Raw genomic sequence first — 57,671 nt, 5'->3', positions numbered from 1 at the left:
GATATCGTAACCGGCGAGGGGGCAGTCGTTATTCAAGCCGATCGCGATGCGACGACCGGTGTGTTGATCGAAGTCATGGACCGACTTCAGAAAGCGGGCGTCGATCAGGTGGCGGTGGCGGCTAGCCGAGGCGAGCCATGATCCGTCGTGGACTGTCACTGCTGTCAGGAGTGTTTCTGGCGATAGGGCTTTTGTGGCTGTTGGCACTGTTGGTTGCGCCCCCGGAGGCCGAGCCCGAATTAGTGCAAGAAATGGCCATGACGCTGGTAAAACCTCCCGCGCCCGCCGCGCAGGCGCCAGCCACACAGCCTGAAACGCCAGTGACCGAAGCACCGCCGCCACCTCCACCGGCGCCGTCTCCTTTGCCCGTCGCTGAGAGCCAGATCGCCATGCCGACGATTGAGGTTCCCGATACACCTGAGCCTGCCGTTGAACTCGACAGCCGCTTACCGGAGCTAAATGCGGCACCCGAGCCTGAACCCGCTCCCAAGCCTGAGCCCGCTCCAGAGCCAACACCAGAAGAACCGCCCCGTGAGCAGGTGAATGAGGAGAGCGCTTCGGTATCGCAAGACACCGGCCAGGGGAAAACGGCGAGTCAAGAAATCGCGGCCGAGACCGCACCAAATGAACCGGTGAACGTAGGCCAAGTCTCACCCGCCAGTCGGGTTAACCCAGTATATCCTTCACGGGCACAGCGACGTGGCCTAGAAGGCTTTGTCGAGGTGCGCTTTGTGATCCGCCGCGATGGTAGCGTTATAGTGTCTTCTATCGAAGTCACTCGAGCGCAACCGCGACGCGTGTTTGATCGCGCCGCCCGCGAGGCCATTGCGCAGTGGCAATTTGAGCCTAGCGGGCAGCGTAGGCGAGCCACCCAGCGCATCGAGTTTCAGCTGAGGTAATACGTATGATGAACCAAACGCGCGCTTTTTTGATGGGTATTTTATTGTTATGCAGTGCCCCAGTTTGGGCGGCCCCGGCGCTGCCGCGCGATGTAATAACCGACCTCAATGCGGTGGAGGAACGCCTGGAAGCGCAGCAGTACGACGCAGTGATTGAGCGTGCGATAGCGCAAGCGGGGCGTTTTGCTGGCGGCAACGTGTCGGATCGTTTTGCCAGTGCGCTGTATCGTCAATTGGCGGCGAGTGCGCTATCAAGCGTCGAGCGTTACGCCGAAGCGGCAGATCAGTTAGGCACAGCGCGCCAGAGTGTCGATGATGCTGACACGACAAAGCGCTGGCTTTTGCAAGAGGCCAAACTACGCCGTGCGGCGGGCCAGCGACAAAGCGCGGTTGATCTGCTTTCCCGTTGGGTGAATGAGCACGATAGAGACAGTGGGCCCGGTAAAGAAGTAGAGCGGTGGCGGCTCGTGCGTTGGCTTGCCCAAGATGAACAGTGGCGGGTCGCCGCCGAGCGCCTAGAAGGGATAGGGGAGCCGATAAGCAGCGACGAGCAGCGTGAGCTGGCGCTGGCGATCTATATTAACGCTGATCAGCCGGAGCGCGCACTTAACGGGCTTTTATCCACGCTTGGCGAAACGCCGTCACCCGCTCATTGGCGGCAGGCGGCTCATCTAGCCCAGCGTGCAGGCAAGCTAAAGGTAGCCGCGGCGCTATGGGATACCGCTTGGCAGTTGGAGATTTTGACCACCGCAGACGATTTTTGGCAGCTTATCGCGCTGCACCGGATGGCTGGCACGCCCGCTCGCGCGGCCGAGTATCTAGAGGCGGCGCTGGCGTCCGGGCGCATCGTTTATAGCGAAATGGCGCTGCGCCTAGTGGCTCAGAGCTGGCTGCAGGCGCGCGATATCCAGCGGTCACTCGCCAGCCAACACACCTTAGCGCAGCTAACACGTGCCGCTGACGAGTGGCGCTTGCTAGGGCAGCATGCCTACGCCTGGGGCCACAATGATATAGCGGCGACGGCTTTTGAACGTGCCGTGGCGTTAGGCGATGAAAATGCGCAGCAGTGGCTCGCTAGCTTGCGTTTGCCGCCGTCAAGGTGAGGTCGAGCGTGCTCCATGTCGGCGCATGATCGGAGGGTTTCTCCATCGCGCGCAATTCATAGTCAATATCGGCTGCACGTGTTAGGCGCGCTAACGGCTCAGTGACCAAAATATAATCGATGCGAAGCCCACGCTTGGGGGCACGGTCAAAGCCTTTTGAGCGGTAATCAAACCAGCTGAAACGGTCATCACGTGTTGGGTGGCAAACGCGGTAGCTGTCGTGTAATCCCCAGGCTTTAATTCCCTCTAGCCACTCGCGCTCAACGAGTTGGAAGCTGGTTTTTCCTTCGCGCAGCCAGCGCTTGCGGTTCGCCTCGCCGATGCCGATATCTTGGTCTTCGGGAGAAATATTGAAATCACCCATAATGGCGACGAGCTCATCGGGGCGGTGATAGTCGTGCAGAAGTTGGGAAAGTTGGGTGTAAAAGTGCTCCTTGTGCGGGAACTTTGTAGGATGCGTGACGTTTTCCCCCTGAGGGAAGTAGCCGTTCCACACCGTGACCGCTTCACTATCTTCGCTACGCAAGCGCACGCCTATCATGCGGCGTTGGGCGTTTTCCTCATCGTCGGGGAAGCCGTAAAACACGGCTTCCGGCGCCTGGCGGCAGAGCAAGGCGACACCGTAGTGGCCTTTTTGGCCGTAATAAAATACGTGGTACCCCATCGCTTCCACAGCTTCTAGCGGAAACTCGCTGTCTTGTACCTTGGTTTCCTGCAAACCAATGACATCCGGCTGATGGTGATCGATCAGCGCTTGTAGCTGATGCAGGCGAGCGCGAATGCCATTGATATTGAATGAGACCAGCCGCATTATGAATCCTCTTTCCTATCCTGCTTATCAGGGTGGATGGAAATCGGTTGACCGCTTTCCTGGCGTGCCGCCTTGCGCGTCGCCTGAAGCTTGCGTTGCTGCTGTTTTTTGGCCACAAAGCGACGCGATGGCGCCACCTGGTCAGGGTTGTCATGGCGCCACTTTTTGTAATCTTTACGACGGCCGGTACGGATGGTGACTTTGTCCGCCAACGAGCGGCTCTTTTTTCTACGTGTCATATCGCGATCTCAATACAGTGCATTTATTGCGTTAACGCGTATTCTATCAGTCTCGTCTGTTTGGCACATGGGAATTGACACACGAGAAGAAAGCCAGGAAGGGCGCCCTAAGCGCGAAGCCCTGGTACAATGTGGCCTTTGTCATGCCAAACATTCACCGTAACGGACGAATACATAGCCTATGAGCGAGCCGGAACAAACACCCGAGTCGGCCCAGAACCGCAAACCTAAACGCCGTCGTCGCAAGCCGCGTCGTCGCCAGTCAAACTGGGATCTTCGCCAGTTTCAGGTTCCCGCTGTGGCGGGCAAGTGGCGTTTTCACGATTTCGATCTGCCGCTGCCGCTGATGCGTGCGATTCATGCCCAAGGCTTTGAATACTGCACGCCGATTCAGGCGGAAGCACTGCGTCATACGCTTCTCGGCGGCGATATCGTGGGTAAGGCGCAGACGGGTACGGGTAAAACCGCAGCGTTTTTGATCTCCATGTTGGCGTATTTTCTTGAAGAGTCCACGCCTGATGGTCAAAAGCAAGGCGCCCCGCGGGCGCTGATTATCGCCCCGACGCGAGAGCTTGCGCTGCAAATTGAGAAAGATGCCAAAGTGCTCGCGCGTTTTACCAAACTCAATGTGGCAAGCGTTGTCGGCGGTATGGATTACCAGAAGCAGCGCGATAGCCTGGGTAAGAAGATCGATATCCTGGTGGCTACCCCAGGGCGGTTGCTCGACTTCCACCAAAAGCGCGATATCGACTTGAACGAAGTGGAAGTGTTGGTGCTGGACGAAGCTGATCGCATGTTATCGATGGGCTTTATCCCTGATGTGAAGCGGATTATTCGCTACACGCCGCAAAAAGAGGAGCGCCAGACGTTTCTATTTTCGGCCACGTTTAACGACGATATTCTCAATCTCGCCAGCCAGTGGACGCTTGACCCGGCCCATGTCGAGATCGAGGTTACCGTCGAGAATCAGGCGGATATTGATCAGCGCGTCTACTTGATTTCTGACGACGAAAAGCAGCGCTTGCTGGTGAAATTGTTGGAGCAGGAGAGCTTCGAGCGAGTGATGGTGTTTGGTAACCGCCGCGATCTTGTGCGCAAGTTGGATGATCTGCTCAAGAAAGCCGGCATCAGCGCAGCGATGCTTTCAGGTGACGTGCCGCAGAGCCAGCGAATTACCACTCTGGAGCGCTTCCGCGAAGGCGAAATCCAAGTGCTGGTGGCGACCGATGTTGCCGGTCGCGGTATTCATATCGATGACGTAAGCCATGTGATCAACTACACGCTGCCAGAAGACCCGGAAGATTACGTTCACCGTATTGGGCGCACCGGTCGTGCTGGTGCGAAAGGCGTATCGATCAGCTTCGTCGGCGAAGAAGATGCCTTCTCGCTGCCGGAAATCGAGCGTTACATTGGCGATAAATTGCCGTGTGAACATCCGCCGGAAGGCTTGCTTTAAGCGTTATGCTTGATGATGCGCTAAAAGGTGATATCCAAAACGCCTACCGCCAAGTCGTCGAACGACTCGACCTGACGCCGCGCTATGGTCAGCGGCTGATGATTGCCGAGATTGCCCGAACGCTTGGTGGAATCGTTATGGATGACGAGGGTAAGCGCCAGAACGACACCCATGTCTGCGTGCTGGAAGCCGGAACGGGGACCGGAAAAACCTTGGCCTATTTGCTTGCGGCTTTGCCGATTGCCAAAGCCCAGGGCAAGCGCTTGGTGGTTTCCACCGCCACAATTGCCCTGCAAGAGCAAGTGTTAGGCCACGACCTGCCGACATTGGCGCAGCATAGCGGCATTGCGTTTCGTTATGCGTTAGCGAAAGGGCGCGGGCGCTATGTGTGTGTGGCGCGTCTGGACCAAGCGCTAGAAGGCAGCGAGCCCAATCCCACCATGTCGATGTTTGAGCAGGAGTTGATTGCCACCAGCAGCGATTTCTCTCAGCTTGCTAGTGAGATGGCCACGTCTTATGGCCAAGGTGAATGGGAAGGGGATCGCGATAGCTGGCCAACCACCATCGAGGATGCGACCTGGCAGCGTTTAACCGTGGATCACCGTCAGTGTACGGGCCGGCGCTGCGGTCATTTTGGTGCCTGCGCATTTTTCCGCTCGCGCCGAGAACTGGAAGAAGCCGATGTGATTGTGGCAAACCACGACCTGGTGCTGGCTGACTTAGCGCTTGGCGGGGGTGCGATCCTGCCCGATCCCGCCGATTGTATTTTCGTCTTTGACGAAGGCCATCACTTGCCGGATAAGGCACTTTCGCACTTTGCGCACCGTTTTGCCGTTCATGGTTGCCTGCGTTGGCTTAAAACACTGAAAAGCAGCCTGACCGAGCTGCACCAAGCGCTGGCGATACAGCCGACGGTCCGTCAGTTACTGGCTAAGCTTCCTGAGATGCTTCATGCCTTAGAGCCGACGCTTCAAGAGGTGTTTACCCTCGGGCATCAGCTTGCTGAGCGGCCCAATGGGTTAGGCGATGAGGAGGCGTTTAAGCAAACTCGGTTTGCCAAAGGTCAGACACCGGAAGCCCTGCGTGAGCAAGCGCAGCAGCTCATGAAAATGTTTGCCGAGCTATCGCGTAGCCTTGAAAGTATTGCCGATATTCTGCGCGAAAGCCTCGATCCAGATAAGCAGACAGGGTTAGACCGCGAGCAGGCGGAAAGCTGGCTACCGTTGGTGGCACTGCTACACGGGCGCGCCCTGGAAGCCTTAGCGCTTTGGGAGGCAGTCAGTGCTGTCGATCCGAACGATGCGCCGCCTTGCGCGCGCTGGATCACCTTGAGCCGCGTGGGCGGCGAGCCCGAAGTGGAATTCTCAGCAAGCCCGGTATCGGCAGCGCATACGCTGGCCAAGCATTTGTGGGGGCGCTGTCATGGAGCGGTCGTTACCTCCGCCACGTTAACCGCGCTAGGGCGTTTTGAGCGCCTGCAAGAGCGTGCCGGGCTCGCTGGGCGCTACCGTTACCAGGCATTGCCAAGCCCGTTTGACTACGCGAATGCGGTGCTTAGCGTGCCTCAAGCGGCAACAGATCCCAGTAACAGAGAGGCCCATGAGCAAGCGATTATTGATTTTGTGATTGAGCTTGCCGATGGTGAAGCGGCATTGGTGCTGTTTTCTTCCCGTGCGCAGCTTCGTGCGGTAGAGAAGGCGTTACCTGACGCGGTGAAAGCGCGTGTGCTAGCGCAAGATGCGCTGCCCAAGCGTGAGCTTTTGGAGCGACATCGAGTGGCGGTGGACCGCGGCGAGGGGAGCGTGATCTTTGGCCTGGCAAGCTTTGCCGAAGGCATTGACTTGCCGGGGGAGTACCTCACTCATGTGGTAATCACCCGGCTGCCGTTTGCGGTACCGGATGACCCGGTGGGAGCGACATTAGCGGAATGGATCGAAAGCCAAGGTGGAAACCCGTTTATGCGTATTAGCGTGCCGGATGCTTCCATCAAGCTCGTGCAGGCCTGTGGGCGCTTAATTCGTAAGGAGAGCGACAGCGGCCGCATCACGCTACTCGACCGTCGTGTGTTAACGCGCCGTTACGGCAAAGCGCTGCTGGATGCATTGCCGCCGTTTCGGCGCGAAATCGCTTAGAGTTGACGTGTTGTTAGGGTTTATTTGGCGATGCGTTTTGCCAGTATATCCGCCAGCTTCTCATTCATGCGGGTAAAGGCCTCGACAGTCGCATCCCAATCGATACAGGCGTCGGTAATGGAAACTCCGTACTTGAGTTGGCTGATATCTTCTGGGACTTTTTGATTACCCCAGCCGATATTAGACTCTACCATTAAGCCTATAATCGAGCAGTTGCCGTCCAGAATCTGGTTGGTCACGTTTTCCAGTACCAGAGGCTGCAATGCCGGGTCTTTATTGGAATTGGCGTGAGAGCAGTCGATCATAATGTTGGGAGATAGGTCCGCTTTTTTCAGCTCTTGCTCTGCCAGGGCTACGCTGACGCTGTCGTAGTTGGGTTTGCCATTGCCACCACGCAGTACCACGTGCCCATAGGCATTGCCTCGTGTGCGGATAATCGCGACTTGGCCTTCGTGGTTAATACCCAGGAAATTGTGCGGGCTGGCAACTGATTGCAGTGCGTTGATAGCGACATCCAGGCTGCCATCGGTGCCATTTTTAAACCCAACCGGGCCAGAAAGCCCTGAGGCCATTTCACGGTGGGTTTGTGATTCGGTAGTACGCGCCCCGACGGCTGACCAGCTGATGCAGTCTTGGATATATTGGGGTGAAATAGGGTCAAGTGCTTCGGTAGCAAGCGGCAATCCCAGTTCGGCGAGATCCACCAGTAGCTTACGCGCGATATGTAAGCCCTCTTCGATTTCAAATGAGCCGTTTAAGTGCGGGTCGTTGATGAGGCCTTTCCACCCAACCGTGGTGCGTGGCTTTTCAAAATAGACGCGCATTACGATATACAAACTGTCGCTGACGCTATCAGCAAGTTCACGCAGGTGGCGGGCATAATCCATAGCGGCATCCACATCATGGATGGAGCATGGGCCTACTACCACCAAAAGACGAGGATCTTTGCCATCAAGGATATTTTGAATGGTTTGGCGACCTTCAATTACCGAGCGTTCAGCTTTTTCGGTAAGAGGGACGGCTTTTTTTAGCGCGTCGGGGGTAATAAGAACATCCTGAGCGAGGACATTAAGGTTATTCACCTGCTGTTCTGACATCGTGTTACCTGTGCTTGCGCAGTGGTCGAAAAGTAGCGCCTACTATCGCTCGCTAAGGTAGTAAAAATCAATTGTTACGGAACTATTGGATAACGCAAAATGTCGTTTTCATTGTTTTTTGCTTTGATTTTGTAGGGTTGTAAGCGCTTGATGCCCTGGGCAGAACGCGTGACACTGTTTTTAGACTAATCAAACTCCCAAGGGACGCTATGCTGCTTGCTGTTAATGCTCAGACAAAATGGGAACGAAAACGATCTAGGTATGCTCTTTGCCAGACGAGCAGGAGGGGCGTTTGAATGGGCACCCGTGAAACCGATCAGCAGCTTGTTGAGCGTGCCCAAAAAGGCGATAACCGCGCGTTTGACCTCTTAGTGAAAAAGTATCAACACAAAATCATAGGATTAATTGGTCGCTATGTGCACGATCACGCCGAAGTGCAGGATGTTGCGCAAGAGGCATTTATAAAAGCCTATCGTGCCCTGGCGAATTTTCGCTCGGAGAGCGCGTTTTACACCTGGATGTACCGGATTGCGATTAATACGGCGAAAAATCACCTTGTCTCGCGCGGCAGACGTCCTCCGGGGAGCGATATGGATGTGGCGGATGCTGAGGTTATCGATCAAAGCGGTCGGCTAGCGGATAGCGAGTCGCCAGAGGCGGCAATTGCCAGAGACCAACTTGAGGCGGCCGTGTTCGAAGCCATTGAAAAGCTACCCGACGATTTACGCACGGCTATCACGCTGCGTGAATTTGATGGCCTTGCTTATGAAGATATTGCACAAGTGATGCATTGCCCTGTCGGTACCGTACGCTCGCGTATTTTTCGTGCAAGGGAGGCTGTCGACGAGCATATTCGCCCATTAGTGAGTACGGCACGCAACAGTCGTGACGAGTGAACGCATTTTTTTGGCGAGGTTTGGGGTTCGTGTTGAACTGTCTGATAAATACAACGTCATACTGTTCAGGCTGCCCTGAAGGGTAGCGACATTTCGACATCATGAGGTAAGTGATGACGATAAGGTCTTGGCCGGAGAGAAGTGGGGCGATTTAACATTACGAATCAATGCCGCTGGGCGTATGTAAGCGGTTAACGACTAATGTTTTGCGCAAGCTTCTCTGAATCAGTTTGAGGGTGTGAAGTATGAGTCAAAACACGCGGGAGTCGCTTTCAGCCATGATGGATGGAGAAAGCGATGAGCTTGAATTACGCCGAGTGTTAAAGGCGCTTCCTAACAATGCCGACGCAGCCGATACGTGGCGTCGTTACCATTTAGCGCGAAGCTTGATGCAACGCGAGCAGGGTGTTGATGTGAGTATCGACCTGTCCGCTGGGGTCATGGCTCGTTTGCAAGAAGAGCCTGTTCCGCTAGCGGATACCCCGTTAGAGGCTAAAGCAGAGTCAGTTGCTAAAGCAGAGAAGGTGCCCACGATATCTTTCGCGCGTGGTGCCGGTGTTGCCGCCGCTGTGTCGCTAATGGTGGTCACTGGCGTACAATACTTTAATAGCGGCCTTGGTGATGGCAATGACGGCCCGTCCGTTGATCGCTCTGCCAGTGTGGCAAATGCACCATCGACGTCGGCTAGCGCTACCCAGCAGGTGCAACCTGTGAGTTTGGCGACTTCAGAGCTTTCTCGTGTCGGGAGCGCAAATAGCGACATTCCAATGTTTGAGCCCACTCCTTTTCGGCTCAATGGTCAGTCGGCTAATAGTGGGTTTATGAATGTCAGCGAGGGCGGCTTTTCTGCCGCTCAGTTACCGTCTAATACGACGACGAACAATGTGCAAAATGCGGGACTTGATCTTGAGCAAACTCGCTTATTGCGCTCATATCTTGAGCAGCATGCCCATGGCGCGGCATATGGCAACAGCGATAGCTGGCTGCCGCTAATGCGTTCGGCCATGTCCACTGAATCGCTTGGGCAGTAGCGCGTGCAAAGAAAATGCACGGAATGGTGATATGTACCGTTGATGGATACTCAGTACGTAGATGATGCCGCAGCCGATGACGCGTAATGTTCGCACTACCATTTGTATTTTTGCGCTTCACGCTTTGATGTTGATGGCGTATCCCCTATTAGCATCTGAGTTGGCGCCCAACGCAAAGACGCTGAGCTGTGAGGCGTTGGAAGAACAAACGCCGAGCAATGTTCAACAGTGGTTGACCACGAGCTTGTGGGCTAGCCATTGTTACAGTTTTCAAGCACGCGCCGTTGCGATTGACGCAAATGAAATACGTACTTTAGCCCTTTCACATCGCATTCAAGACGGGGTCCGCCAGCAGGTAGTCCAATACTTGGATGGTCCTTCCATGAGTATTGAACGCCATGCCCGCGTCGGCCACTGGGGGTGGACAAACGCACCGGATGTTGAGACTTCCGTTCCGGCCCAATGGGCAACGCACATCAGCCGTATCTACGCCGTTTCGCTTGAAAACGATAAACGCGTGGCAGGGCGTGAAGCAGTAAAAATCACGTTTGAGCCGCGTGATGCAGATCGCTATTCGCATCAGTGGTGGCTGGATGTTGCCAGTGGTCTTGTGCTGAAGCATGTGGTACGCGATACCGACGGCGATATTTTAGAAACATTTCAAGTAACACAGTTACAAGACCCAGAGCGTTTTAGCGGCGATGTAAAAATCGGTCGCCCAGGTAGTGAGCCAAACGTTGATTGGCAGGTAACTTGGCTGCCTAAAGGCTTTCAGCTACAGCCAGGTGTGTCGCGAGAGCTGCCCAGTGGACGTGCCCAGAAGCTTTATAGCGATGGGTTGGCTGCCATCAGTGTGTTTGTTGAGCCTTTGTCTGCGTCGTCTCTTTCGCCTGGTGTCCATAAACTCGGTGTTTCGGCGGTGGCGGTTGAGCGCAGCCAAAGCTCAGGTGCTGATCGTCAGGTGGTGGCAATTGGTGAGGTGCCACCTCAGGTCTTGCGCCGCGTTGTCCGCGCTGTTGGACTCGTTGATAAACCTTCGGAGTCAACATCATGGCGCTAGCATCCTGTGCTTTAAGCACGGCGGATTTGTATCGTGATGCCACGGTGGTGGGGTACAGCGCAACGGGTTTGCGCGTTGAAGTGCAAGCCGGTGCTGGTTGCGAGCGTTGTCAAAAAGGTGGCGGTTGCGGGGCGGGGCTTTTACAGCGCTCCCGGCATTGGCAAGTGGATGTGCCTGTTGGCCATAACCTAGAAGCCCAAAAACAACGCGAACTAGATGTTCTTTTTCCGCTTGGAGGCCATGTGCGTCTTCGCATGCCGCGCCGCTCATTAATGCATTTAGCGCTTTGGGTTTACGCGCTTCCGCTTTTGGTGGCGATGACGTGCGTAGGGTTGCTATCGGTGGCGGAAATGGCCTCACAGTGGAATGCACCTGCGGTTTTTTTTGCCGCCTTGATCGCTACCGCCGTTGTCTTTAAATTTAAAAATCGACGTGATGCGGAACGCTTTCGACCTCGTCTGGTCAATTAATTCTGTCTCTTGATACCGATGACGCTTTGCACCGATGACTCTCGGTACTGAGTATTCGTTGTCTCATCCACGGCCGATTTTGGCCTTATTCTAATGTTAGGAGCTCTTACATGAAGCGCCTGATTTTCCCCTCGACGTTATGGCTCTGTTTGATGGCAGCCTTGGTCTTCAGTAGCCATGCCCAAGCACAGCAGCTGCCTGACTTCACGACGCTTGTTGAAGACGCCGCGCCGGGTGTGGTGAATATTTCCACTAGCCGAACGGTATCTAGCCGAGGTGACCCTTCTTTCCACGGCTTTGGTCAAGAAGATATCCCCGAGATTTTTCGTCACTTCTTTGGTGACCGCCTCCCGGTTCCGCCCGGTGGTGGCCAAGGGCAAGGCCCAGAGCAAGGTCGGAGTGAAGAACGGCAATCGTTGGGCTCCGGTTTTGTGATCAGTGAAGACGGCTATGTATTGACCAACGCGCATGTTGTCGAAGATGCCGACGAGATATTGGTGCGCTTTAATGATCGCCGTGAATTAGAGGCTGAACTTGTCGGCAGCGACCCGCAAACCGACATCGCGCTGTTAAAAGTCGATGCCAGTGGCCTTCCTACCCTTAACCTCGGTGATTCGGATGAGTTGAACGTCGGCGAGTGGGTCGCAGCGATTGGCTCACCGTTTGGTTTTGACCACTCAGTAACCGCGGGGATCGTCAGTGCGATTAACCGCACACTGCCACGAGATGCCTATGTCCCCTTTATTCAAACGGATGTGGCGATCAACCCGGGTAATTCTGGGGGGCCGCTTTTCAATTTGGATGGCGAAGTCGTCGGGATTAATTCGCAAATCTTCACCCGTAGCGGCGGCTTCATGGGGCTCTCTTTCGCGATTCCTATCAACGTAGCGATGGATGTGGCGGATCAGTTGCGCGATGACGGACGTGTTAACCGCGGCTGGCTGGGCGTGATGATTCAACCAGTGTCGCGTGACTTGGCGGAATCGTTTGGTATGGAAACCCCTGCCGGCGCGCTGATCGCTGACCTTGACCCGGAAGGCCCCGCAGCACGTGGCGGCCTAGAAGCCGGTGATGTGATTCTTAAAGTCAATGGCGAGGATGTCGAACGCTCAAGCACGTTGCCACGTCTGATTGGCCGTGTGGCCCCGGGCAATGAGGTGGATCTGCGTTTATTACGTGATGGCCGCGAGATCAGTGAGCAGGTAGAGCTGGGTCGTTGGCCCAACAATGGGCAAGCCAACACCAGCCAGCCCGACACCAGCCAAGTGCGTCTGGGCGTCGCGGTCCGTGAAGTTGATGACGCCATACGCGAAAAGCTCAACATCCAAGGAGGGGTTGAGGTGACCAACGTTGACCCACAAAGCGTCGCGGCGCAGGCGGGTATTCGCCCCGGGGATATCTTGGTCAGTATTGATCAGCAACGTGTTTCTTCTGCCCAAGAGCTTGCAGATGTCGTCACGAAGTTACCGACTGATCGCGCAGTCCCGCTGCGGATCTACCGCGACGGACGCTCGCTTTTCGTAGCGCTTCGCCTTCAGTAGGCTCAGTCTATTCCTGCAGAACGCTCGAGCCGCCCGGTAAAATGCCGGGCGGCTTGCAGAATGGGGCAACGCTTTTGATCCACCTCTAAGGTGAGACAAAAGCGTTTTTTATGAGGCAAAGTCAACCAGCGATTTAATGCGGCTTTTCAGTGCGTTAAATTGATATATTTCTGTACAATCGCCATCTTTCAGTAATATGACCCAATTAATAACATAGTTGCAGGAGAGAATGGCTCCATGACGAAACATCCAGAAAGCGCCAACAGTAACCTGTGGCAACGGATCCCTTTGTGGCAAAAGATCCTCGCTGGCCTTTTGCTGGGTATTCTGGCGGGTGCCTTGATGGGCGAAAATGCCAGTATCTTTAAACCTATTGGCGATATCTTCATAAGTGCCATCAAGATGCTGATCGTGCCTTTGGTATTTTCCACCTTGGTGGTTGGCATCACGGCAATGCGCGATCCGCAGAAAATGGGGCGCATCGGTGTTCGCACCATCGGGCTTTATCTCATCACTACGGCTTTTGCTATTTCCATTGGCTTACTCGCCTCGCTAATCTTCCAGCCTGGCGTAGGACTGGAGATGAGTTTCGAGTCCGATGTGCAAGCCAGTGAAGCGCCGAGTCTCGTTGATATCCTGGTGGGGCTTGTGCCACAGAACCCTATCGATGCTCTCGCCAAGGGAAATATTCTCCAGATCATCGTTTTCGCCATTGGCTTAGGCATCTCCTTGACGTTGATCGGGGAGAAGGGCGAACCGGTCATTCGTGTGTTCGAAAGCTTCGCCGAGGCCATGTACAAGCTGACGAGCTTCGTTATGGCACTCGCGCCATTTGGCGTGTTCGGCCTCATCGCACATGTTTCTGGCAGTTATGGGCTCGAAGTATTGCTGCCGTTGGCCAAAGTCATCGGGGTGGCTTACTTGGCCAGTGTGTTGCATGTCCTGGTGGTTTATACCGGCTTACTGTCATTGATTGGTCGGCTCAATCCGGTGCGTTACTTACAAGGAATCCTCGATGCTTTGGTCGTCGCCTATTCGTCGGCTTCATCCTCGGGCACGCTGCCGGTCTCTCTGCGCTGTGCTCAGAAGAATCTCGGTGTGTCGGAAGGCGTAGCCGGTTTCGTATTGCCGGTGGGTGCTACTATCAACATGGACGGCACCGCTATCTATCAAGGCGTGGTGGCGGTATTTATCGCCCAGTTGCTAGGCGTCGATCTCAGCTTAATGGATTACGGGATGATTATTCTCACCGGCACTTTGGCTTCCATCGGGACAGCCGGTGTTCCCGGTGCTGGCCTGATTATGCTGTCCATCGTGATGGCTCAAATCGGTTTACCGCTGGAAGCCATTGCGGTGATTGCCGGTATTGATCGTATCCTGGATATGGCGCGTACCAGTGTGAACGTGGCAGGCGATCTTATGGTCACCACGCTGGTCGGCAAGAGCGAAGGGGAGCTCGACGAAACGATTTATAACGCTCGCCACAAAAGCTGAGCCCTCGTCAACCGCACCGGTGCCAGGCCGGTGCTTTTTTATACGCGCCTCATTATTACTGAATTACGCATCGATAATAGTGTTGTTTTTTCGGCGGAGCTTGATGGCAAAATGCGTATCTAAATTATCGTTGTCCAGAGGTATTTCTTGTAGTTCCCGCTTGAGCACCGCTATGGCGTCCCCTTGCAGCTCTAACAAGGCAGTACCATCTGGCGACAGCCAAGCTGGGGCGGTGTACAATGCACCCCAATCTATTTTTTAGCGCTCAATGGGTATGTCTACCTATTTAGTACATGGGTGCGTACACATATCGGATTTTAATACATGTCAAATAGTGAAGATGTTAGTAAAATCAGCCATATACGAAATTTCTCTATCATCGCACATATCGACCATGGCAAATCCACGCTTTCGGACCGGTTGATTCAAACGTGTGATGGGCTTACCGAGCGTGAGCTTAAAGAGCAAGTGCTCGACTCGATGGATATCGAGCGTGAGCGTGGGATTACCATCAAAGCGCAATCGGTAACACTGGACTATACGGCGTCGGATGGAAAGGTTTATCAGCTTAACTTTATCGATACGCCCGGACATGTTGATTTTTCTTACGAAGTGTCGCGCTCACTTTATGCCTGTGAAGGGGCGTTGTTGGTCGTAGACGCCGCGCAAGGGGTGGAAGCCCAATCGGTGGCTAACTGCTATACCGCCGTCGAGCAAGGGCTTGAAGTGCTTCCGGTACTCAATAAGATTGACCTCCCACAAGCTGACCCGGATCGCGTGGCTCAAGAAGTCGAAGAAATTATCGGCATTGACGCGACCGATGCTTGTCAGGTGTCGGCTAAAAGTGGCATTGGTATTGATGCGCTTTTAGAGCGTTTAGTGCGTGATATCCCGCCGCCTAAAGGCGACCCTGATGCGCCGTTACAAGCGCTGATTATCGACTCCTGGTTCGATAACTACTTAGGCGTGGTATCGCTAATTCGTTTGTTCGATGGCACCTTGCGCAAAGGGGACAAAGTTCAGATCAAATCTACCGGACGTGACTGGGGCGCGACAGAAGTGGGAATTTTTACCCCACTGCGCAAACAAACCAATATTCTGCGCGCTGGCGAAGTGGGCTTTTTGGTCGCTGGTATTAAAGATATTCATGGCGCACCCGTCGGCGATACCATCACCCATGCCAAAACACCCGATGTCGAACGTTTGCCTGGCTTCAAAAAGGTAAAGCCGCAAGTGTATGCGGGCATGTTCCCGGTTAGTGCCGATGATTACGAAGACTTCCGTGATGCACTGGAGAAATTGGCCCTAAACGACGCCTCACTGGAGTACGAGCCGGAAAACTCCGATGCGCTTGGCTTTGGTTTCCGCGTGGGTTTTTTGGGCACGCTGCACATGGAGATCATTCAAGAGCGTTTAGAGCGCGAATATGATCTCGATTTGCTGACCACGGCCCCCACGGTGGTTTACGAATTGGCGATGAAAAATGGCGATGTTAACTATGTCTCCAACCCCTCGAAGCTACCGGATTTGGCCGACGTTGAGGAAATGCGCGAACCGGTTGTGCGCGCTAGCATTCTGGTGCCGCAGGAATTTGTCGGTAACGTTATCGCCGAGTGCGAGCAACGCCGCGGTACTCAGCTGGATATGCAGTTTTTGGGGAACCAAATTCAGCTCACCTATGAACTGCCGATGTCTGAAGTCGTGATGGACTTTTTTGACCGGCTAAAATCGATTTCTAAAGGGTATGCGTCTTTAGAATATAACTTTGAGCGCTTTGAAGCAGCCAAGCTTGTACGCCTCGACGTGATGATTAATGGCGATAAAGTGGACGCGCTTGCCGTCATTATTCACCGAGATCACGCCCATTCACGTGGACGTATTTTGGTAGAAAAAATGAAAGAACTGATCCCGCGCCAGATGTTCGACGTGGCGATTCAAGCGGCCATTGGTGGGCAAGTGGTGGCGCGCTCGACTGTTAAAGCACTGCGTAAAAACGTGACAGCGAAGTGTTACGGCGGTGACATCACGCGTAAAAAGAAACTGCTTGAAAAGCAAAAAGCCGGTAAAAAACGGATGAAGCAGGTGGGGCGTGTTGAAATTCCCCAAGATGCCTTTCTTGCCGTGCTCAAGGTCAACGACTAGGGACGAGGCCCCACCATGGATTTTTCACTACTTCTGGTCATCGCCGTGGCGCTATCCGGCATTGTTTATCTGCTGGATGTGCTTATCTGGCGTCGGCGCCGTCGCGAGCGTACAGCAGCGGCGGAAGCGGCCACGATAGAGGGGCTTGACCCCCAAAGCCGTGAAAAACTGCTTAAAGAGCCTTGGCCGGTCGACTACGCGCGCTCTTTTTTCCCGGTACTGCTAGTGGTGCTAGTGGTGCGCAGTTTTATTGTTGAGCCCTTTCAAATTCCCTCCGGTTCTATGCGCCCGACGCTAGAAGTGGGGGATTTTATTCTGGTCAACAAATTTGCCTATGGTTTGCGGCTGCCGGTTGTACATACTGAGTTACTGGATGTTGCCAAGCCTGAACGGGGCGATGTAATGGTATTTCGCTTTCCCGAAGAGCCTTCTGTTAACTTCATTAAGCGCGTTGTTGGCTTACCGGGTGATCGCATTCGCTACGAAGGGAAGCAGCTCTATATCAATGGTGAGGTGGTGCCAAAGGCACTGCTAGAAAAGAGCCCCGAGGCATCCCCCCAACAGCTATTGTTAGCGGAGGGTATGGGGGACGCTGAATATCGGATTTATAATAACCCGCGAGATCCTGGGCCGCAGCTTCGCACTGTTGTGGTTCCCGACGGTCACTATTTTATGATGGGAGACAACCGCGACCACTCCAACGATAGCCGCTACTGGGGCTTTGTCCCGGAAGAGAATATCGTAGGCCGTGCCTTCGCAGTGTGGATGCACTGGGATGGCGGTTTACCCAGCTTTACCAGCATGCGGCACATTGAGTAACACGTGACTGACAATAAAAGTGCAAAATGGTTGTAATCCCCATGTTAATCGTCAATGACGTAGGAGCTCCGTGAGTAATCCCTTGAACACTTTTTGCCGACGTATCGGCTATGAGTTTAACGATATATTGTTGTTAGAATTGGCCATGACTCACCGCAGTTACGGTGGTCGTAATAATGAACGCCTGGAATTTCTAGGTGACTCAATTGTCAACTTTGTGATTGCCGAAGCGCTGTTTGAACGCTTTCCTCAAGCCCGAGAAGGTCAGCTCTCGCGTTTGAGAGCCCGTTTGGTGAAGGGGCAGACGCTCGCTGAACTGGCCCGTGAGATGGCGTTTGGAGAGTGCTTGCGATTAGGGTCCGGTGAGATGAAAAGCGGCGGCCATCGACGCGAATCTATTCTGGCTGACGCCGTTGAAGCCGTCATTGGTGCCATTTACTTGGATGCAGGAATGGATGCCGTGCGTGAGCGTGTACTTGCTTGGTATACCCAGCGTTTGGCGAGCATCTCCTTGCAAGACACACAAAAAGACCCCAAAACCCGGCTGCAAGAATTTTTGCAGTCGCGCCAGGCAGCACTTCCACGCTATGAAGTCGTGACGGTAAAAGGTGAAGCTCACGCGCAGACCTTTACTATCGAATGCTATATTGACTTGCTTGATCAGCATACAACGGGCAAAGGGCCGAGTCGCCGTCATGCTGAACAGCAGGCAGCTGACGAAGCACTGAGCTATTTAGAACCCTCATCTGAAGAAAGTGGAGAAACCCAATGAGCCAAACGTGCGGATTCGTGGCGATCGTTGGGCGCCCCAACGTTGGTAAATCGACGTTGATGAACCGTATTTTGGGGCAGAAAGTCTCGATTACTTCGCGGCGTCCGCAGACCACGCGCCATCAGGTGATGGGTATCAAAACCGACGGTGATGCGCAATATATTTATGTCGATACCCCCGGCATGCACATCATGTCGAAAGACCGCAATAAAGCGATCAATCACTTTATGAATCAGGCTGCCACGCAAGCGCTGCGTGATGTGGATTGTGTTGTGTTCATCATTGATCGCACTCGCTGGAGTGACGAAGATCAAGCGGTATTAAAGCGTTTAGAGCATGTCAAAGCGCCGATTATTTTGGCGGTCAATAAAGTCGACCGTTTGCAGGATAAAGCCACGCTGTTGCCGTGGCTGTCGGAAGTGGGTGCGCGTCGTAACTTCGCGGCCATTGTGCCGATTTCCGCCAAGCACGTCACGCAAGTGGATACCCTTGAAGAAGAAGTGGCTAAACACCTGCCTGAGAGTGTGCACTTCTTCCCCGACGACCAAATCACTGACAAAAGCCTGCGCTTTATGGCGGCAGAGCTGGTGCGGGAAAAAATCATGCGCCAGCTGGGCGATGAATTGCCGTATCAGGTGACCGTCGAGATTGAAGAGTTTCGTGAAACCGAGCGAGTCACCCACATCAGTGCGCTGATTTTGGTCGAACGCCAAGGGCAGAAAGTCATCTTGATTGGCGACAATGGCGAGCGAATCAAAAACATCGGCCGTGAAGCGCGCCTGGATATTGAGCGCGTGCTGGGTGCCAAAGTGATGTTGAACCTGTGGGTTAAGGTGAAGCGTGGCTGGTCAGACGATAAGCGTGCCCTGAAAAGCTTAGGCTATGATCTCGACTAAACGACGTTTCTCACTTTAGCGACGTTTTTCACTGAGAGCTCTATGACCCCCGAGCCGGCGTTTTTGCTCCATCGGCGTCCTTACCGCGAAACAAGCGCGCTGGTGGACCTGCTGACGATCAACCATGGGCGCGTACGTGCTGTTGCCCATGGCGTGCAGCGGCCCGGTTCCAAGTCGCGCCAGCGTCTTCAGCCGTTTACCCCATTGTTTGTTACCTGGCGCGGCGAACGCGAGCTTAAGCGGTTGATGCTGATGGAGTCGCGGGGGCATACCGCACTGCTTGTGGGTGAGGGGCTGCTCTGTGGTCTTTATGCCAATGAAATTGCGACACGGCTGTTGCCCATAGAGATGCCAGCAGATGACACCTTCGCATTTTATACGGCACTAATGGACGCATTGCCGCTTCCTGCCGAGCGGGCGCTCGCGCTGCGACGCTACGAGTGGGCGTTGCTAGAGGCGCTGGGTGCGACACCGCGATTTACGGCGCCCAACGGTTCCGCACTTGACCCACACGCGCGTTATCAATTTGATGCGCTAAACCGCGCTTTCACGCCCGCTGAACGCGGATGGGAAGGGCGCACTTTGCGCTACATCGAGCAGGGGAACTGGCACCTGCCTGGCCTCGCTAACGCGCTGAAAGCAGTCATGCGGGCGGCCTTGGCGCCGATGCTCGGGGCACAAGAGCTACGCTCTCGGCGCTTAATGTTAGATTTAGCCCGGCGGCGTCACTCAGCGCCTACTTCAGCTAGCTCGTTGCCCCCTTCTTAGGCATTCCCGGCGTGTTTCTTTCATTTTTGGAGGCGTTATGCATCCCCCCCGTATTTTGTTAGGCGTTAATATTGACCACATTGCCACGCTTCGCCAAGCGCGTGGCACGCGTTATCCCGACCCGGTTCAAGCCGCTCTTCTTGCGGAAGAGGCTGGTGCTGACGGTATTACCGTGCACCTTCGTGAAGATCGCCGCCATATTCAACCTCGCGATGTGCGCCTGCTTGCCGAGATGCACAATACGCGTATGAACCTTGAGATGGCCGTCACCGAAGAAATGTTGGCCCTTGCCGAGGAAATTCGCCCGGCGCACGTGTGCTTAGTGCCGGAAAAGCGCGAAGAGCTAACGACCGAAGGCGGTTTGGATGTAGTGGGCGGCTTTGATGCGATTGCGGATGCTTGCCAGCGTCTGACGACCGTTGGCTGCGACGTCTCTTTGTTTATTGACCCCGATGAAGTGCAAATTGAAGCAGCCGTGCGTGTGGGCGCGCCCACGATTGAACTGCACACTGGCGCATTCGCTGAAGCCCGGCCAGGCAGCGATGCGGCCAATGCGGCGTATCACCGCTTGACCCAAGCCGCGACAGTGGCCAATGAAGCGGGACTGGTGGTTAATGCCGGACACGGCCTTCATTATCACAATGCTGAGGCGATTGCGGCCATCCCTGGCTTGAATGAGCTCAATATTGGTCACGCGATTATCGCGCGCGCGCTGTTCGTCGGTTTGAAGGAGGCCGTGGCCGAGATGAAACGACTCATTGTCGCCGGGCAAGAGGCAGGGCTGATGGTCGCACTCGACGCCCACGACCATGATCATGACGAAGACAGCGAACACCACAACGACTGCTGCGGGCACGCATGATTGTCGGCATTGGCTCTGATATCGCTCGAGTGGCGCGCTTTGACATGGCGATGACGCGCCACGGTGAACGCTTTGCAACGCGGATATTAGGCCCGAATGAGCAGTGCCGCTTTGTTGGGCACCCGCATCCGGCGGCATTTCTTGCCAAGCGTTTTGCCGCTAAAGAAGCGTTTGTCAAAGCACTGGGCCTAGGGCTTCGCCAGGGTATACAGTGGGGTGAGATTGAAATTCTCAACGATACGCTAGGCAAGCCTCATCTTCAGTTATGTGGCATAGCGGCGCAACGCGCGGCCGATGCGGGGGTAGGCAAAAGCCACGTTAGCCTGAGCGATGAAGCCGAGTACGCCGTCGCTTTTGTGGTGTTAGAGCAAGAAGCCAACTAGGAGCTAACGTAAAAAGCGTCAGTTAAGCGCTGACGTTCATCCCTTAGACGTTGCATCGAGGCATATAGATCTTCCAACAGTGTTTGGGCTTGCGCCATCCCACGCGTTCGCAAGCGCGTCTCTAAGGTTTCCACTAATAAGGCAAGTTCTGGCGCGCCACAGTATCGGCTGGCGCCATTAAGGTGGTGAACGGCATCAAGCAGTGCGGCTTCATCTTGCTGATTCACTGCTTGGCGGATATTAGCCTCACTGGCATCAAGGCTGTCAATCAGTAAGATTAACTGAGTATGCGCGCGCGCTGGACTTCCTCCTGCCAGCCGCTCCCCCAGCGTTAAATCCACAATCGCAAGCGTCTCTGGCGCATGGGCGGGTCTAGGAGTGACGGTTTGGGTGGTCGGTGTTGCGATTGTTACGCCTAGGAAGCGCTGCAACATCTGGTGTAACTTCGCCTCGTCGATAGGCTTTACGAGTACCTCATCAAGTCCTTCGTTAAGCCACTGTTGGCGCTCGTTGTTAAGCGCATGGGCGGTGACCGCGATCACCGGACAGGATGCCCATGGCCCGCCTAAACGGCGCAGTGCTTGGGTTGTTTGTACCCCATCCATGCCGGACATACGAATATCCATCAACACCATATCAAAGGGCTTAGAGGCACTTTTAGCAAATGTCAGTGCCTGCTGGCCGCCTTCAGCAGTGGTGACGATAATACCGTCGCGCTCTAACAGCGCCTTGAGGAGCTCACGGTTGGAGGTATTATCATCGACGACCAGTATGTGTAGGTGGTGCGTTGTTTTATGTGTCTCGGTGGTTGCTGAGAGCGCGACTTGTGGTGTTTCAAGCAGTTGGCGTTTGAGCGCGCTAGCGAGTGTGGTGCGAGTGATAGGTTTAGCGATTAGCTCTCCGCCGTGAGGGTAGGTAAGCCTAGGCGCATCGAGACTGGCAACGTTAGCCAGCACCAGCACGGGGCAGGGCGTTGCCTCAATCGTGGCTTGTAGCGTGTTAATGGTTGGCCCGTGAAGCTCTTCTTGAGTGGCGCTAATAATGAGTAACTGGCTGGTCTCAAGTGCGCTCAAGGGACGAGGCTTTCCGCCCCAGCGTTCGATTAAATGGGTCAGTACAAAGCGCGTTGGCGCGTGTGGCTCATGCAAGCAAATGGTGGAGCCGGGCAGCGTTAGCTCTACCGGCCTTTCTTTCGCATGGGGGGCGAGTAGAGGCAGAGTGAAAGCAAACGTAGCGCCTTTACCCGGTTCGCTTTCAACGCTTATCTCACCGCCCATGCGCTGAATGAGCTGTTGGCAAATCGTAAGCCCCAAGCCACTACCGCCAAATTCTCGTGAGTGGCTGGGCTCGGCCTGAGTAAACGCCTGAAAGAGTTGTTTTTGTTGCTCATGGCTTAAACCGATGCCGGTGTCGCTGATACTGATGCGCAACACCGTCTGTGCCCTTTTATGCTGAGTGGCAATCTCGCTATCCAGCATCACGCGTACAATGACATCACCCTCATGGGTGAATTTAATCGCATTGCTAAGCAGGTTGCTTAACACCTGGTGCAAGCGCAGCGGATCTCCGCGCAGCGGCATGGGGATGTCGTCGTATACCATCGCGACCAGCTGCAGTTGTTTGCGTTGTGCTTCCGGCGCGTGGAGTCCTATTGCCTCATCGACCAGCGTGACCATGTCAATGTCTGCTTCTTCAAGCGTTAAGCGGTTCGCTTCCAATTTGGAGAAGTCCAACACGTCATTGACTAGCATCACCAGGTTGTCGCAAGCGCGGTGCACGTGCTGCAACCATTCTTGCTGGCGCGAGTCAAGTTTGGAACGACCAAGCAAGCGGCAAAAGCCAATAATCCCGTTAAGCGGGGTTCGAATTTCGTGGCTCATATTGGCCAAAAATTCCGATTTGACGGCGTTGGCGCGTAATGCGTTGCGGTGAGCCATATCGAGCTCAATATTTTGTTCTTCAATGGTCTCCATCGACTCTTGCAACTCGCTCGTGGCATGCTCAATTTGGGTTTGCATCTCATGTTGAGCGCGCTGCATGGTTCGAGTCAGCGTATGGATGTTGTCGGCTAGCTGTTGATGTTCGCGTGTTGAGTCAGAGGCAAGGTGGAGGTGGTAATCTCCGCGAGATAAGCGATATAAGGCGAGGTTGGCTTCCTCTAGCGGACGGGTGGCAAAGCGGCTGATAGCAAAGGCTAATAAAAATAGCGCAATGCCCAACAGCATGCCCACTAAACTTAACGTAGCAATCCAGCGATAGTGGCCAAGCGTTAGCGCGCGTGTATCCACCTCAGCCTCAAGCCAGCCGGAACGTGAGGGATTATCTTCGGCAGGTAGCGGCTGTCGGAGTTGCCAAACGGTAGCATCGGTATTTAACTGAAACTCATTGGGGATTTGTGTGGCGGGCGTGGGGAGTGTCATATGGCCAAGGGAAATCAAACGCTCGCCGTCAGCGTTGTAAAGGGCCACGGCACGTAAGCTATCTTGCTCAAGCAAGCGTTGGGTGAGTTGTGTCAACACCTCAGGATTGGCCTGTGATAGGGCTTGGCTAAGGCTTGGGGCGATGAGTTCACTGCTATCTTGCAAGCGCTCTTTGAGCGCTTGGCGTGAGGCTTGGTCGCTGTTCACCACGAGAAGAACGGCCATTGCTGCGTAGACGCACAGTGGAATGCCCATCAACGCGAAGAGAAGTCGAGTATTCAAAGACATGAAAAACGCCCGGTGATTCAAAGAGGTTGCCTATAAAGCTTTGGCTTGCGCCGATATAATGCCGCACAACGGTAATGATAAGGAACGCATAATGAACGATTCCACACGCTATCTCACGCTTGAAGACGTGGTGGGCAATACACCGCTAGTACGCTTAAAGCGTATCACGGCGGGGCGCAACAATACGCTGTTGGCCAAGCTAGAAGGCAATAACCCTGCCGGTTCGGTGAAAGACCGCCCGGCTCTGTCTATGCTCACCGAAGCCGAAGCGCGCGGCGATATTGCCCCCGGCGATACGCTGATAGAAGCGACCTCGGGTAATACCGGTATCGCGCTTGCCATGGCGGCGGCGATCAAAGGCTACAACATGGTGCTAGTGATGCCGGAAAACGCCTCAGCCGAGCGCAAGCAAGCCATGGCGGCTTATGGCGCGAAGCTGGTGGCAGCGAGTAAAGAAGGCGGCATGGAAGAGGCGCGCGATATTGCCGATGCAATGATTGCTCGCGGGGAAGGCAAACCGCTGGATCAATTTGCCAACCCTGATAACCCCCTTGCGCACTACCGCACGACTGGCCCGGAAGTCTGGCATCAAACCGGTGGCGAGATGACCCACTTCGTGAGCTCCATGGGCACGACAGGCACCATCATGGGCGTGTCGCGCTATCTAAAAGAGCAGAATCCCGACGTCCAGATTGTCGGCCTGCAACCCGCGGATGGCGCGAGTATTCCGGGCATTCGCCGCTGGCCTGAAGCATATCTTCCGGCTATTTTTGAGTCACCAAGGGTAGATGTCACGCTGGATATCAGCCAGGAAGAAGCTGAGGAGCACATGCGGCGTCTAGCGCGCGAAGAGGGGATTTTGGCTGGTGTTTCCTCTGGTGGATGCCTCGCCGGAGCCCTGCGTATCGCTGAGCAGACCGAGAATGCAACCATTGTGTTTATCGTTTGCGACCGGGGTGATCGTTATCTTTCTACGGGCCTGTTTGCCCCAGAAGTGGAGGGGTAGATGGCCATGTTGGGCAAGCGGCGCCCGCCACGTCCCGCCTCCAATAAGTCTGGCTTGGCGCGACAAGAGAGTGCTAAACAGGCGCCTAACGCGGAAACCACCAGCGACCAAGTCCTCACCATTGAACGCCTCGCCCACGATGGCCGTGGCGTGGGGCATTTGCCCTCGGGCAAGGCAGTGTTTGTCGATCAGGCATTGCCGGGCGAGCGCGTCGAAATCGCCACGCACATGACGCGCAAACGTTTCGACGAGGCGCATATACGCGAGCGGCTTTCCGCCGCCCCTGAGAGGGTAACGCCTCCGTGTCCGCATTTTGGCCACTGCGGCGGGTGTGATTTACAGCATATGAGCGTGCCTGCACAGCGGGAGCACAAGCGCGAAGTCGTGCGTGAGTTGCTTTTCCGGCAAGGGATTTCTTGGCAGGGCAGCCTCGATACGCTTAAAAGCGACAGCGACGCCTACCGCCGTCGTGCACGCTTAGGGGTGAACGTCGATCGCGAAGGTCGCGTATTGATGGGGTTTCGTGCCCAGCGCAGCCACCGTTTGGTCGATATCGCGAGTTGCTGCGTGCTGGTGCCCGAATTGCAGGCATTAATCACCCCGCTGCGCGATGTGCTGGGCTCGCTCAAGTCGCCCCGCGACGTAGGCCATATAGAACTGTTGGCCACGCCTGACACTTGCGTGGTCATCGTCAGGCAGCTCAAAGAGCAGCCGCAAGACGCTGATCGCTGGCACGCGTTTGCCAACGAGCAAGGCGTTGCGTTAGGAATGCGCTCAGGGCGAGACAGCGCTGAGCGCGATAGCATCAACCGTGATAACCCGGAACGGGCAAAAAGCCAGGCAGGTTCACCTGAATTGCACTGGGTTGGTGCGCCGCCGGTGCTTAACGATATACTGACGCTGCCTGGGTGTGAGTCATTAACGCTGGAATTTTCCCCAGGTGATTTTCTTCAGGTCAACGCCGATGTAAATCAGCAGATGGTGGCGCAAGTGATACAGTGGCTCGCGCCGCAAAAAGGGCAGCAGCTGCTGGATCTGTATGCCGGGATGGGTAACTTCAGCCTGCCGATGGCCGCCGCCGGCGCTAAGGTGCACGCGGTGGAAGGCAGCCCCGCGATGGTGGCGCGGCTCGTCGCCAATGCCCACCGTCACCAGCTGCCGGTAAATGGCCAGCAAGCTGATTTGAATTCACGAGAGAGCGTTAATGCCCTGCTGAAGGAGATACCAGCCGATGCGGTTATTCTCGACCCGCCTCGCGGCGGCGCAGAGAGCGTCTGCCAGGCGTTAGCCAAGATTTCCGCCAAGCCCCATCAGCGCCCGCGTATTGCGTATGTTTCCTGTGATCCGGCGACGTTAGCACGTGATGCGGCACACCTTATGCATGGGGGTTACCGCATTGCTCGCGTTGTCGCGGCGGATATGTTTGTGCATACCGCGCACATGGAAACGCTGATGCTTTTGGAGCCACCGGCGTAAGTGGTTGATATATATTTTCCGTTAAGCCATAAGTCGCGTCCATTTGAGCTATTTTTGTGAGGTGCGTCTTTGACAAGACGGCCCGAGAAAGGTGAGTAACTATCATGGTCAAAGTGCGAGAAGACCAGCCGCTCATCCAGAGCGGTTGGGTGGATATTCCGCAGTGGCTAGCGCGTTTACAAGAGGATGTGCGCCTACGTGCCCCTGAACGCTTGGCGCAAGCCTGTGAGCTGGCGCAGTCGCTTGAGAATGATGCCGAGCGCAGCCACCGTGCCTGGCTCGCCCCTGGCTCGAGCTTTCGCATGGGCCTGGAAATGGCCGATATTCTCGGCGAACTCAAGTTGGATCAGGCAGCACTGGAAGCGGCAGTGCTCTACCGCGCCGTGCGCGAGGGGCGGCTAAGCTTAGACGCGGTGACCAAACGCTTTGGTGCTGAAGTCGCAGGCCTCATTGACGGCGTGCTACAAATGGCCGCGATAAGTCATCCGTATGCGCCGAATCACGCGATGAGCCAGCATAACCAGCAGGAAAACCTGCGCAAAATGCTGGTGAACATGGTGGATGATGTCCGCGTGGCACTGATTAAAATCGCCGAACGCACCTGCGCCTTACGCCAGGTGAAAGACGCGCCGCTGGAAAAATGCTTGCAGGTCGCGCGGGAGGTCGTTGATATCTATGCGCCTTTAGCACACCGGTTAGGCATTGGTCAGATCAAGTGGGAACTTGAGGATTTGTCCTTTCGCTACCTGCATGAAGACGAGTACAAAACCATCGCCAAGCTTTTGGCGGAGAAGCGTCTTGATCGCGACCGTTACATTCACGATGTGGTGGAAACGCTTAAGCAGCTGATGGAGGCACAGCACATTCATCACTACGACGTGAGCGGTCGTGCTAAGCACATTTACTCTATCTGGCGCAAAATGCAGCGCAAGAAGATCGATTTTTCCCAGGTTCACGATATCCGTGCCGTTCGTGTCTTGGTACCGGAAATTACCGATTGCTATACCGTGTTGGGGATTGTGCATTCGCGCTGGCATCACGTCCCTACCGAGTTCGATGATTACATTGCCAACCCCAAACGTAATGGCTATCAGTCGCTGCACACGGCGGTGATCGGACCCGAAAATAAAGTGCTGGAAATCCAGATTCGCACCTTTGCCATGCACGATGAAGCCGAGCTTGGGGTTTGTGCCCACTGGCGCTATAAAGGCCATGATACCAACGCCAAAAGCCGCAGTTACGAAGAAAAAATTGCCTGGCTGCGACAGGTGTTGGAGTGGCAAGACGAAGTGGGCGATTTCAGTGATCTGCGCGAAGGGCTTTCAAGTGACGTGGCGCCGGATCGTATCTACGTATTCACCCCGGATGGACACGTGATTGACCTGCCAAGGGTCGCCACGCCTATCGACTTTGCCTACCGCGTGCACACCGAAATTGGCCATCGCTGCCGTGGAGCCAAGATCAACGGCCGTATCGTGCCACTGACCTACAAGCTTAAAACCGGGCAGCAGGTCGAAATCCTTACCGCGAGCAAAGGCGGGCCGAGCCGCGACTGGATCAACCCTAGCCTCGGCTATGTGCGCACGTCTCGCGCGCGGGCCAAGATTCAAGCCTGGTTTAAACACCAAGCGCGCGATCAAAATGTCGAAGAGGGGCAGGCACTTTTTGAACGTGAGATGAAGCGCCTGGATGTCGAGGGGCTAGACCGGAAACGCCTGGCGGCGGCGGTCAATTATATTAGTGCCGAGGACATGTACGCCGCGCTTGGCGCTGGAGATTTGCGCATCGGTCAGGTATTGAACCAAGCGCAGCATCTGTTTGGTGAAACCGACGACCAGGAGCAACTCGACCGCTTACTGGCCAAGCCAAAACGCCAATCGAGCAAAGCGACTCAAAGCGATATTACCGTGCTAGGTGTAGGCAACTTAAAAACCAGCATGGCCAACTGCTGCCGCCCGGTCCCCGGCGAGCCCATCGTCGGGTTTATCACCCAAGGGCGAGGGGTAACGGTGCACCGGGAAGACTGCCCCAATATTTTGCAATTGCGTGGCGATGAGCCGCAACGCATTATCGAGGTCGAGTGGGGCGAGCGGGCACAAACCCGCTACCCGGTGACCATCGAAATTCAAGCTTGGGACCGTTCGGGACTCTTGCGCGATGTCACGGGATTGCTGGGCAATGAGAAAGTCAATGTGCTGGCCGTCAACACGCTCACCGATACCGACGAAGGTATTGCCCGCCTGCGCATCACGCTAGAAGTCGACGGATTGGAAGCCCTTGGACGGCTATTTTCGCGTATTCAGCAGCTACCCAACGTCACCGAAGTGCGTCGGCTACGCAATGCCGACCCGGAAAAAAGTGCTCGTATAGGAGGTGCATAATGCGTTACCGGCTAGAGGATCTGCTCACGCTGATGCAGGTCCTGCGCGACGTTGATCAGGGGTGCCCGTGGGACATCAAGCAGGACTGGGACAGCATCGTCCCGCATACGCTAGAAGAGGCGTATGAAGTCGCCGATGTCATTGAGCGACGTGCCTTTGATGAGCTTCCCGGCGAGCTGGGAGACTTACTCTTTCAGGTGGTTTATTACGCGCAGTTCGGCGCTGAGGAGCAGCGTTTTGACTTTACCGATATTGTCGATACGCTGGTGGAAAAAATGCTGCGCCGTCATCCGCATGTTTTTCCCGAAGGAACGTTGGCGTCGCGGCGCCCGCCCGGCATTCGTGCGGATGAAGTTCAGACTCAGCAAGTCAAGCACCGTTGGGAAGCGCTAAAAGCCGAAGAGCGTGACGCGCGAACGGCCAATCCGGCTTCCGTATTAGATGACGTGCCGCGCACACTGCCGGCGCTTTCGCGCGCGGCCAAACTCTCGAAACGCGCCGCGCGTGTCGGGTTTGATTGGCCGGATGCGCGCGATGTGCTGGCCAAAATTCGCGAAGAGATCGACGAAGTAGAAGCGGCACTTGAGGCCGGTGACCCGCGTCAAGCGCAAGACGAAGTGGGCGATGTGTTGTTTGCCGTGACCCATTTAGCCCGCACGCTAAACGCCGACCCCGAGCAGTGCTTGCGTGTCACCAATAGTAAGTTTGAGCGCCGCTTTCACCATGTCGAGCGGGCACTGGCAGCGGACGGTCGTACACTGACGGAGGCGTCGCTTGATGAGATGGAAACCCATTGGCAAGCGGCTAAAGTTAAAGAATACAACGACGTTTAATTTTTAACAGACTGTTTTTAAAGTAGGCGACCCCTGCAAGGAGGCCACAGCATGAGCCATGATTTACATGAATCGCTGCGCGATAATGTGCGTATTCTCGGTGATAGCTTAGGCCGAACCATCGCCGATGATTTGGGCCAGCCCTTCGTGGATAAAATCGAAGCGATCCGCGCTCACGCCAAACAGGGGCGCCAGGGAGATTCGCTGCGCCAACGCGAGTTGATCGAATATTTACGCGAGTTACCCGAGCATGATCTCTTGCCCGTTACCCGTGCATTCAATCAGTTTTTGAACTTGGCCAACATTGCCGAGCAGCACTACCGCGCCCGCTTTCACCACGTAGAGGATTACAAGCCCGGCACTCAGCCGGCGTTGGGGGATTTGCTTTCTCGCGCCAAACAGGCCGGTAATTCGCCGCGCAAACTGGTGGAAACACTCGCCACTATGCGCGTGGAATTAGTGCTTACCGCACACCCGACCGAAGTCATTCGCCGCACGCTGATTCAAAAATATGACGCCATCGATGATTGTTTGACGGCTATCGAAAACGCCGAGGATTACCCCGAGCGCGGCACTCGCGCTCAAGGGCGTTTGGAAGAGTTGATTAGCCAGGCATGGCACACCGACGAAATACGTCACGAGCGACCTACGCCGGTGGACGAAGCCAAATGGGGCTTTGCCGTCATTGAAAACTCGCTATGGCAAGCAGTGCCCGATTTCCATCGTGACCTGGATAACCTGCTGGTGGAAACCGCTGGCGAGCGCTTGCCGCTGGATGCCGCACCGATTCGCTATGCTTCATGGATGGGCGGTGATCGTGACGGCAACCCCAACGTCACCGCTAAAGTCACCAGTGAAGTGTTGCTATTAGGCCGCTGGATGGCGGCGGATCTTTATCTACGTGACTTGGAGCAGCTTAAAACAGAGCTCTCAATGTGGAAGGCCAATAGCGCACTCAAAGCGGAAGTGGGTGACGTGCCCGAGCCTTACCGGGAGCTATTAAAGCGGCTGCTTGCCCGCGTTGAGGCCACCCGCGATTGGGCCAAGGCCCGACTCGATGGGCGCAGCTTTGAAGGTGGCCCGATTATCGAAACCCGTGATCAACTCTACGCGCCGCTTTTAGCATGCTACCGTTCGCTGTGCGATGTCGGGCTCGACACTATCGCCAACGGCGCGTTACTGGATACCTTGCGCCGAGTCGCGGTGTTTGGCGTCACCCTCACTAAGCTTGATTTACGTCAAGAGGCGAGCCGCCATGCGCAGGTGATGGAAGAGCTCACCGAGGCATTGGGGCTTGGGCACTACCAGCAGTGGGATGAAACGCAGCGTCAACGCTTTTTGCTCGACGAGCTTGATTCTCAACGGCCGTTGATACCGCGCCACTGGGAGTGTTCCGCTGAGTCTCGTGAGGTGTTGGATACGTTCAAGGTGGTGGCTCAGGAGCAGTGCGAATCGCTCGGTACCTACATTATTTCCATGGCGGCAGAGCCCTCTGATGTGCTTACTGTTGCCCTGTTGATGAAAGAGGTCGGCGGAAAGGTTGCTCTGCCTATTGCCCCGCTATTTGAAACACTCAATGATCTTGATCACGCCAGCGGTGTGATTGATCAATTGTTGTCGCTACCCGGCTATCGAGCGCTCATTAGTGATCGCCAGGAAGTGATGATTGGCTATTCGGACTCAGCCAAAGACGCCGGGCAACTTGCTGCGGCTTGGGCGCAGTATCGCGCCCAAGAGGCGCTGGTGGACGTCTGTGAACAGCATGGCGTGGATTTAACGCTCTTTCACGGCCGCGGCGGTACGGTCGGGCGCGGTGGCGGCCCAGCACATGCCGCGATACTTTCTCAGCCACCAGGCTCGGTAAATGGCAGCCTGCGGGTAACCGAGCAAGGTGAGATGATCCGCTTTAAGTTTGGCCAGCCCGATATTGCGCTGCGCTCGATGGAGATTTACGCCTGTGCGGTGCTCGAAGCGACACTGTTGCCACCGCCGGCGCCCGAGCCGCACTGGCGTCAAGAAATGGATCAGCTTGCGGACATCGCCCATGCTGCCTACGTCAAGGTAGTACGTGAAGATCCCGATTTTGTGCCTTATTTTCGCTCGGTGACGCCGGAAGGCGTGCTGGGTAGGTTACCGCTGGGCTCGCGGCCAACTAAGCGCCGCCAAGATGGCGGGGTGGAAACCTTGAGGGCTATCCCCTGGATTTTTGCCTGGACGCAGATTCGTCTTATGCTGCCCGCATGGTTGGGCAGTGGAGAGGCGTTCTCGCGGCGGTTGGAGCAGCCCGGCGGGCGCGAAGTGCTGCAAGAGATGCGCAACCAGTGGCCTTTCTTCGGCACGTATTTGGATATGTTGGAGATGCTGTTGGCCAAAGCGGATGTGGGCATTGCCGCTTACTACGAGCACCGCTTGGTGGACGAGCCGACACTTAAAGCGCTGGGTAAGAAGCTACGCGAACGTTTCGAGAGTCTGGAAGCGGCCGTGTTAGAAGTGCTGCAGCAGGAAGCGCTTTTGGAGAACACCCCGCTGATTCGCCAGGCGATTGACGTACGCAACCCCTATATCGACCCACTGCATGGGTTACAGGCGGAGCTTTTGCAGCGTAATCGCGATGCCGATGGGGCGATTAGTGCTGATCTTTCCCGCGCGCTAATGGTGACCATGGCAGGGATTGCCGCGGGACTGCGTAATACGGGATAACGTTGCAGTTAACGCTTAATTTAAAAAGGCAGGTGCAGGGAAGCACTTAGCTGGCTTAAGTGATTAAGCGTTGGTGCGTCAATGCGCTCATACTCTAGTCGGCTGATCAGGCGATTTACCCGAACGCTGGCGCCAAGCCCATGGAGCATTGACGTGCCGCTGTCATCGACGCCTTGCGGGGAGTAGGTTTCACCACGCCACTCCGTTAAGCCTGATTTCGCATAAATGCTGAAGGTACCCATGCGCATGCCTGCAACTAAGGCACCGCCTAGGCTCATGGTATTCATAAGCATAGAATTGACGCCCGATGCAATAGGCACTTCGTCGCTTTCGCGATAGGCAATTTCGGCACCGATATCAATCTGGGGTAAGTACCAAGGCGTAAAACCTGCGGTGACGCGAAACCCCGACGAATAAGCATCTAACCCACTGAGGTCACTGCCTTCGAGAATGACGCCGTTGTCCAATTGAAGCAGCTCGCTGTCGGGGGCGGTGTACGCTAGTGGCGACGTAGGGTAGCTGTCATAGTATCTGTCATAATAGCTATCATCGTTTGCATGGCTCGCACTTAAGGGCAAGAGACAACAAAATAGGCTGGTAGCGATGCGTTTCACGTTGATGGCTCCAAGTGCGTACCGGGTGACGCACGGCGATAATCCCATAAATTAGGACGCTTTCTTTGATCATCAGAATTTCAGCCTAGCAACTCGCTTCGATTTCGACCACCTTAATTGCCTCGTCCGCCAAGTTGGCGACCAGGCTTTTCCCCATGGTGAGAAAACGCTCGCCAAATACCAGTTGCGGAGAGAGCAGTGCTCGGTGTTGGGTTTGCGTCTCTTTCTTGCGCTGGCGCTTTCGCCAGACAAGCGCGTCTTTGCTCCAATCGCTAAAGTGATTCAGGTAAAACCCTGCCTTGTGCAGCTGTGCCTTGAGTGAGTCTGCGCTTTCCAAGTGTGAGTGAGCGGCATCTGAGGCCCAGGGCACGGGGTAGCGCATCGCGAGCGCGTTGGGACCGCTAACAACTTCATGCATGACGAGCTTTCCGTCAGGCCGCAATACGCGACGGCATTCACTCAGTACCGCCGGGCCGTCGGGCATATTGAGAAAGCTGTGTTGAAATAGCACCGCGTCCATGCTGGCAGTCGCAAAAGGCAGGTGGGCGGCATCGCCGGTCACGCACTGAGCCCGCTGTTCTAACCCAGAAAGCTCAGAGAGCCCTTGGTTTAAGCGATTGAAACCGTGAGTAATATCCAGGCCCACCAGCACAAACCCTAACTCGGCTGCTTGGCGCATTAGCCCGCCAGCACCGGCGCCGATATCCAGCACGCGCGGGTGTGTTTCGGCGTTGAGCAGGCCGATCAGCCGAGCAGACGCCTTAACCCCGCCAATATGCAGTTGGTCAAGCGGGGCAAGTTCAAAACATGTGGGGCCAGAAGGGAAGTGCTCGGCCACCCGGTCGAGCACCTCCTCCACGCTTAGGTGTTGCTGGTAGTGATGTGCCAGCGTTGTCACTTTTCCAGCCCTAGCTCTTCGATAGAGATTTCGCGCATTTTGAACTTCTGAATTTTGCCGGTCACCGTCATCGGGAATTCATCGACAAACTTGAAGTAGCGCGGAATCTTGAAGTGGGTAATCTTGCCTTTGCAGAACTCGCGCAGCTCTTCGTCGGTTACGTCTTGTTTGCCGTTCAGCTTGACCCAGGCAATCAACTCTTCACCGTATTTTTTGTCAGGTACACCGGTGACTTGGACTTCGGAAACGCCGGGATGGGTGTAAAGGAATTCCTCGATCTCTTTGGGATAGACGTTTTCGCCGCCGCGAATCACCATGTCTTTGATGCGGCCAACGATTTGCACGTAACCCTCGTCGTCCATGGTGGCCAAATCGCCGGTGTGCATCCAGCCTGCTTCATCGATGGCTTCTTCGGTCGCCTTTTCGTTGCTCCAGTACTTGAGCATCACGCTATAGCCGCGAGTGCAGAGCTCGCCAATTTCGCCGCGCGGGAGAATACCGCCACTGCCCGGGTCGACAATTTTACTTTCCAAGTGAGGTTGCGTGCGCCCCACGGTAGACACGCGTTTATCGATGCTGTCATCAGCGCCGGTCTGGGTTGATACCGGGCTAGTCTCGGTCATGCCGTAGGCAATCTGCACGCCTTTCATATTCATCTTATCGATGACCTGCTTCATGACCTCTGCCGGGCAAATGGAGCCGGCCATGATGCCGGTGCGCAAGCTAGAAAGATCGAAGCTTGAGAAATCCGGATGATCAAGCTCGGCGATAAACATCGTCGGCACGCCATAAAGGGCGGTGGCACGCTGGGAGTGAACGGCTTTTAGCACCGATTCAGGGTCGAAGCCCTCGCCGGGGTAAATCATTGCCGCACCATGGGTCACACAGCCAAGGTTGCCCATCACCATGCCAAAGCAGTGGTAGAGAGGCACGGGAATGACCAAGCGGTCTTCGCTGGTAAAGCCCATGCTTTCAGCGACAAAAAAACCGTTGTTGAGAATGTTGTGGTGCGAAAGTGTCGCGCCTTTCGGGAAGCCCGTGGTGCCTGAGGTGTACTGAATATTGATTGGGTCATCGAACTGCAGGGTGGCCTGCAGGTCGTCCACGTCAGTTTGGCTAATCTGATTGGCGTGATCAAGCAGGTCCTGCCAGCGCCACATGCCGTCGTACTTCTCGCTGCTTAAGTTGATGACACCCTCAAGCTCCGGCAGCTTTTGCGATTTCAGCTTGCCTTCGGCGCTGGCTTTTAGCTCCGGGGCGAGCTCAACCAGCATGCCGCGGTAGTCTGACGACTTGAAGCTGTCGGCAGTAATGAGAAAGCGCGCGCCGGATTGGTTCAGCGCGTACTCAAGCTCATGGGTACGGTAAGCCGGGTTGATGTTAACCAAAATGGCGCCGATCTTGGCGGTGGCGAACTGGGTCAGCGTCCACTCGCTGCAGTTGGGCGCCCATATGGCGACGCGATCACCGGCCTGCACGCCCAGCGCGAGGAGGCCACGCGCCACGCGATTGACTTCTTCCTGCAGCTGCTTATAGGTCCAGTGGATGTCCTGGTGCAGTACGATCAGCGCGTCGTTATCCGGGTATTGGGCGACAATCTCGTCGAACTTATCGCCGATGGTCATACCCAGCAGCGGTTTATCCGCCGTACTGCTGGTGTAGCTGGGTAGAATGGGCGCGTGTGGTTGTGAAACCATGAGTGTCTCTCCAACGTATTGTTGTCTTCGTAATGCTGTCTTTGAAAGCGGCTGTTGTCCGCGTAACGTTCGTCACGTCGTATTTTTATTATGATTGCAATATCTTGCTTGAGCGCTGCCTATTGGCGGCAGCCCATGGCTAACGCGACCTTGGAACTCGGCGTGCGGCCAAGTTCGGCGGTAATCCAGTAGCCAGTATCAATCACGGCTTGTAAGTCGATACCCGTCTCAATGCCTAAGCCTTTTAGCAGGTAAAGCACGTCTTCGGTGGCGACGTTGCCCGAGGCGCCTTTGGCGTAAGGGCAGCCGCCAAGGCCTGCGGTCGAGGCGTCAATCACGCTTACCCCCTCTTCCAGTACGGCGTAGAGATTGGCCAGCGCCTGCCCATAGGTATCGTGAAAATGCGCCGCTAAGCATTCCATGGGTACCTCGCGACTTACGGCGTCTATCATGCGCTTGGCGGCCAGTGGCGTCCCTACGCCGATGGTATCGCCCAGAGAGATTTCATAGCAGCCCATGTCATATAGCGCTTTAGCCACGTCTGCGACCTTGGTCGGGGCAATCTCGCCTTCATAGGGGCAGCCGAGCACGCAGGAGACGTAGCCTCGCACACGTAAACCGGTGTCGCGGGCGCGCGCGAGCACGGGGTCAAATCGCTCAAGTGATTCACTTACTGAGCAGTTAATGTTTTTTTGCGAAAATGCCTCCGAGGCCGCACCAAATACCGCAACCTCATCCGCCTTGGCCGCTAGGGCGTTTTCCAGGCCCTTTAGGTTGGGGGTGAGCGTGGAGTACACCACGCCAGGGCGTCGGCTGATGCCGGTCATAACGTCACCAGCATCACCCATTTGCGGCACCCACTTGGGCGAGACAAAACTCGCTGCTTCGATGTGGGACATACCGGCTTTTGCCAGGCGCTCAATCAGCTCGATTTTGGTTGCGGTGGGCACCGGCGCGCCGGGCTCGTTTTGCAACCCGTCACGCGGTGACATCTCAAAAAGCCGGACGGAAGAGGGCAGTGTCATGGTTGATCTCCTGACGCGTCTGCGGCGAAGTCCAAGAGCACATCACCCTGGCCAACGGTATCGCCAGCGGCGAAGTGGAACGTCTCAACAAAGCCATCCGCCGGCGCGGTCATGGTGTGCTCCATCTTCATCGCTTCCATCACCATCAGTGGCATGCCTTTTTCGACGCGCTGTTCCGGTGTGACCAGAAGCGTTACCACGGTGCCGTGCATGGGCGCGGTGAGCGTCGATTCCGCTTCGTGGTGGCCGTGGTCGATGGCATCGATGCGTCTCCAGAATAGCCGCGTTTCGCCCGCCGGGTCAGACAGCACCACCACATGACCGTCGCGGCGTGCCTGCAGGCGGCGACGATGGCCGTTGAGCGTGACAGCGACTGCGTCGCCATCGAGCTGCTGAAGCCGTGCCGTGAGAGTCGCCCCATCGACGTTGCCGCCGTGAAGCGTTAAGTTCCACGGGGCAGCGTCGCTCTCGCGGGTGCCTTCCACGACCACCACGGCAGCGCTATCGATATCCTGAACGCGCGCCGGGTCACAAAGGGCGATGCGAATGGTGTGCGGGGCGTTCAAGCGGAAACCGTCGTGACGGTCCCAAGGGGAGTCGCTTTCACACTCGCGGGCGAGCTGACCCAGGCCGATTAGCGCCGCACTGGCGTACTCTTCCAGGCGGTATGCTTTGGGCGCAAAAAGGGTCGCTTCGTTGCGCTCAATAAAACGGGTGTCGAGTTCAAGATGCTTGAAGCCAGGGTGCGTTGCCAGGCGCTGTAAGAACGCACGGTTGGTCACCACACCCTGCACGTCAAGCGCCGCCAGCGCGCGGTTGAGGGTGGCGAGGGCCGCATCGCGGTCGGCGCCATGAACAATTAGCTTGGCGAGCATGGGGTCGTAGTGCATGGAAACCACATCGCCGCTTTCCACGCCGCTATCCAAACGCACTTGGTCGGGCGCTAACCCAGCGCCAGCCAAATCCAGCGCGAAGCGTTCAAGCGTGCCGGTAGCGGGCAGGAAGTCCTGCTCGGGGTCTTCGGCGTAAAGGCGCGCCTCAAAACTGTGGCCGGTGATGGTGAGGGCTTCCTGGTTCAGCGGAAGCGGCTCGCCCATGGCGACGCGCAGCTGCCACTCGACCAAGTCTTGCCCGGTGATCATTTCGGTGACCGGGTGCTCGACCTGCAGGCGGGTATTCATCTCCATAAAGAAGAACGAGCCATCGACGTCGAGCAAAAACTCAACCGTGCCCGCGCCGACGTAGTGGATCTCCTGGGCGGCGCGAACGGCTGCTTCGCCCATTTCTCGGCGAAGTTCAGGCGTCATGCCCGGGGCGGGCGCTTCTTCGAGGACTTTCTGGTGGCGACGCTGTACCGAGCAGTCGCGCTCAAAGAGATAAACGCCGTTGCCGTGAGAGTCGCAGAAAACTTGCACTTCGACGTGGCGCGGCTGAACGAGGTACTTTTCGATCAACATCCGGTCATCGCCAAAGGCCGCCTTGGACTCGCGGCGGCAGCCATCGAGCGCGGCCTGGAAGGCCTCGGTGGATTCGACCACGCGCATGCCTTTACCGCCGCCGCCGGCGCTGGCTTTGAGCATCACCGGGTAGCCGATTTTATCGGCTTCGGCGCGCAGCAAGCCGTCATCTTGATCGTCGCCGTGGTAGCCCGGCACCAGCGGTACACCGGCATTGTGCATTCGCTCTTTGGCGGCGGATTTGTCGCCCATTGCGGCAATGGCTGAGGCGGGCGGGCCGACAAAGGTAATGCCCGCTGCATCGAGGGCGTTGACGAAAGCGCCATTTTCGGAAAGAAAGCCGTAACCGGGATGAATCGCGCCGCTACCGGTCCGCTTAGCCGCTTCAATCACGGCGTCGACATTCAAGTAGCTCTCGCGCGCCGAGGCAGGACCCAAACGCACGGCTTCATCGGCTTCGCGGACGTGGCGGGCGTTGGCATCGGCGTCTGAATAGACCGCGACGGTTTTCAGCCCCATGCGGCGAGCGGTGCGCATGACGCGGCAGGCGATTTCGCCACGGTTGGCAATCAGAAGGGTGTCGAACTTGTTCATTTTAGTGGTCATGAACGGGGCTCCGTGGCGTTGTTATGGTGTTCAACCCAGGCCGGGCGGCGTTTGTCGAAGAAGCTGGACAAGCCCTCTTGGCCCTCGTCGCTTACCCGTAGGCGCGCAATCACCTGGCAGGTGTGTTCGCGGGTGGCCTCAGCGTCGGGTGCTTTGGCGACACTGGCTAGCAGTGCCTTGGTAGCGCGCTGGGCCTGCGGCGAACCTCCCAGTAACGTGGTCAGCATCGCATCGACCGCTGCGTCGAGCTCTTCCGCGGCGACGACCTGATGCGCGAGGCCAAGCGCCAAGGCGGTGGGGGCGTCCATTACCTCGGCGGTCAGCGCGTAACGGCGCATTTGGCGCTCGCCAAGGGCGCGCTGCACATAAGGGCTGATAACGGCAGGGGATAAGCCGATCTTGACCTCTGAGAGGCAAAACTTGGCCTTCTCGGAGGCGACCACGACATCGCAACACGCCGCCAGGCCTACCGCGCCACCAAAGGCCGCGCCCTGGACGCGGCAGACGCTGGGGCAGGGCAGGCTGTCGAGCCCGTGCATGAGTTTTGCTAGCTTGCGCGAATCGGCGAGGTTGTCGTCGAGGTCATAATCGACCATGCGCTTCATCCAGTTAAGGTCCGCGCCCGCCGAAAAGCTTTTGCCTTCCGAACCCAGCACCACCGCGCGCACCTCGCCTTGCTGTGCCAAGGTGTGCAGCTCATCGAGGTGGGCGTTGAGCTCAGCAATCAAATGATCGTCGAAGGCGTTGTGAACGTCCGGGCGGTTGAGCGTCAGCCAGGCAACGCCGTTGGCATCGATGCCAAGAAATGAGAAAGCCATGGGTTGCTCCTTACATCCGGAACACGCCGAAGCGTGTCTCTTCGATTTCGGCATTCATCGCGGCGGCAAGCGAAAGCCCCAATACGTCGCGGGTTTGGGCCGGGTCGATCACACCGTCATCCCACAGTCGCGCGCTGGCGTAGTAAGGGTGGCCCTGGTGCTCATACTGCTCGCGCGTTGGCTGTTTGAAGGCTTCTTCTTCCGCTTGGCTCCATTCGCGGCCATCGCGCTCAATCTGCTCGCGTTTGACCTGAGCGAGCACGCCCGCTGCCTGTTCGCCGCCCATCACGGAAATACGCGCGTTGGGCCACATGAACAATAGGTTTGGGTCATAGGCACGGCCGCACATACCGTAGTTGCCAGCGCCAAAGCTGCCGCCGATCAGCACGGTGAACTTGGGTACCTTGGCGCAGGCCACCGCGGTGACCAGTTTGGCGCCGTGCTTGGCGATGCCCTCGTGCTCGTACTTGGAGCCGACCATAAAGCCGGTGATGTTTTGCAAAAAGATCAGCGGGATTTTGCGCTGAGCGCAGAGCTCAATAAAGTGCGCGCCTTTGACGGCGGATTCGGAAAACAGCACGCCGTTATTGGCGACGATGCCCACGGGGTAGCCGTGGATATGAGCAAAGCCGGTCACCAGCGTGTCGCCGTAGTAGCGTTTGAACTCGTCAAAGTCGGAGTTATCGACCGTGCGGGCGATGACCTCGCGCACGTCATAAGGTTTTTTTAAGTCGGTACCGACAATGCCATAAAGCTCGCTGGGGTCGAGCTTGGGCGGCTTGGGCGGCTGCATGTTGAGCTCGCCGCGCTTTTGCCAATTCAGGCGTGAGATGCAAGCGCGAGCCAGTTGCAGGGCGTGGGCGTCGTTTTCGGCGTAGTAATCGGCCACGCCGCTTTTTTTGGCGTGAACATCGGCGCCACCAAGGTCTTCCGCGCTGATGGACTCGCCGGTCGCGGCTTTCACCAAGGGCGGGCCGCCGAGGAAAATCGTACCCTGCTCTTTTACGATGATCGATTCGTCTGCCATGGCGGGCACGTAGGCGCCGCCAGCGGTACAGGAGCCCATTACCACGGCAATCTGCGGAATACCTTCAGCGGACATGGTCGCTTGGTTGTAAAAGATGCGCCCGAAGTGGTCGCGGTCGGGGAAAACTTCATCCTGGCGGGGCAAAAAGGCGCCGCCAGAATCAACCAAGTAAATGCACGGCAGACGGTGCTTACGGGCGATGTCCTGAGCGCGGATGTGCTTTTTCACCGTCATCGGGAAATAGGTGCCGCCTTTGACCGTGGCATCGTTGGCGACAATCACGCACTCCACGCCACTCACGCGGCCAATGCCCGTCACCACGCCGGCGGCAGGCACGTCAGACTCGTAGACGTTGTGAGCGGCTAGAGCGGAAAACTCCAGAAACGGCGAGCCTTCGTCGATTAAGTGGTCGATACGGTCGCGAACGAACAGTTTTCCACGCGACTCGTGACGGGCGCGCGCTTTCTCACCACCACCCTGGCTGATGGCGGCGGTGAGTTCGCGAAGTTTCATCACCTCGGCACGCATCGCGTCTTCGTTGGCCTGAAAAACGTCGCTTCTCGGATTTACTTGTGTGGTTAGCGTACTCATCGTGACACCCTTACTTGGACTCGTTGAAGAGTTCGCGGCCAATCAGCATGCGGCGAATCTCGCTGGTGCCGGCGCCGATTTCGTAAAGCTTGGCGTCGCGCAGTAAGCGCCCGGTGGGATACTCGTTGATGTAGCCGTTGCCGCCGAGCAGCTGAATGGCATCTAGCGCCACCTGGGTGGCTTTTTCGGCGCAGTAGAGGATGACGCCAGCGGCGTCTTTGCGCGAGGTCTGGCCGCGGTCACAGGCGCCAGCCACCGCGTAGAGATAGGCGCGGCAAGCGTTCATGGTGGTGTACATATCGGCGATTTTGCCCTGCACCAGCTGGAATTCGCCGATCGACTGGTTGAACTGCTTGCGTTCATGAATGTAGGGCACCACCACGTCCATGGCGGCCTGCATAATGCCAATGGGGCCTGCCGCTAGCACGGTGCGCTCGTAATCCAAGCCGCCCATTAACACGCGTACACCTTTGCCTTCATCGCCAAGAATGTTTTCCGCAGGAACTTCGCAATCCTGGAACACCAGCTCACACGTGTTGGAGCCGCGCATGCCCAGCTTGTCGAGCTTTTGTGCGGTGGAGAAGCCTGGCATGCCTTTTTCAATGATGAACGCGGTGATGCCTTTTGAGCCAGCGTCCGGGTCGGTTTTGGCGTAGACCACTAGCACATCGGCATCCGGGCCATTGGTAATCCACATTTTGTTGCCGTTGAGGATGTACTTTTCGCCTTCTTTACGCGCTCGCAGCTGCATGGAAACAACGTCCGACCCAGCGCCCGGTTCCGACATCGCCAACGCACCGACGTGCTCGCCGCTAATCAACTTGGGCAGGTATTTGCTCTTCTGCTCAGGGCTCGCGTTGATCTTCAGCTGATTAACGCAGAGGTTGGAGTGCGCGCCGTAAGACAGCGCGACAGACGCGCTGGCTCGCGAGATTTCTTCCATGGCGATGCAGTGGGCGAGATACCCCATGCCGCTACCGCCATCTTCTTCTGAAACGGTAATGCCTAAAAGTCCCATGTCGCCAAATTTCTGCCACAGGTCATTGGGGAATTCGTTTTTTTCGTCGATTTCAGCGGCGCGCGGGGCGATCTCGTCGCGAGCAAAGGCGTTGACCTGCTCACGCAGCATGTTGAGTTCGTCGTCCAGGCCGTAGTTGAGTTCTGAATAGTGGGTAAACATGGTCAATCACCTTTGCAAAGGTTGTTGGTTGATAAGCGAGTTAGTGCATAGTGGCGGAGCTAGAGGAGCGCTTCGTGTCGGCTGATGTGGTGTTGTCCGCTGAGCGTCCTTCTTCGTCTGGTTTTTGGTGAAGCTCCTCGAGTGCTTGACGACAGCGGATTTCAGCACTTTCTAATTCTAGCTGTACCATGGTGATGTCTTTCATTTGCTGCTCGAGGGCAGCGCGGCGTTCACTGACTTTGCTCAGCATGAGGTGAAGCTGTTTTTCACTGCCGCTGCGGGTCTCGTCCCACAGTTCAAACAGCTCGCGAATTTCCGCTAGCGAGAAACCAAGCCGCTTGCCGCGCAGTATCAGCTTAAGGCGCACGCGGTCTTTGCTGCTGTAGACGCGTGTTTGTCCTCGCCGAGAGGGGTGAAGAAGCTCTTGGTCTTCATAGAAGCGAATGCTGCGAGTGGTAACGTCAAACTCGTTGGCCAGTTCGCTAATAGAGTAGGTTTTGCTCATAAGAATGTTTCTCGCAATAAGGGAGATGCCCCTATGGAACATTGTCAGTGAGGCTAAAACAAGTTCACGTTAACGTAAAGTGCTGGTGGTGCAGTGTTGATTTGCGTTGAAAATATTTAAACTATTGATTAATAATAAATTTGTTTGCTTATTCGAAGTATGTATACCTTTAAGTAGACCAAAGTTCTAATTGTCACACCCCCTCAAGCGTTGCTAGTTTGCATCTGCACCTTACGTTCAGGTAAGGGTTGAGCGCCGACATGCGAGTATCTCTCAGTCGGTGAAAAGTCAGCACAATAACAACAAAGAGGCTTGTTACTTTATGAGTGCAGACGAAGCTCGTGAGACAGACGCTCATGGAACCTTTGTTCTTGAAACTCGAGGGCTGACAAAAGAATTCCGTGGTTTCACCGCGGTAGATGACGTCAACCTTAAGGTTCAGGAGGGGCATATCCATGCCCTTATCGGCCCTAACGGTGCCGGTAAGACGACAGTGTTCAATCTGCTCACTAAATTTTTGCCGCCGACACGTGGTGAAATTCTTTATCGTGGCCAACCCATCACCAGCATGAAATCCAATGAGATCGCACGGATGGGACTGGTACGCTCCTTTCAGATCTCGGCAGTGTTTGCCCACATGACGGCGCTCGAAAACGTACGCGTCGCACTGCAGCGTGAATTAGGCACGTCGTTTCATTTTTGGAAATCGGAAAAATCCCTTGAGCACCTCAATGACCGCGCGCTAGAGCTATTGGAAGAAGTCGGGCTGCGTGAGTACGCCGATACTCTAACAGTCGAGATGCCTTATGGACGCAAGCGGGCGCTAGAAGTGGCGACGACGCTGGCGCTGGACCCGACCATGATGCTTCTCGACGAGCCAACTCAGGGTATGGGGGCGGAAGATGTGGATCGCATTGTGGAATTGATTAAGCGTGTCTCTAAAGGCCGCACGGTGCTCATGGTGGAGCATAACCTAAGTGTGGTTAGCCGCTTGTGTGATCGCATTACCGTGCTAGCGCGCGGCTCTGTCCTGGCAGAAGGTGATTACGACAGTGTCTCGCGCAATCCTTTAGTGCGCGAAGCCTACATGGGTAGCGACGCCGCCGAAGAAGAGGAAGCGCAAGCATGAATACCGCCGAACAGTTGTCCCCAGAGCAGCTAGACGCCACGCGTCCGCAAAGCGCGGAAATGCTTCGGGTGCAAGATCTGCACGCGTTTTATGGCGAGTCGCATATCCTCCACGGCGTGGATTTTGATGTGAAGCGCGGTGAGTTGGTGACGCTGCTTGGCCGTAACGGCTCAGGGCGTAGCACCACGCTTAAGTCGGTCATGAATATGGTTGGGCGTCGTACGGGTTCGATCATGGTAAATGGCAACGAAACGCTCAACATGAAGCCGCACCACATCCCACGTTTAGGCATTGGTTATTGCCCAGAAGAGCGCGGTATTTTCGCCAGCCTGGATGTACACGAAAATCTGCTGCTGCCGCCGACAGTGCGCTCCGACGGAATGTCGCTAGATGAAATTTACGCTATGTTTCCTAACCTCTATGAACGGCGTAAAAGCCAGGGCACCCGTCTCTCCGGTGGTGAACAGCAAATGCTGGCCATGGCACGTATTTTGCGCACCGGCGCACGTATTTTGTTGCTGGATGAAATCACCGAAGGGTTGGCACCGGTGATTGTGCAAAAGCTCGCCGAGGTGCTGATGATGCTTAAAGAGCGCGGCATGACGATTGTATTGGTAGAGCAGAACTTCCGTTTTGCTGCACCGCTAGCTGATCGTCATTACGTTATGGAGCACGGGCAAATCGTTGAAGAGATTACGGCGGCGCAGCTGCCATCTCGGCGCGAACATCTTAACTCCATGTTGGGGGTTTAGCGCTGTTAGCAAAAAGCTGCTCATGCAGCGAATTTGTAAGAACGTAACTCGTAAGAACGCAACTCGTAAGAGCGCATAGAGCGAGCCGATTTGGCAAAATAGCTTAGTGCGTCGCAATACAACAACAAATACCCATACGGGTAGGAGACGAGCATGACTTTTATCAAAAAAACATTAACCACCAGCATCGCACTTGCCGCAGCGTCCACATTCGCTGTTACCGCAGCGCAGGCACAGATGAGTGATGAGGAAGTGCGTATTGGCTATCTGGCCGATATGTCGGGCACGTATCGTGATCTTGCCGGTCCCGGTGGTCTTGACGCCATGGAGATGGCCATCGAAGATTTCGGTGGCAGTGTCAACGGTTCACCCATCGAAGTGTTGAGTGCCGATGATCGCAACAGTGCGGATGTCGGCGCCAATACCGTGCGTGCGTGGATCGACCGCGATAACGTTGACATGGTCGGCGGCCTCGTGGCCTCTTCGGTATCCATAGCGGTCACCAAAGTGGTTGAGGAAAACAACGGTCTCGCCATCGTGTCGGGGTCGGCGGCTTCAAGTATCACCAACGAGCACTGCACGCCGAACCACATCCACTATGTCTATGATACGTATCCGCTGGCTAACGGCACCGCCAAAGCGGTCGTCGAGCAGGGCGGTGATACGTGGTTTATGTTGACCGCCGACTACGCGTTTGGCCATGCACTCGAGGGTGACGTGACCAAGGTAGTAGAAGAAAACGGCGGTGAAATTGTGGACACGATTCGCCACCCGTTCCCCACCAATGATTTCTCGTCCTATATTCTGCAGGCGCAAGGCTCTGGCGCCAAGATCGTGGGGCTTGCGAATGCCGGCTCAGATACGGTCAATGCCATTACCACCGCTAGTCAGTTTGGTTTGACGCAATCTGGTCAGCAATTGGCCGGTCTGTTGATCTTCCTGAACGACGTACATGCCCTGGGGCTAGAAGCGACACAAAATCTGCTGCTGACCACCGGCTGGTACTGGAACATGGATGACCAGGCCCGCGAATGGTCAGATCGCTACTTCGACCGCGTCGGCGCACGCCCGACCATGGTACAGGCGGGCATCTACTCCAGCACCATGCATTACCTCAAGGCGGTTGACGCGGCGGGTACCGATGATCCTGAAGTGGTTCGCGCTCAGATGGCAAAAGAGCCGATCAATGATTTCTTCGCCCGCAACGGCCAGATTCGTGAAGACGGTCGTATGATCCACGATATGTACCTGGCTCAGGTGAAAACGCCGGAAGAGTCCACGGGTGAATGGGATCTGTACGAAATCCTGAGCACCATTCCTGCCGAAGAAGCTTACCGTCCGCTATCTGAAAGCCAATGTGATCTGGTGCAGAACTAAGCCGGAAAGCCATTCATAAGTCATAAGTAAAGGGAGGCGGTAGGGGCCGTTGGCCGCATCGCCTCCTGCTTGACGGCGAGGAGAGTCATATCATGACGATGATATTTGGCGTGCCATTGGCGGTGTTTATGGGCCAGATAACCCTGGGCCTGGTAAACGGTGCCTTTTATGCACTGCTCAGCTTGGGCCTAGCGGTTATCTTTGGCCTGCTTAAAATCATTAACTTTGCCCACGGGGCGCAGTACATGCTCGGGGCATTTGCCGCGCTGTTGGGCTTAGAGTATCTGGGCATTAACTACTGGCTGGCGTTGCTTCTGGTGCCGCTTGTAGTCGGGGCTTTCGGTATGGTGCTTGAGCGTTATTTGTTGCGCCGCATTGCCCATCTTGACCACTTGTATGGCCTGCTGTTGACCTTTGGTTTGGCGCTGATTTTTGAAGGCACGCTCGTCAATTTCTTTGGCGTGTCAGGTGCGCGTTACCCGACACCTGAAGCGCTGCAGGGTGGCTTGAACTTGGGCTTTATGTTTTTGCCGACCTACCGTGCGTGGGTACTTGTTGCGGCACTTGTCATGTGTCTGTTTACCTGGTTTATGATCGAGCGCACGCGACTGGGGGCTTACTTGCGTGCCGGGACGGAAAACTCTCAGCTGATGCAAGCGTTTGGCGTCAATGTTCCGCTTTTGATTACGCTAACGTATGGCTTTGGGGTGGCACTAGCCGCGTTTGCCGGTGTGCTAGCCGCGCCGCTTTATCCCGTTTCCCCCACCATGGGGTCAAGCCTTTTGATTGTGGTCTTCGCGGTGGTTGTCATCGGCGGTATGGGGTCAATTTTAGGCGCCATCATTACCGGCTTGGCCATGGGGGTTATCGAAGGTCTGACTAAGGTGTATTACCCGGAAGCCTCAAATACCGTGATCTTCTTAGTGATGATTCTGGTGCTCTTGTTACGCCCTGTCGGGCTGTTCGGTAAGGAGGCTTAACCATGGCTGACTCGCAATCTATTTCGCAAACACCGTCAGAAGCACTGTCTGCAACATCGGCTGTGTTAGAACGTCAGCGTCGCGCCAAGATACGCCGCAACCTGTTTTATCTTGCCTTAGTGGTGGTTGGGCTTGTGGCACCGTTTGTTGCCTACCCGGTATTTTTAATGAAAGTGCTGTGTTTTGCCCTGTTTGCCAGCGCGTTTAACCTGTTGTTGGGTTATGCGGGCTTGCTCTCCTTTGGGCATGCGGCGTTTCTCGCAACCGGTGGCTACATTACCGGCTACCTGCTGGCAAGCTATCCGGGGCTCACGCCGGAGCTAGGCATTATTGCCGGGACATTAGTGGCTACCGCCGTTGGGGTGGTATTTGGGGTGCTATCGATTCGTCGCCAAGGCATCTACTTCGCGATGGTGACCTTGGCCCTTGCTCAGCTGGTGTACTTTGTCTACATCCAGGCACCCTTTACCGGCGGTGAAGATGGCCTTCACGGCGTGCCTCGCGGTGAGCTTTTTGGCTTCATCAACCTCAGTAATAGCCTCGCGATGTACTATTTTGTGTTTGCCATTTTTATACTTGGCTTTGCCGTGATTCAGCGTACGGTACATTCGCCTTACGGGCAGGTGATGAAAGCGATTCGTGAAAACGAGCCGCGAGCGGTTTCTCTAGGCTATAACACCGATGCCTACAAACTGGTGGCGTTTGTGCTATCCGCTGCGATAGCAGGGCTTGCCGGTTCTACTAAAACCGTGGTGTTTCAGCTCGCCTCACTGACCGATGCACACTGGCATATGTCCGGCGAAGTGATTTTGATGACGCTACTTGGCGGTGTCGGGACCTTGTTAGGGCCGATTACCGGGGCCGGTATCGTTGTGAGCTTGCAGCACGTGTTAGGGCAGTCGCCTTTGGGTAACTGGGTGAGTGTGATCTTGGGGGTTATCTTCGTGGTCTGCGTGTTGAGCTTCCGTAGCGGTATCATCGGTGAGCTGGCGCGTATGTATCATAAAAACTTTAAGTAAACCAAATGACGAGTCTGTCCGTTGTATTGGCGCCATTGCGGCGCCTTTTTTGTGTTTGGGTAGATAGCCAAAGGTCGTAGACGCGAAGGCGTTGCTTGTAGAAGCACAAAATAATAAGTTAACGTAAACGTCAATTAGCACGCCAAAAACGATAACAGTAACCCGTCAGCCGCTGGCTGATTGAAGCGGAGATACTCATGAATTTTGAGCTAAACGAAGATCAAATCGCCTTTGCCGATATGGCACGCTCTTTCGCTGAGAATGAGCTAGAACCCCACGCGGCCGAGTGGGATCAAGAAGCCATCTTCCCTGTTGATGTGATCCGTAAGGCCGGCGAGCTGGGGTTTTGCTCGCTGTACGCACCGGAGAGCGTCGGTGGGCTAGGCTTATCCCGCTTAGACGCCAGCATTATTTTTGAGCAGCTTTCCATGGGCTGCACTTCGACCACCGCGTATCTCACCATCCATAACATGGTGACGTGGATGCTGGCGGACTTCGGCCAGCCGGAAGTCGTAGAACAGTGGGGCGAAAAACTCGCCACCGGCGAACTCTTAGGGTCTTACTGCCTCACCGAGCCCAACGCCGGCTCGGATGCCGCCTCGTTAAAAACCACGGCCAAGCGTGATGGTGAAGACTTTGTGCTCAACGGCAGCAAAATGTTTATTTCGGGCGCGGGCAGCACGGATTTTCTCGTGGTGATGGCGCGCACCGGCGGTGAAGGCGCCAGCGGTGTTTCCGCGTTTGCCTTAGATGCCAAGGCCGAAGGCATTAGTTATGGCCGCAAAGAAGACAAAATGGGGTGGAACAGCCAACCGACACGCATGATTACCTTTGAAGATGTTCGCGTGCCAGCGATCAACATGCTAGGTAACGAAGGCGACGGCTTTAAAATTGCCATGAAAGGCTTGGATGGCGGCCGCATCAATATTGCCACGTGCTCCATCGGCACGGCGCAGCAAGCGATTAACAAAGCGCGCGACTACATGCGGGAACGTAAGCAGTTTGGCAAAAGGCTGGCGGACTTTCAGGCATTACAGTTCCGTCTAGCGGATATGGTGACGGACCTGGTCGCAGCGCGGCAGATGGTGCGCCTAGCGGCGACCAAGCTTGACGCCGGCCACACCGATGCCGGGACTTACTGCGCCATGGCCAAACGCTTTGCTACTGACGTGGGCTTTAACGTCTGCGACGAGGCGCTGCAGCTTTACGGCGGTAACGGTTACATCAAGGAATACCCGATGGAGCGCTTTGTCCGCGATACGCGCGTCCACCGCATTCTTGAAGGGACAAATGAAATCATGCGCTTAATCATTTCTCGCCGCGTCTTGGCGGATAGTGCTACCGAGCTATAAGCTCAGGTAGCCCGTAACCCATAAGGAGCGCCGAATGAGTAGTGTGATTTTTACCGAACACCCGACCCAAGACGGTCACGCCATTGCTGAGATCAAGCTCAACGCCGAGCGTTCGCTCAATGCGCTAACGCTTGAGATGATCGACGAAATTCTGCCCCGGCTCGAAAGCTGGGAGCAGGACGATAAAATTGTCGCGATTTTGCTCGATAGCGCCGGGGAGAAGGCATTTTGTGCTGGCGGTGACGTCGTCAATCTCTACAAAGCGATTATTGGCGAAGGCGACCCGGATTTCCCCCAACAGTTTTTTGAGCGTGAATATCGGCTGGATTACCGTTTGCACACCTACTCCAAGCCGGTGATTTGTTGGGGCAACGGCATTGTGATGGGCGGTGGCATGGGCCTGCTCAGTGGCAGCAGCCATCGCATCGTGACCGAAACCTCACGCTTAGCGATGCCGGAAGTCACCATCGGCCTTTATCCGGATGTCGGCGCCAGCTGGTTTTTGAACCGTTTACCTAACGGCACCGGACGTTTCTTAGCGATTACCGGCAGCCAAATCAACGCGCTTGATGCCCACCACTTAGGCCTTGCCGACCGCATGATTGCAAGCGATAAGCGTGGGGTGTTGTTTGAGCATCTTATCCATGCGCGTTGGGGCGACGATGATCAAGCCGATGATGCCCAAGGGGTGGTGAACAAAATACTGCGTGAGCTAGAGCGTGAGTCTCAGCCGGTGTTTGAAGAGATGGAAGCGCCGGTCTACAGGTTCAGCCCGCTGATTCGCGAACTGATGGATCACGACACCATCGGCCAAGCCGTGGCGGCCATTCTTGCCGTGGAGAGTGATGATAAGTGGTTCGGCAAAGCGCAGAAAACGCTTTCCCACGGTAGCCCTGTTTCCGTCAAGCTGATTGATCAGCAGCTCAAGCGGGCCAACTACATGTCGCTGGCGCAGGTATTTCAATCAGAGCTTGCGCTTTCGGTGCAGTGCTGTCGCCACCGTGAGTTCCCGGAAGGCGTGCGCGCGCTACTGGTGGATAAAGACGGCAAGCCTCAATGGACCTACCCGAATGTGGCAGCGGTAGAAGATAACTTTATCGACGGGCTTTTGACTCAGCCTTGGACGCAAAACCCCTTGGCGGATTTGGGCGATTAAACTTATCTGACCCGTAACACATGTAATACCCACTCAGACAACAATCCAACTCAGACAACAATAAGGACGCGATACCATGGCAATAATTGCATTTATCGGCCTAGGTAACATGGGCGGCCCCATGTCGGCGAATCTGGCAAAGGCAGGCCACGAAGTGCGTGCCTTTGATCTCTCGCCGAAGGCGCTGGATGAGGCAAAATCGCAAGGCTGCAGCGTAGCGAATTCAGCACAAGAAGCGGCTAAAGGCGCGGATTTCGTGATTTCCATGCTGCCAGCGGGTAAACACGTACGCGGGCTGTATGTCGATGGCGACACACCGTTATTTGACGTGGTGAGCACCGATGCATTGGTCATTGATTGTTCAACCATTGATGCCGATACCGCCCGTGAGGTCGCCGCTGCAGGCGCTGAAAAGGGGGTTGGTTTTGTCGATGCGCCGGTTTCCGGCGGGGTCGGCGGGGCGAAAGCGGGTGCGCTCACCTTTATCGTCGGCGGTAGTGAGGCGCAATTTGCCCAAGCCAAGCCGGTACTTGAGCCGATGGCCAAAAACATCTTTCACGCCGGTGACCACGGCGCAGGGCAGATCGCCAAAGTGTGTAACAACATGCTGCTGTCGATTCTGATGGCGGGCACCTGCGAAGCGATCAACATGGGCGTGAAAAACGGCCTGGACCCTGCGGTACTCTCCGAAATCATGAAGCAAAGCTCCGGCGGCAACTGGGCGCTCAATGGCTATAACCCATATCCTGGTGTGATGGAGAACGCCCCCGCTTCCAACGGCTATCAGGGCGGCTTCCAGGTGGATCTAATGTTCAAAGACCTGGGCCTGGCCATGGATGTCAGCCAGCTAAGCGCATCGCCGGTGCCGATGGGCTCTGCCGCGCGTTCGCTGTTTAACCTGCACAAAGCCAATGGCAACGGCAAACTGGATTTTTCAAGCCTGATGCAGTTCTATCAGGATCAAGACGCATAAGCCGTTTCTTTCTTGGCAAGCGCTAGATCAAGCGCCACCAACTCCTCGCAGGGGAGCTGGTGGCGTTTGGCGCTTTCCATTAACGGCCCTAAAATTGCACTGCGCTCGGTGGGGCGCCTGGCCTCCACGTCTTGCAGCATAGACGCCTTGTTGTTGGCGGTGTTCTCCACTACCTGCCACACCAATGCCAACCACGCGTGCTCACTTTGCTTTCCCTTTGGCGGCTGAATACCTTCGGCCTGCATGATCGCGGCGACTTCTTTCACCACCGCGTCGACACGCGCTGAATACGCCCCATGGCGTAATACCCCGTTATGCACCTCATGCAGCGCTACCAAAGGGTTAATTGCGGCGTTGATTGCTAACTTTTGCCATAAGCGCTGGCGGATATCGCCGACTGCCGAGGCAGTAAAGCCTGCTTGCGACAACATTGCGGCCAGCGCTTCCGCTAGAGCAGGGTGCCGGTTATGCAAATCGCCAATAAACGTCGGCCCGCGCCCCGCGTGTACTACCTCATCGTCGCCGGTCAGGTAAGCGCCTTGTGTGGTGGTGGCGCATAGCACGGGGCCCAGCCAAGAATCTGTAATACGCGGCTGCGCCAAAAAGCCGTTCTGCCACAGTACCAGCGGGGTAGTCGATGGAATCACGCTAGCGATACGTTCAAGCGCCGCTTCAGCGGCCATGGCTTTAGTGGTGATATGCACAAATCCAGGCACAGGCTGGCTTGCAGACGCTAATTGATTAACGGTAAGCGCGTTTAAACGCTGAACGCGCCGCTTGCCTTCCGGCGTGGTAAGACGTTGCTCATTCAATAGCGCCCGGCGCCCAATGAGCGTGACGGCAAACTGAGGCGCAAGCGAATGCGCCAACAGGCGGCCAACCGCGCCGGGTCCAAGTATCCAGTGGGAAATCATTGAAGTCGTTGCTCAGCAGTGGTGTTGCCGTCAAGCTTACCGCGTTCACCGCCAAGAAATGAAGGCTGGTGACGGCTAATGGCTAATGACGGCAGCAAGCATAGTCTGCTAGCGTTGAAGCTAAAGAAATTTTGAAAATTGCATGATAGTTGGGCGAGAAAGAGTGTCGTCGATGGCTGAAGAAAAGCCTGATTGGAGGACTACTTTCGATCCAAAGCGGACGTGCCGGGAAATGCCGCAGGCGCGCGAATTTTGGCTATATGGCCTAATGGAAATTAATATCTCAAAGAATCATAGGCTTGGGAGAATCTGGCAGGCTGCATTTGCTGGAAAAAAGTGCGAGCACGTTCATTCAATCATAGAATGGGCAGTCTAATACCTGTTAGGCATCAGGGGACGATTCATGTCAGAACAAACCATTGCAATCGTTGGAGTGGCCATCGGTGCTCTAGGGTTCCTGTTCGGTGTCTACGCACACTTCGCAAACCGTCGAGTCGCGAAGCTGATCTACAAGGTTTCGCAAATATCCGATTTCAAAGTCCCCCAATCGTTTGTGGATGATATGCAGTCGGCCCCGGTGTCAATAACGCTGACTAGCGTAGGTTCTAAGGCTGCCAAGAGCATTGTCGGGAAGTTTGGCTTTCAGTCAGAGATTGCGGCAATCGAAACAACCCCTGAAGGCATCAATCCAAAGATTGAAGATAAATCGTTTTCTTTTGAGGCGGCAAGCCTGAACCCTTCTCAAGAGGTTCACTTTTCTGTCAAGGTGAAGGGCAACCCCGCCGAGGATCAAGTCGAATCTGTAAACGTTTCACATGAAGAAGGCGTGGCATCACCGCCCTCTGCAATCGGGAAAATTTCATACCGGTTTTTGGGCGTCGAGTTCGAGTTGGATTTGCTCACCAATCAGTTCAAAATCAACCAATTTGGGCCGTGGAGCCGCTGATGCCTAACCAATCGCTGCAGGGGACGCTTGACCGATCGCCCACTTTTGCTTCCGCAAAAGCGGCCGCCGCCTCAAGCGCCCCTGAGCTCAGGCGTTAGTTTTTTGGGCTTGCAGAGCTGCAAGTAGCTGAATTTGTATTCAGAATTCAAGGAACTCTTAGAATGGATCCAATCAGCGGACTGATACTTTCCATCATGATGATGGCAATAAGAGCACTATTTGATCTAATAGCCTTTCCTTTCAGGGCGCTGCAGCGCTTCGCTTACGAACACCCTTGCCGCACAGCGAGAGTCGTTATAGGGCTTATTGTGTCCGCTTCACTGACGTACTTGCTTGGGCTTCCATATTCAGTCGAACTAACTTTTGGTGGTGGTATATTGTCACTGCTTCTAGGTGAGGTGGCTTAAGTTGGAGGCACTCTTACTTTTATTTCTTGTATATTTGTCCATTAGTACCGGTGCAGTAGTGCTACGTGTTACTGGACATGTAGTTGCTAGCAACCCGCGCTTTGCATTAAAGGCCGGAGCTAGCTCGTTGGCAGCATCGATAGTTGGGTATATCTTAAATGGTTACGTTCCGATCGAAATTATTCTGTTTGGAATAACTGGGTTTCTAATATATGTCCTTTACTTACTCATTACTGAAAACTAACAAGATGCTGCTACGGAAAAATTACTCGCTAGCGCTCCTAAATTTCCGCAGAGCACGGCGTTGAGGCTGTAGAAAAACCCCGCTGACCCCTAAGTTTTGGTAGGATTGAGGAAACAGACGAGGAGTGGTCAGCATGCCGCGCTTCAAGGCTTATAACTACGATCAGAACGCCATGGTGGTGATCAACTACCAAGATCAGCTCCAGCCAGGCACCTTTGAGCACGCCGTACACTACCTGATTGAGCACAAGCTTGACTTATCCGTTTTCCATCCCAAGTATCGCAACGACGCGACCGGTCGACTGACCTATGATCCGGCCATCCTGCTCAAGATCATCCTGTTTGCTTACTCAAAAGGCATCACCTCCAGCCGCGAGATGCAATGGTGTTGCGAGACCAACATCATTTTCAAAGCGCTTTCCTGCGATACCGTACCCCACTTCACCACCCTGGCAAGCTTCGTCAGCCGCCATGCTGATGAGATTGCAGCGCTGTTCGAGCAAGTGCTGTTGGTATGCCACGAAGAAGGCTTGTTAGGTAACGAACTCTTTGCGATTGACGGCTGCAAGATGTCCTCCGATGCCTCAAAAGAGTGGTCTGGCACGTTCAAAGAGTTGGGCGAGAAGCGCGACAAATTGAGAGGTCTGATTCGGCATCACCTACTGGAGCACTACGCGCGTGATGAAGCCGAAACGGAAGCCGATCTGGATGGGGATATCCGCCGAGCCAAGATGATCCTCTCGTTAGATGATGCCATGAACAAAGTGGATCGTTTCCTAAAGACGCACAGCCCAAGGATGGGCCGGGGGAAGCGGATCAAGGAAGTGAAGAGCAACCTCACCGATAACGAAAGCGCCAAAATGACCACCAGCAAAGGGACGATCCAGGGTTATAACGGCGTCGCCACGGTGGATAAAAAACACCAGATCATCATTGACGCTCAGGCCTTTGGTGAAGGCCAGGAACACCACACTTTGCAGCCCGTGGTGGAAACGGTCAAAGCCCGTTTTAAGAAGCTGGTGATTGCGGAAAACATCTACCAGAAAGGCACTGTCGTCACTGCCGATACCGGCTTCGCCAACGAAGCTAATATGAAGTACCTACACGAACAGCAGATCAACGGCTACATTCCCGATAATCAGCTCCGCAGCCGAGACCCGAAGTTCGCCGACCAGAAAAACAAATACGGCAAGCGCCACCAGAACTTACCAGATAAAGGTTGGCGAGAGACGACGCCCGCCAGCGCGTTCCAATTTGATCCTGTAAAGCTAACGTGTATCTGCCCAACTGGCGAAAAGTTGACCTATCGAGGGCAGCGGGAAGCCGATAATGGCAAGATCCGGGTGCAGTTCGAAGGGCGTTTGCTGCAATGTCGGCATTGCCCAAAAAAACACCGGTGCATGCAGAACCCAAGCTCGGCCGATCATCGCAACGGCGCTGGCCGACAAGTATCTTTTATTATCGATAACAAGCGCTTACCCAATTACACTGACTGGATGAAGCACCGAGTGGATAGCCCGAAGGGCAAGGAAATCTACAGCCATCGCATGTCAGTCGTAGAGCCGGTATTCGGCAACATTGGCACGACGAAAAGACTGAACCGCTTCAGCCTTCGGGGTAAGAAAAAGGTGCAAGGTCAGTGGAAGCTTTACTGTATGGTGCACAATATTGAGAAGTTAGCGAATTATGGTCATTTGGCCGCGTCATGAAGGACTTTGAGCGGGGTATGTCGCTTCATAAGTGCAAAATAGCCCTCTTAACTGGCATTAGGCGCGCACCTTAGTGGCTGAATGCCGATATTAGGATGACTCAGCCAGATGAGTGGCTGAGTCAAAAAATCAGGACGACAGGCGATAGACATGGCTCGAAATCGGGTTTTTCTACAGCCTCGTTAGGCCTCAAACCAACTATGACGAAATCCATCCAAGAACTGAGAGCTCGCCTCCGCAAGGGCATTCCAGAGTATGCAGGCATTGACGGGGAGGCTTACGCTGAAAAATGGCTCAATAGAAGCGGCTGGGCGTATGAGAGAGTCGAACAGGGTAGATTAACTCTTTCATCAGACCTGACTTCATTGTTGATCCAGGCGATGGTACGTTTGTTCTCATTGATGCAAAGTATCACTCAACTGGCAATGGAACCTATTTCCGCCTTACCGACGCCGAGATCGGCAAATACCGTGGCCTCAAGGTATTCGTTGAGCAGCAGTTATTTGAAAACGAGATTGATATCATCTTCATGGTAATACCCAAAGAGTTCAACGGAAAGAGACTGGTTTGGGTTCACTTCTCAGAGTTTGATAGAGGAACTCCAGAGCAGATCAGAGATCTTCCAGCAACGGAAGTCAGCCTCTTGAACCGCGATGATCTTTGGTGCGACATTGAGACCTAACCCAAACGTTAGGCAAGGAGAGTAAGTTGTTCTTTCGTGCTCTGAACAAGGCTTTAGAGAAGCCAGCTCCTCAGCGTTTTACTACTAGCTGGCCAGGAGCACAAGAAAACGACTTCTACTCAGTAAAGCTGGAAGACTCTGATTCGAATACACGGATATTGATCCGGAATCGCAGAACAACTGGGTATGAAGCGTTGGTTTGGAAAGGCGAGCAGTCCAGGAAGGAGAAAAATCTGCCCGAAAGAGATATCGACCCGGCAATATTTAATCTAAGAATTGAGCACTATTACCAAGGATACCAGTTCAACTATACCGACCCCAGTAAATTTCTGCTGATGGATCTTATTCGCTGGCATAAAATCGTGAAGTACCGAGATCGGATGAGCCAGTCTTTGTACAATAAAAAGCGCTTGGTTCGTGAAGAGAGAATGGAACTTCTTAGGCATCTTGTGGAGCGTAAAATCGATAACCCACGGGATGAAATATATCCTCTTATGCTAGCAGTACAAAAATACTCGCGTAAGTGGCTCTATCACCCAGATAAAGACAAGCACAAAGCACACCTTGAGCTTGTTCTTGATTCGTTTGTGGAGTCCGGTGAGTTGATTAAAAATGGTACGAACTACGTCGTAACGGGCAAAGCCTTGGATACCCTTTCGGAGTTTGAACTGAATGTTCAGCGCCACCAGGATCAGATTAAAACGGCAAAAGTAGGTAATCGCCTAACTTGGGCAATCGTTATTGTCGGTGTCGTAGGGATATTATCTCGAGCGTGGATGTGGGCTATCGAACAAGGGGTAATGTGATGCCTAATCAGTGCAGGCACGGCGACGCCGACTACATTGCGCCTTCGGTCGGCTCCATTCCGTAGGTGCGTATGCTGTAAGCTTTATATCAGCACTACCTAAAAGTCCCCTTCTGGCCGATATCAGACTAAACGACGTTGACTGATCGCAATCCCTAGCAGAATCATGGCGAGGGCAACATAGCGGTCGGGCGTTACGGCTTCGCCCAGAAAAGTGACGCCAGCCGCAAACGCAATCACCGGTATAATGTAGTTGATCATGGACAGGAAGCTCGGACCCTGTCGCAGCACGATGGTAAAGTAGACCCAATTAGCCAGCCCTGATGAGAAAACCCCGAGTATCACCACGGCACCTAGTGGCAGCCAGTTGATCTCCAGTGTCCAGGGGCGATCCACCATCAACGCCACCGGCCACAGCATCAGGCTTCCGGCAACAAGCGTACCAGTGCCTGCCACCAGCACCGACAGCTTCGGTAGCCGTTTGGTGTAGATACTATTGACCGAATAGCAGATCGTGGCTGCGATAATCGCCAACTGGGCCCAGAAGGCATCACCCCCAAGATTGGAGAGTGCCTCGCTACCTATTAGTATCAGTACACCAAGAAAGCCAAGTATAAATCCCGTCGCCTTGCGCACCGATATCGGCTCGTTGGCAATAAAGAAATGCGCCAGGATCATGACGTTGATTGGCATCAAGGCCATCAGAATGGAGTGGTCAAGCAATTTGTGACAACCCAGTTAAGCCGCTTTCTTCAGTTCTGCCATTGCTGATTCGTAATCATTGGGGCTGCTGTAATCCAGCGTCGAATGCCGCCGCCGACTGTTATAAAACAT

At 55.2% G+C, this 57,671-nt stretch carries 49 protein-coding genes (1 of these 49 running past the window's edge); 34 read left to right on the top strand and 15 right to left on the bottom strand.

Annotated elements, in window-relative coordinates:
- The 3 genes in view from M8006_RS02255 to M8006_RS02245 are tightly spaced (at most 5 nt apart) and all read left to right on the top strand, a layout consistent with a single transcriptional unit that may run on beyond the window.
- Positions 1-141, top strand: partial view of an ExbD/TolR family protein gene (locus M8006_RS02255; protein WP_250079651.1) — the 3' end only. The gene continues 267 nt to the left of window position 1, outside the view; 141 of the gene's 408 nt are visible here — the last part of the coding sequence; its start codon lies off the left edge, out of view; the stop codon is at positions 139-141.
- Positions 138-899, top strand: coding sequence for an energy transducer TonB (locus tag M8006_RS02250; RefSeq protein WP_250079648.1), 762 nt, complete (start codon positions 138-140; stop codon positions 897-899). The genes M8006_RS02255 and M8006_RS02250 overlap by 4 nt, the downstream gene beginning before the upstream one ends.
- Before the next feature lie 5 nt (positions 900-904).
- On the top strand, positions 905-2,002 hold the full coding sequence (locus M8006_RS02245) for a hypothetical protein (protein ID WP_250079646.1): 1,098 nt from the start codon (positions 905-907) through the stop codon (positions 2,000-2,002).
- Here M8006_RS02245 and xthA read toward each other — a convergent pair.
- Positions 1,974-2,813 (bottom strand): exodeoxyribonuclease III, encoded by an 840-nt coding sequence (gene xthA, locus M8006_RS02240; protein WP_250079644.1) that lies wholly within the window; start codon positions 2,811-2,813, stop codon positions 1,974-1,976. The genes M8006_RS02245 and xthA overlap by 29 nt on opposite strands.
- Positions 2,813-3,052 (bottom strand): hypothetical protein, encoded by a 240-nt coding sequence (locus M8006_RS02235; protein ID WP_250079643.1) that lies wholly within the window; start codon positions 3,050-3,052, stop codon positions 2,813-2,815. Before M8006_RS02235 ends, xthA begins: the two co-directional genes overlap by 1 nt.
- 181 nt (positions 3,053-3,233) lie before the next feature.
- On the opposite strand from M8006_RS02235, the gene rhlB reads away from it, so the two are divergent.
- Together rhlB and dinG are read left to right on the top strand one after the other, a co-directional pair.
- On the top strand, positions 3,234-4,508 hold the full coding sequence (rhlB, locus tag M8006_RS02230) for an ATP-dependent RNA helicase RhlB (protein WP_250079641.1): 1,275 nt from the start codon (positions 3,234-3,236) through the stop codon (positions 4,506-4,508).
- A gap of 5 nt (positions 4,509-4,513) precedes the next feature.
- Positions 4,514-6,640 (top strand): ATP-dependent DNA helicase DinG, encoded by a 2,127-nt coding sequence (dinG, locus tag M8006_RS02225; RefSeq protein ID WP_250079639.1) that lies wholly within the window; start codon positions 4,514-4,516, stop codon positions 6,638-6,640.
- A gap of 20 nt (positions 6,641-6,660) precedes the next feature.
- On the opposite strand, the gene M8006_RS02220 is transcribed toward dinG, so the two are convergent.
- Positions 6,661-7,737: a 3-deoxy-7-phosphoheptulonate synthase gene (locus M8006_RS02220; RefSeq protein WP_250079637.1), complete on the bottom strand. Its 1,077-nt coding sequence runs from the start codon at positions 7,735-7,737 to the stop codon at positions 6,661-6,663.
- Positions 7,738-8,033: 296 nt separating this feature from the next.
- On the opposite strand from M8006_RS02220, the gene rpoE reads away from it, so the two are divergent.
- The 13 genes from rpoE (at position 8,034) to acpS (ending at position 20,871) form a co-directional block, all read left to right on the top strand.
- Positions 8,034-8,633, top strand: coding sequence for an RNA polymerase sigma factor RpoE (rpoE, locus tag M8006_RS02215; protein ID WP_250079635.1), 600 nt, complete (start codon positions 8,034-8,036; stop codon positions 8,631-8,633).
- Between the two features lie 245 nt (positions 8,634-8,878).
- Positions 8,879-9,664, top strand: a complete 786-nt coding sequence (locus tag M8006_RS02210) for a sigma-E factor negative regulatory protein (protein ID WP_250079633.1) — start codon at positions 8,879-8,881, stop codon at positions 9,662-9,664.
- Positions 9,665-9,725: 61 nt separating this feature from the next.
- The gene (locus tag M8006_RS02205) at positions 9,726-10,724 is read left to right on the top strand and encodes a MucB/RseB C-terminal domain-containing protein (RefSeq protein WP_347709732.1); all 999 of its coding nucleotides are present in this window, start codon (positions 9,726-9,728) and stop codon (positions 10,722-10,724) included.
- The gene (locus tag M8006_RS02200) at positions 10,715-11,194 is read left to right on the top strand and encodes a SoxR reducing system RseC family protein (RefSeq protein ID WP_250079629.1); all 480 of its coding nucleotides are present in this window, start codon (positions 10,715-10,717) and stop codon (positions 11,192-11,194) included. The genes M8006_RS02205 and M8006_RS02200 overlap by 10 nt, the downstream gene beginning before the upstream one ends.
- A gap of 110 nt (positions 11,195-11,304) precedes the next feature.
- A complete protein-coding gene (locus M8006_RS02195; RefSeq protein ID WP_250079627.1) occupies positions 11,305-12,735 on the top strand; it encodes a DegQ family serine endoprotease in 1,431 nt (476 codons plus the stop codon).
- Between the two features lie 237 nt (positions 12,736-12,972).
- Entirely contained in the window at positions 12,973-14,229 is a 1,257-nt protein-coding gene (locus M8006_RS02190) for a dicarboxylate/amino acid:cation symporter (protein ID WP_250079625.1), read from the top strand.
- Positions 14,230-14,553: 324 nt separating this feature from the next.
- Positions 14,554-16,371 carry a translation elongation factor 4 gene (gene lepA, locus M8006_RS02185; protein WP_250079624.1) on the top strand — a complete coding sequence of 606 codons (1,818 nt, stop codon included), beginning with the start codon at positions 14,554-14,556 and terminating at the stop codon, positions 16,369-16,371.
- Positions 16,372-16,386: 15 nt separating this feature from the next.
- Entirely contained in the window at positions 16,387-17,190 is an 804-nt protein-coding gene (gene lepB, locus M8006_RS02180; RefSeq protein ID WP_250079622.1) for a signal peptidase I, read from the top strand.
- Positions 17,191-17,260: 70 nt separating this feature from the next.
- A complete protein-coding gene (rnc, locus tag M8006_RS02175; protein ID WP_250079619.1) occupies positions 17,261-17,962 on the top strand; it encodes a ribonuclease III in 702 nt (233 codons plus the stop codon).
- Positions 17,959-18,858, top strand: coding sequence for a GTPase Era (gene era, locus M8006_RS02170; RefSeq protein ID WP_250079617.1), 900 nt, complete (start codon positions 17,959-17,961; stop codon positions 18,856-18,858). The genes rnc and era overlap by 4 nt, the downstream gene beginning before the upstream one ends.
- Before the next feature lie 42 nt (positions 18,859-18,900).
- On the top strand, positions 18,901-19,626 hold the full coding sequence (recO, locus tag M8006_RS02165; protein WP_250079615.1) for a DNA repair protein RecO: 726 nt from the start codon (positions 18,901-18,903) through the stop codon (positions 19,624-19,626).
- Positions 19,627-19,663: 37 nt separating this feature from the next.
- Positions 19,664-20,488: a pyridoxine 5'-phosphate synthase gene (pdxJ, locus tag M8006_RS02160; RefSeq protein WP_250079612.1), complete on the top strand. Its 825-nt coding sequence runs from the start codon at positions 19,664-19,666 to the stop codon at positions 20,486-20,488.
- Entirely contained in the window at positions 20,485-20,871 is a 387-nt protein-coding gene (acpS, locus tag M8006_RS02155; RefSeq protein ID WP_250079610.1) for a holo-ACP synthase, read from the top strand. Before pdxJ ends, acpS begins: the two co-directional genes overlap by 4 nt.
- Here acpS and M8006_RS02150 read toward each other — a convergent pair.
- Positions 20,868-23,579: an ATP-binding protein gene (locus M8006_RS02150; RefSeq protein WP_250079608.1), complete on the bottom strand. Its 2,712-nt coding sequence runs from the start codon at positions 23,577-23,579 to the stop codon at positions 20,868-20,870. The two genes, acpS and M8006_RS02150, sit on opposite strands and share 4 nt — an antisense overlap.
- A gap of 91 nt (positions 23,580-23,670) precedes the next feature.
- Here M8006_RS02150 and cysM point away from each other — a divergent pair, with 91 nt between their 5' ends.
- The 5 genes from cysM to ppc all read left to right on the top strand — a co-directional run bounded on the left by cysM (position 23,671) and on the right by ppc (position 31,975).
- On the top strand, positions 23,671-24,585 hold the full coding sequence (gene cysM / locus M8006_RS02145; RefSeq protein ID WP_250079606.1) for a cysteine synthase CysM: 915 nt from the start codon (positions 23,671-23,673) through the stop codon (positions 24,583-24,585).
- Entirely contained in the window at positions 24,586-26,061 is a 1,476-nt protein-coding gene (rlmD, locus tag M8006_RS02140; protein WP_250079603.1) for a 23S rRNA (uracil(1939)-C(5))-methyltransferase RlmD, read from the top strand.
- Positions 26,062-26,165: 104 nt separating this feature from the next.
- Positions 26,166-28,442, top strand: a complete 2,277-nt coding sequence (gene relA / locus M8006_RS02135) for a GTP diphosphokinase (RefSeq protein WP_250079601.1) — start codon at positions 26,166-26,168, stop codon at positions 28,440-28,442.
- The gene (mazG, locus tag M8006_RS02130; RefSeq protein WP_250079599.1) at positions 28,442-29,275 is read left to right on the top strand and encodes a nucleoside triphosphate pyrophosphohydrolase; all 834 of its coding nucleotides are present in this window, start codon (positions 28,442-28,444) and stop codon (positions 29,273-29,275) included. The genes relA and mazG overlap by 1 nt, the downstream gene beginning before the upstream one ends.
- 51 nt (positions 29,276-29,326) lie before the next feature.
- Positions 29,327-31,975: a phosphoenolpyruvate carboxylase gene (ppc, locus tag M8006_RS02125; protein ID WP_250079597.1), complete on the top strand. Its 2,649-nt coding sequence runs from the start codon at positions 29,327-29,329 to the stop codon at positions 31,973-31,975.
- Positions 31,976-31,995: 20 nt separating this feature from the next.
- On the opposite strand, the gene M8006_RS02120 is transcribed toward ppc, so the two are convergent.
- The 9 genes from M8006_RS02120 to M8006_RS02080 form a co-directional block, all read right to left on the bottom strand.
- The gene (locus M8006_RS02120; RefSeq protein ID WP_430886806.1) at positions 31,996-32,589 is read right to left on the bottom strand and encodes a hypothetical protein; all 594 of its coding nucleotides are present in this window, start codon (positions 32,587-32,589) and stop codon (positions 31,996-31,998) included.
- An 85-nt stretch (positions 32,590-32,674) separates the two neighbouring features.
- The gene (locus M8006_RS02115) at positions 32,675-33,487 is read right to left on the bottom strand and encodes a class I SAM-dependent methyltransferase (RefSeq protein ID WP_250079595.1); all 813 of its coding nucleotides are present in this window, start codon (positions 33,485-33,487) and stop codon (positions 32,675-32,677) included.
- Positions 33,484-35,184, bottom strand: a complete 1,701-nt coding sequence (locus M8006_RS02110) for an AMP-binding protein (RefSeq protein ID WP_250079593.1) — start codon at positions 35,182-35,184, stop codon at positions 33,484-33,486. Before M8006_RS02110 ends, M8006_RS02115 begins: the two co-directional genes overlap by 4 nt.
- A 119-nt stretch (positions 35,185-35,303) precedes the next feature.
- A complete protein-coding gene (locus M8006_RS02105; protein WP_250079590.1) occupies positions 35,304-36,209 on the bottom strand; it encodes a hydroxymethylglutaryl-CoA lyase in 906 nt (301 codons plus the stop codon).
- A complete protein-coding gene (locus tag M8006_RS02100) occupies positions 36,206-38,272 on the bottom strand; it encodes an acetyl/propionyl/methylcrotonyl-CoA carboxylase subunit alpha (RefSeq protein ID WP_250079589.1) in 2,067 nt (688 codons plus the stop codon). Before M8006_RS02100 ends, M8006_RS02105 begins: the two co-directional genes overlap by 4 nt.
- Positions 38,269-39,090, bottom strand: coding sequence for an enoyl-CoA hydratase/isomerase family protein (locus M8006_RS02095; protein ID WP_250079586.1), 822 nt, complete (start codon positions 39,088-39,090; stop codon positions 38,269-38,271). The genes M8006_RS02100 and M8006_RS02095 overlap by 4 nt, the downstream gene beginning before the upstream one ends.
- A 10-nt stretch (positions 39,091-39,100) precedes the next feature.
- Positions 39,101-40,708 (bottom strand): carboxyl transferase domain-containing protein, encoded by a 1,608-nt coding sequence (locus M8006_RS02090; protein WP_250079585.1) that lies wholly within the window; start codon positions 40,706-40,708, stop codon positions 39,101-39,103.
- A 10-nt stretch (positions 40,709-40,718) separates the two neighbouring features.
- Positions 40,719-41,888 (bottom strand): isovaleryl-CoA dehydrogenase, encoded by a 1,170-nt coding sequence (locus tag M8006_RS02085; protein ID WP_250079583.1) that lies wholly within the window; start codon positions 41,886-41,888, stop codon positions 40,719-40,721.
- A gap of 40 nt (positions 41,889-41,928) precedes the next feature.
- A complete protein-coding gene (locus M8006_RS02080; RefSeq protein WP_250079582.1) occupies positions 41,929-42,393 on the bottom strand; it encodes a MerR family transcriptional regulator in 465 nt (154 codons plus the stop codon).
- A gap of 322 nt (positions 42,394-42,715) precedes the next feature.
- Here M8006_RS02080 and M8006_RS02075 point away from each other — a divergent pair, with 322 nt between their 5' ends.
- The 8 genes from M8006_RS02075 to mmsB all read left to right on the top strand — a co-directional run bounded on the left by M8006_RS02075 (position 42,716) and on the right by mmsB (position 51,131).
- Complete coding sequence (locus M8006_RS02075; RefSeq protein ID WP_250079580.1) at positions 42,716-43,522, top strand: ABC transporter ATP-binding protein; 807 nt, start codon at positions 42,716-42,718, stop codon at positions 43,520-43,522.
- On the top strand, positions 43,519-44,274 hold the full coding sequence (locus tag M8006_RS02070) for an ABC transporter ATP-binding protein (RefSeq protein WP_250079578.1): 756 nt from the start codon (positions 43,519-43,521) through the stop codon (positions 44,272-44,274). Before M8006_RS02075 ends, M8006_RS02070 begins: the two co-directional genes overlap by 4 nt.
- A gap of 153 nt (positions 44,275-44,427) precedes the next feature.
- Positions 44,428-45,651, top strand: coding sequence for an ABC transporter substrate-binding protein (locus tag M8006_RS02065; protein WP_250079577.1), 1,224 nt, complete (start codon positions 44,428-44,430; stop codon positions 45,649-45,651).
- A gap of 92 nt (positions 45,652-45,743) precedes the next feature.
- Positions 45,744-46,631 carry a branched-chain amino acid ABC transporter permease gene (locus tag M8006_RS02060; protein ID WP_250079575.1) on the top strand — a complete coding sequence of 296 codons (888 nt, stop codon included), beginning with the start codon at positions 45,744-45,746 and terminating at the stop codon, positions 46,629-46,631.
- 2 nt (positions 46,632-46,633) lie between these two features.
- Entirely contained in the window at positions 46,634-47,650 is a 1,017-nt protein-coding gene (locus tag M8006_RS02055) for a branched-chain amino acid ABC transporter permease (protein WP_250079573.1), read from the top strand.
- A 197-nt stretch (positions 47,651-47,847) separates the two neighbouring features.
- On the top strand, positions 47,848-49,002 hold the full coding sequence (locus M8006_RS02050; protein ID WP_250079570.1) for an acyl-CoA dehydrogenase family protein: 1,155 nt from the start codon (positions 47,848-47,850) through the stop codon (positions 49,000-49,002).
- A 34-nt stretch (positions 49,003-49,036) separates the two neighbouring features.
- Positions 49,037-50,158 carry an enoyl-CoA hydratase/isomerase family protein gene (locus M8006_RS02045; RefSeq protein WP_250079569.1) on the top strand — a complete coding sequence of 374 codons (1,122 nt, stop codon included), beginning with the start codon at positions 49,037-49,039 and terminating at the stop codon, positions 50,156-50,158.
- A gap of 76 nt (positions 50,159-50,234) precedes the next feature.
- Positions 50,235-51,131, top strand: a complete 897-nt coding sequence (mmsB, locus tag M8006_RS02040; protein ID WP_250079567.1) for a 3-hydroxyisobutyrate dehydrogenase — start codon at positions 50,235-50,237, stop codon at positions 51,129-51,131.
- On the opposite strand, the gene M8006_RS02035 is transcribed toward mmsB, so the two are convergent.
- The gene (locus M8006_RS02035; protein ID WP_250079565.1) at positions 51,119-52,045 is read right to left on the bottom strand and encodes a ketopantoate reductase family protein; all 927 of its coding nucleotides are present in this window, start codon (positions 52,043-52,045) and stop codon (positions 51,119-51,121) included. The genes mmsB and M8006_RS02035 overlap by 13 nt on opposite strands.
- A 403-nt stretch (positions 52,046-52,448) precedes the next feature.
- On the opposite strand from M8006_RS02035, the gene M8006_RS02030 reads away from it, so the two are divergent.
- The 3 genes from M8006_RS02030 (at position 52,449) to M8006_RS02020 (ending at position 56,838) form a co-directional block, all read left to right on the top strand.
- On the top strand, positions 52,449-52,991 hold the full coding sequence (locus tag M8006_RS02030; RefSeq protein WP_250079564.1) for a hypothetical protein: 543 nt from the start codon (positions 52,449-52,451) through the stop codon (positions 52,989-52,991).
- A 784-nt stretch (positions 52,992-53,775) separates the two neighbouring features.
- On the top strand, positions 53,776-55,350 hold the full coding sequence (locus M8006_RS02025) for a transposase (RefSeq protein ID WP_250079562.1): 1,575 nt from the start codon (positions 53,776-53,778) through the stop codon (positions 55,348-55,350).
- A gap of 708 nt (positions 55,351-56,058) precedes the next feature.
- Entirely contained in the window at positions 56,059-56,838 is a 780-nt protein-coding gene (locus M8006_RS02020) for a hypothetical protein (RefSeq protein WP_250079558.1), read from the top strand.
- Positions 56,839-56,960: 122 nt separating this feature from the next.
- Here the strand turns inward: M8006_RS02020 and M8006_RS02015 are convergent, their stop codons facing one another.
- A complete protein-coding gene (locus M8006_RS02015; RefSeq protein ID WP_250079557.1) occupies positions 56,961-57,530 on the bottom strand; it encodes a DMT family transporter in 570 nt (189 codons plus the stop codon).
- Positions 57,531-57,671: the final 141 nt, after the last annotated feature.

The organism is Halomonas llamarensis, assembly GCF_023555005.1.
In the GTDB taxonomy this organism is placed as follows: Bacteria; Pseudomonadota; Gammaproteobacteria; order Pseudomonadales; family Halomonadaceae; genus Vreelandella; species Vreelandella llamarensis.
The sequence above is the reverse complement of the archived record's forward strand: the minus strand, read 5'-3'. Positions and strand labels throughout refer to the sequence as shown.

Excerpts from the sequence above, each read along its gene's own strand:
- M8006_RS02250 (WP_250079648.1), top strand. The coding sequence starts at position 138 with ATGATCCGTCGTGGACTGTCACTGCTGTCAGGAGTGTTTCTGGCGATA.
- M8006_RS02245 (WP_250079646.1), top strand. The coding sequence starts at position 905 with ATGATGAACCAAACGCGCGCTTTTTTGATGGGTATTTTATTGTTATGC.
- xthA (WP_250079644.1), bottom strand. The coding sequence starts at position 2,813 with ATGCGGCTGGTCTCATTCAATATCAATGGCATTCGCGCTCGCCTGCAT.
- M8006_RS02235 (WP_250079643.1), bottom strand. The coding sequence starts at position 3,052 with ATGACACGTAGAAAAAAGAGCCGCTCGTTGGCGGACAAAGTCACCATC.
- rhlB (WP_250079641.1), top strand. The coding sequence starts at position 3,234 with ATGAGCGAGCCGGAACAAACACCCGAGTCGGCCCAGAACCGCAAACCT.
- dinG (WP_250079639.1), top strand. The coding sequence starts at position 4,514 with ATGCTTGATGATGCGCTAAAAGGTGATATCCAAAACGCCTACCGCCAA.
- M8006_RS02220 (WP_250079637.1), bottom strand. The coding sequence starts at position 7,737 with ATGTCAGAACAGCAGGTGAATAACCTTAATGTCCTCGCTCAGGATGTT.
- rpoE (WP_250079635.1), top strand. The coding sequence starts at position 8,034 with ATGGGCACCCGTGAAACCGATCAGCAGCTTGTTGAGCGTGCCCAAAAA.
- M8006_RS02210 (WP_250079633.1), top strand. The coding sequence starts at position 8,879 with ATGAGTCAAAACACGCGGGAGTCGCTTTCAGCCATGATGGATGGAGAA.
- M8006_RS02205 (WP_347709732.1), top strand. The coding sequence starts at position 9,726 with ATGATGCCGCAGCCGATGACGCGTAATGTTCGCACTACCATTTGTATT.
- M8006_RS02200 (WP_250079629.1), top strand. The coding sequence starts at position 10,715 with ATGGCGCTAGCATCCTGTGCTTTAAGCACGGCGGATTTGTATCGTGAT.
- M8006_RS02195 (WP_250079627.1), top strand. The coding sequence starts at position 11,305 with ATGAAGCGCCTGATTTTCCCCTCGACGTTATGGCTCTGTTTGATGGCA.
- M8006_RS02190 (WP_250079625.1), top strand. The coding sequence starts at position 12,973 with ATGACGAAACATCCAGAAAGCGCCAACAGTAACCTGTGGCAACGGATC.
- lepA (WP_250079624.1), top strand. The coding sequence starts at position 14,554 with ATGTCAAATAGTGAAGATGTTAGTAAAATCAGCCATATACGAAATTTC.
- lepB (WP_250079622.1), top strand. The coding sequence starts at position 16,387 with ATGGATTTTTCACTACTTCTGGTCATCGCCGTGGCGCTATCCGGCATT.
- era (WP_250079617.1), top strand. The coding sequence starts at position 17,959 with ATGAGCCAAACGTGCGGATTCGTGGCGATCGTTGGGCGCCCCAACGTT.
- recO (WP_250079615.1), top strand. The coding sequence starts at position 18,901 with ATGACCCCCGAGCCGGCGTTTTTGCTCCATCGGCGTCCTTACCGCGAA.
- pdxJ (WP_250079612.1), top strand. The coding sequence starts at position 19,664 with ATGCATCCCCCCCGTATTTTGTTAGGCGTTAATATTGACCACATTGCC.
- acpS (WP_250079610.1), top strand. The coding sequence starts at position 20,485 with ATGATTGTCGGCATTGGCTCTGATATCGCTCGAGTGGCGCGCTTTGAC.
- M8006_RS02150 (WP_250079608.1), bottom strand. The coding sequence starts at position 23,579 with ATGTCTTTGAATACTCGACTTCTCTTCGCGTTGATGGGCATTCCACTG.
- cysM (WP_250079606.1), top strand. The coding sequence starts at position 23,671 with ATGAACGATTCCACACGCTATCTCACGCTTGAAGACGTGGTGGGCAAT.
- rlmD (WP_250079603.1), top strand. The coding sequence starts at position 24,586 with ATGGCCATGTTGGGCAAGCGGCGCCCGCCACGTCCCGCCTCCAATAAG.
- relA (WP_250079601.1), top strand. The coding sequence starts at position 26,166 with ATGGTCAAAGTGCGAGAAGACCAGCCGCTCATCCAGAGCGGTTGGGTG.
- mazG (WP_250079599.1), top strand. The coding sequence starts at position 28,442 with ATGCGTTACCGGCTAGAGGATCTGCTCACGCTGATGCAGGTCCTGCGC.
- ppc (WP_250079597.1), top strand. The coding sequence starts at position 29,327 with ATGAGCCATGATTTACATGAATCGCTGCGCGATAATGTGCGTATTCTC.
- M8006_RS02110 (WP_250079593.1), bottom strand. The coding sequence starts at position 35,184 with ATGGTTTCACAACCACACGCGCCCATTCTACCCAGCTACACCAGCAGT.
- M8006_RS02105 (WP_250079590.1), bottom strand. The coding sequence starts at position 36,209 with ATGACACTGCCCTCTTCCGTCCGGCTTTTTGAGATGTCACCGCGTGAC.
- M8006_RS02100 (WP_250079589.1), bottom strand. The coding sequence starts at position 38,272 with ATGACCACTAAAATGAACAAGTTCGACACCCTTCTGATTGCCAACCGT.
- M8006_RS02095 (WP_250079586.1), bottom strand. The coding sequence starts at position 39,090 with ATGGCTTTCTCATTTCTTGGCATCGATGCCAACGGCGTTGCCTGGCTG.
- M8006_RS02090 (WP_250079585.1), bottom strand. The coding sequence starts at position 40,708 with ATGAGTACGCTAACCACACAAGTAAATCCGAGAAGCGACGTTTTTCAG.
- M8006_RS02085 (WP_250079583.1), bottom strand. The coding sequence starts at position 41,888 with ATGTTTACCCACTATTCAGAACTCAACTACGGCCTGGACGACGAACTC.
- M8006_RS02080 (WP_250079582.1), bottom strand. The coding sequence starts at position 42,393 with ATGAGCAAAACCTACTCTATTAGCGAACTGGCCAACGAGTTTGACGTT.
- M8006_RS02075 (WP_250079580.1), top strand. The coding sequence starts at position 42,716 with ATGAGTGCAGACGAAGCTCGTGAGACAGACGCTCATGGAACCTTTGTT.
- M8006_RS02070 (WP_250079578.1), top strand. The coding sequence starts at position 43,519 with ATGAATACCGCCGAACAGTTGTCCCCAGAGCAGCTAGACGCCACGCGT.
- M8006_RS02065 (WP_250079577.1), top strand. The coding sequence starts at position 44,428 with ATGACTTTTATCAAAAAAACATTAACCACCAGCATCGCACTTGCCGCA.
- M8006_RS02060 (WP_250079575.1), top strand. The coding sequence starts at position 45,744 with ATGACGATGATATTTGGCGTGCCATTGGCGGTGTTTATGGGCCAGATA.
- M8006_RS02055 (WP_250079573.1), top strand. The coding sequence starts at position 46,634 with ATGGCTGACTCGCAATCTATTTCGCAAACACCGTCAGAAGCACTGTCT.
- M8006_RS02050 (WP_250079570.1), top strand. The coding sequence starts at position 47,848 with ATGAATTTTGAGCTAAACGAAGATCAAATCGCCTTTGCCGATATGGCA.
- M8006_RS02045 (WP_250079569.1), top strand. The coding sequence starts at position 49,037 with ATGAGTAGTGTGATTTTTACCGAACACCCGACCCAAGACGGTCACGCC.
- mmsB (WP_250079567.1), top strand. The coding sequence starts at position 50,235 with ATGGCAATAATTGCATTTATCGGCCTAGGTAACATGGGCGGCCCCATG.
- M8006_RS02035 (WP_250079565.1), bottom strand. The coding sequence starts at position 52,045 with ATGATTTCCCACTGGATACTTGGACCCGGCGCGGTTGGCCGCCTGTTG.
- M8006_RS02030 (WP_250079564.1), top strand. The coding sequence starts at position 52,449 with ATGTCAGAACAAACCATTGCAATCGTTGGAGTGGCCATCGGTGCTCTA.
- M8006_RS02025 (WP_250079562.1), top strand. The coding sequence starts at position 53,776 with ATGCCGCGCTTCAAGGCTTATAACTACGATCAGAACGCCATGGTGGTG.
- M8006_RS02015 (WP_250079557.1), bottom strand. The coding sequence starts at position 57,530 with ATGCCAATCAACGTCATGATCCTGGCGCATTTCTTTATTGCCAACGAG.